Raw genomic sequence first — 56,519 nt, 5'->3', positions numbered from 1 at the left:
CCGACATATCTCCAGGCCACGGCACCGATGATGGCGCCGAGAAGAGGGGCGAGCCAGAACAGCCAGAGCTGCGACAGAGCCGCCGTCTCGGCAAAGAACGCGACACCCGTCGAGCGCGCCGGATTGAGGGACGTGTTGGTGACCGGTATCGACACGAGGTTGATCGCCGTCAGGCTGAGACCGATGACGGCGGGCGCAAAATCCACCGGCGCACGCCGATGGGTAGAGCCGAGGACGATGAACAGGAAGAGCGCCATCAGCACCACCTCGGTCACAAGACCCGCCGTCAGCGAATAGCCGCCCGGCGAGAGATCGCCGTAACCGTTCGCGGCAAAACCGCCCGCCTGGAAACCGGCCCTGCCGGAAGCGATGAGATAGAGAACGGTGCCCGCCACCGTTGCACCGGCAACCTGCACCACCGCGTAGGGCAGGATATGGGCAACCGGAAACCGGCCGGCGATGGCAAGGCCCACGGAAACGGCAGGGTTCATATGCCCGCCGGAAATGCCGCCGATCGTGTAGATCATCGCCATCAGCGCGATGCCGGCGGCAAGGGAAATACCGGCAAGGCCGATGCCACTCTCCGGAAAGGCCGCAGCCAGGATTCCGCTGCCGCAGCCGCAGAAGACGAGCCAGAACGTGCCGATGAACTCGGCAGCGAGTTTCCTGTTCATGAATATCCCCATCAGGGCCCTGCGCGCAGAGCCGCATCGCGCGCCGGAGGCGCGACGTTACACAGTTTCGTTTCGATGAACTTGCCTGTGGGGGAGAGGGCGCTTGTCAAAACGCCCCAGCAAGAGTGTTGTCGGATCAGGCCGTTGCGCGGCCCAGGAACTCCTTGACCTCGTAGCCCGGCATAAAATTGCCGAGGCGCTTGATTTCCCATTGCAGCATGATGCCGGAATGCTCCAGCACGCGGCTGCGCACGGTCTCGCCGAGATATTCCAGCTCGTAGCCGGTCGCCTGACCCGTGTTGATCATGAAGTTGCAGTGCATCGGCGACATCTGTGCGCCGCCGATCATCACGCCGCGGCAGCCCGCCTCGTCGATCAGCTTCCAGGCCGAATGCCCCTCGGGATTCTTGAAGGTCGAACCGCCGGTCTTCTCGCGGATCGGCTGCACGGTCTCGCGATGCTGGCGCACCGCATCCATCCTGGCGCGGATATCCGTCTTGTCACCCGCCTCACCCTGGAAGACGGCGTGGGTGAAGATCAGGTCGGCAGGCGCAGCCGAATGGCGATAGGTATAGCCCATGTCCGCATGGGACAGCACATGCGGGTTGCCCTTACGGTCGATCGCATGCACCTCCACCACGAGGTCCTTGGTCTCGCCGCCATTCGCGCCGGCGTTCATACGCAGCGCGCCGCCGATCGAGCCGGGAATGCCGTAGTAGAATTCGAAGCCGGCAATGCCGTGGTCGAGCGCCATGGCGGCGATGTTCTTGTCCGGGCAGATCGCGCCGGCCTTGATCCGGTTCTCGCCAACGAGCTCGACATCACCGAACCCCTTGGCCGAAAGACGAATCACGACGCCGGGAATGCCGCCATCACGCACCAGAAGGTTCGAGCCGACACCGGTCACCGTGACCGGTACTTCCTCCGGAACCAGCTTCAGGAACGTTGCAAGGTCTTCGCCGTCATGCGGATGAAACATCAGCTCGGCAAGGCCGCCGGCCCGGAACCAGGTGACGCGATCCATCGGCGCATCGGGCGTCAGGCGGCCACGGACCTCCTTGATCCCCTCACCCAACGACGCCAGAAGTTTTGCACCATCCACCTGCTTCATGCCACCTGCCCCGAAATGCCTGCCAAGTCCTTCGGCAGCGCCTGCGCCCAATACGTGATGCTGCCAGCCCCCAAGAGAACCACAAAGTCACCGGGCTTTGCAATGCCGGCGACGATCGGCGCCAAAGCTTCCGGCGACGACAGGAAACGCGCGTCCCGGTGGCCGGCGGATTTGATGCGGGAAACCATTTCCTCCGCCGTGACGCCCTCGATGGGGTCCTCGCCCGCCGCATAGATCGGCGCGATCATCGCCGTATCGGCATCGTTGAAGCAGCCGGCGAATTCTTCGAACAGGCTCGCGACGCGGCTGTAGCGGTGCGGCTGGTGAACGGCAATAACGCGGCCCGCGCAGGCTTCGCGCGCCGCGCTCAGCACCGCCTTGATCTCGACCGGGTGGTGACCATAGTCGTCATAGACGTTCACGCCGTTCCAGCTGCCCGTCAGCGTGAAGCGACGCTTGACGCCGCCGAAGCTGGCGAGCCCCTTGGCGATCGCCTCCGGCGCGATGCCGAGACGCTGCGCAACGGCAATCGCCGCCGTCGCATTGGAAACGTTGTGGCGACCCGGCATCGGCAGGCGCAGATCCTTCAGGGAAATGACCTGGCCGGTGCGGCGGCGACGGATCTCGACGTCGAAGACCGAGGTCGCGCCGTCCATGCGGATATTGCCGAAGCGCACGTCGGCCTGCGGGTTTTCGCCATAGGTGATGACCTTGCGGTCCTCGATGCGGCTGACCATGGCCTGCACTTCCGGATGGTCGAGGCACATGACGCCAAAGCCGTAGAACGGCACGTTTTCCACGAACTGGCGGAAGGCCGCGCGCACGGCATCGAAATTGCCGTAGTGGTCGAGATGCTCGGGGTCGATATTGGTGACGATAGCAACATCCGCCGGCAGCTTCAGGAAGGTGCCGTCCGATTCGTCGGCTTCCACCACCATCCATTCGCCCTCGCCCATGCGGGCATTGGTGCCATAGGCGTTGATGATGCCGCCATTGATGACGGTCGGGTCAAGGCCGCCGGCTTCGAGCAGCGTCGCGACCATCGAGGTCGTCGTCGTCTTGCCATGTGTGCCGCCGATGGCGATGGCATTGCGGAAGCGCATCAGCTCGGCAAGCATCTCCGCCCGACGCACGACCGGCAGCAGCTTTTCCCGCGCCGCGACGAGTTCCGGATTGCTCTTCTTGATGGCGGTGGAGACGACGACCACTTCAGCGTCGCCCAGGTTTTCCGCCTTGTGGCCGACAAAGACCTCGATGCCCTTTTCGCGCAGGCGCTGCACGTTGGCGCTGTCCGCCTGGTCGGAGCCCTGGACCTTGTGGCCGAGATTGTGCAGCACCTCGGCAATGCCGCTCATGCCGATGCCGCCAATGCCGATGAAATGAACGAGCCCTATGCTCTGCGGCATCTTCATGGCCGTTCTCCCTTGAATTGTGCGCCCTTGAACTGTGCAATGGGCTTGCCGCCCGCAATAGCCTCAACCATCAAGGCGAGCAAGCGCGCGGCATCCGGTTTGCCCGCCTTTCTGGCGTTTGCGGCCATCTCCGTCATGCGCGCCGGATCGTGCATCGCCTTCGAAACGATGCTGGCAAGCCGCTCCGTCGAGAGCTCTCCTTGCGCGATCACCTTCGCCCCGCCGCCCGCGGCGAGCGCCGCGGCATTCGCCGCCTGGTCGTGATCAAGCGCATAGGGATAGGGCACGAGGATGGCGGGCCGACCGATGACCGAAACCTCGGAGACGGTCGAAGCGCCGGAGCGGCTGATGACGAGGTGGGCGTTGCCGATACGCGCGGCCATGTCGGTGAAGAAGGGCGAGACGTCGGCGGGAATGCCGAGCTCGCCATAGGTGCGCACCACCTCGTCGCGGTCTTCCGGCCGCGCCTGCTGGGTGATCCCGAGCCGCATCCGGTCCGCCGGCTCGAGCGCCGCGATCGCCGAAGGGATGGCCTTGGAGAAGAACTGCGCGCCCTGGCTGCCGCCGAACACCACGAGACGGAATTCGCCATCCGTCGAGGCCTGGTAGGGAATGTTTGCGGCTTCGAGCACAGCCGGGCGGACCGGGTTGCCCGTCGTCACCGTCTTTGCCGCATAGGGACCGTCCGTTTCCGGCAGGAAGCCACCGGCAATCGCCTTGACGCGGTTCGCCAATGCCTTGTTGGCACGGCCCATCACGGCGTTCTGCTCGTGGATCATCGAGGGAATGCCCATGCCCGTCGCGGCGATGAGCGGCGGCACGGTGGGATAGCCGCCGAAGCCGACGACGACCTTCGGCTTCAGCCGCGCCATCAGTTTTCGCGCGACGCGAATACCCTTCCACAGCGTGAACAGCGACTTGACCACGCTGACCGGGTTCTTCGAGCCGATCGTCGCCGACGGCACGACATGGATCTCGTCTGCCGGGAACTTGCCCGCAAAACGTTCGGCACGGCTGTCGGTGACGAGATGCACCGACCAGCCGCCGGCCTTCAGCTCATGGGCGAGCGCCTCTGCGGGAAAGAGATGGCCGCCGGTACCCCCGGCGGCGAGAAGAACGATGCCTTTGTTCATGCAAAACCCTTATTCGGCAGGCGCCATGATACCACCACGGAACAGGCTGCGCTCGGAGGCGCGCTTTTCCGGACGGTGGCGGGTCAGCGCCAGAATGAAGCCGGCCGTCACGCAGATCGCGATCATCGACGAGCCGCCATAGGAGATCAGCGGCAACGTCATGCCCTTGGCCGGCAGGAGTTCGAGGTTCACGCCGATGTTGATCATCGACTGCGTACCGATCTGCAGCACGAGGCCGGCAACGGCGAACCGCGTGAAATCGTTGCGCTCCTTGAAGGCATGGTTGAGGCCGCGCATCACCACGAAGGCGAAAATCATGACGATGACCATGCAGAAGAGAATGCCGAATTCCTCGGCCGCGACGGAGAAGATGAAGTCGGTGTGGCTATCGGGGATGATGCGCTTGACGGTACCCTCGCCCGGCCCCTGGCCGAACCAGTCGCCGCGGATGATCGCCTCGCGCGCCGTGTCCATCTGAAACGTGTCGCCCTCGCCGGTCAGGAACTTGTCGATACGGCCGGCGACGTGCGGCAGGAAGGTATAGGCCGTCAACAGGCCGCCGACGGCAGCACCGCCAAGCACGATGATCCAGAGCCATGGCATGCCGGCCATGAAGAACATGCCGCCCCAGACGGCGGCGGTCAGGATGGTCTGGCCAAGGTCGGGCTGGGCGACGAGCAGCGCCGCGACGATGCCGAAGAGGATGATGGCGAAGAGGTTGCCGGGGATTTCCGGCTGGCGGGCGTGTTCGGCGAAAAGCCAGGCACAGATGACGACGAAGGCCGGTTTCATGAATTCCGACGGCTGGATGGAGAAGCTGCCGATGGAAATCCAGCGCCGCGAGCCCTTGACCTCGACGCCGAAGAACAGCGCCAGCACCATGGCGGCGATCGAGATGACGAGAAGGATCATCGCCGCCCGCCGCACCTGCCGGGGCGTCATGAAGGAAATGCCGAACATCACGGCGATGGCCGGGATCAGGAACATGGCGTGGCGCTTGACGAAGTGGAAGCTGTCGAGCCCGAGGCGCTCGGCAACCGGCGGGCTCGCCGCGAAGGACAGCATGAAGCCGAGGCCCATCAACAGGATGAAGGCCGCCAGGAAGAACCGGTCTATCGTCCAGAACCAGTCCGCCAATGCACCACGTTCGGCACGACTAACCATGTTTCAATCCTCTGTTTCCACCATTCCAGACGCAAGCCGCCGCATGCGCCTGCCGGAATCGCTTCGTCTAAACCTCGACCAGCATGGACACGCCCGGCAGCGCCGCGACATGTTTCACGAAGGCATCGCCTCTCACTTCGAAGTTCTTGTACTGGTCGAAGCTTGCGCAAGCCGGGGAAAGCAGAACGGCAACCGGGCCGTTTCCTTCCCGCTCGGCATCCGCCGCCGCGTCCTGAACCGCCCGCTCCAGCGTACCGGACATGTCGAAGGGTACCGCCTCGCCCAGTGTTGCCGCGAAGGCGGGCGCCGCCTCGCCGATAAGATAGGCCTTGGCGATCTTCGGGAAGAAGGTGCCGAGCGAGGAAATCCCGCCCTCCTTCGGCACACCGCCGGCAATCCAGTAGATGCGGTCGAAGCTCGACAGGGCGGGTGCCGCCGCATCGGCATTCGTCGCCTTGGAATCGTTGACGAAGAGCGTGCCGCCCTTGCGCCCGACCGGCTGCATGCGATGTTTGAGGCCCGGGAAGGACGCAAGGCCGGCGCGGATCTCGTCCTCACCGATACCGACGGCAAGGCATGCGGCGACGGCGGCTGCGGCGTTCTGGGCATTGTGGGCGCCGCGCAGGGTCTGGATCAAAGAGAGGTCCGCGATCACACGGGTCGCACCACCTTGCGCGAAGATGAGACGCGGCCCCTCGGCATAGATGCCGTCGGCCAGAACATTGCGCTTGGAGATGCGCACGACCTTCGTGCCGGCCCGCTCGACGCGGTCGGCAATGCGTTCGCAAAAACTGTCGTCGACGCCGACGATAGCGGTCCGGCTGCGGGCGACAAGGCGTTCCTTGACGTCGGCATAGTGCTCCATCGAACCGTGCCGATCGAGATGATCCGGCGTCAGATTGAGCAAAATTCCGGCGGACGGATTCAGCGTCGGCGCCAGATCGATCTGGTAGGAGGAGCACTCGACCACATAGAAGCGGCCGGCCTTCGGCGGGTCGAGCGTCAGCACCGCAGTGCCGATATTGCCGCCGAGTTGGGTATCGCGCCCGCTCGCCTTGAGGATATGGGCGATCAGCGCCGTCGTGGTCGATTTGCCGTTCGTGCCCGTTATGGCGATGAAGGGGCAATCGGGCGCGTGCGCCCGGCGCTCACGCACGAAGAGCTCGACATCGCCGACGATCTCGACGCCGGCGGCGCGGGCAAGCTCCGCGCTCCAATGGGGCTTCGGATGAGTGAGCGGCACACCGGGCGAGAGCACCAGCGCGTCGATGGCCGTCCAGTCGAGATTGTGCAGGTCACCCGTGCGGATACCTGCGGACGACGCGTTTTCGACGCTTGCCGCGCTGTCGTCCCAGGCGGTGACGTCGGCACCGCCGGCGGCAAGCGCCAGCGCCGTCGCAAGACCGGAGCCGCCGAGCCCGAAGAGCGCGACCGTCTTTCCCTTGAAGGTGGTGACGGGGATCATGGCCTCTTCACCGCAGCTTGAGCGTGGAAAGGCCGACCAGCGCCAGGATGACGGCGATGATCCAGAAGCGGATGACGACCTGACTTTCCGTCCAGCCCTTCTTCTCGAAATGGTGGTGGATCGGCGCCATCAGGAAGACGCGCTTGCCCGTCAGCTTGAAGGAAGCGACCTGGATGATGACCGACAGCGTCTCCATGACGAAGAGACCGCCGATGATGGCCATGACGATTTCGTGCTTCGTGGCGACGGCGACGGTACCGATGAGGCCGCCGAGCGCCAGCGAACCCGTGTCGCCCATGAAGATGGCGGCCGGCGGGGCGTTGAACCACAGGAAGCCGAGGCCGGCGCCGATGACCGCACCGAGCACCACGGCAAGCTCGCCCGTGCCGGGCACGAAATGGATCTGCAGGTAGTTCGCGAAGACGGCGTTGCCGGCAAGATAGGCGATGACGCCGAAGGAGGCGGCAGAGATCATCACGGGGACCGTCGCAAGGCCATCGAGGCCGTCCGTCAGGTTCACCGCATTGCCGGCTGCCACGATGACGAAACCGCCGAACAGCACGAAGAAGATGCCGAGGTTGAGCAGGAAGTCCTTGGCGAAGGGAAAGGCGATGGAGGAACCGAAGGTCGAGCCGGCAGCACCCGTCGCCAGCGACGCCCGCATCATGAAATAGGTCGCGGCCCCGGCGATAAGGAATTCGAGGCCAAGGCGCGCCTTGCCGGAAAACCCCTTCTCGGTCTGCTTGGTAACCTTGAGATAATCGTCGTAGAAGCCGATCGCGCCGAAGCCGAGGGTGACGAGCAGCGTCGCGACCACGTAGACGTTGGAAAGGTCTGCCCACAGCAGCGCACTGCCGACGATGCCGGCGAGGATCATCAGACCGCCCATCGTGGGCGTACCGGCCTTCTTGAAATGCGTCTGCGGCCCGTCGGCGCGGATCGGCTGGCCCTTGCCCTGGCGGATGCGCAGGGAGGAGATGATCATCGGTCCGAACAGGAAGACGATGGTGGCCGAGGTGAACAGCGCAGCGCCCGTCCGGAAGGTAATGTAGCGGAACAGGTTGAACACCTGCACGGTGTCAGCCAGTTCGACGAGCCAAAGCAGCATTGTCACCCTTTCCCCAAAAGGTTCCCCAAGTCATCCACGGCGTGACCGACCGCAGACGGAGATGTCGATTCCATAAAAAAGAAGGCCCGGCGGGCGTCTGCCCGGCCGAACCTCCCTCAAAGCTCGCGTTCCCTCTCCGAGAACGCCGGATATTTGTCAAGCAGGGCCGCCACGATACGGCTGAATCCCGTGCCTTTCGACGATTTCACGACCAGAACGTCGCCCGGCTGCACCGCGCCCAGCGCGTGAGCGGCCAATGCATCCGCCGTATCGCGATACTCCGTTGCAACGCCTTCCGGCAGCACATCGCGCAACGCCGCCATATCAGGCCCGCCGAGCCAGACATCGCCAATGCCCGCCTCGAGAAGCGGTTCGGCAAGGCCGGCATGAACGAGGGGCGAATGTTCGCCCATTTCCAGCATGTCGCCGAGCACGGCGATGCGCCGGCCGCGGCCATGCGGCTCGGCGTCGCGCAAGAGCGCGATCGCCGCACGCATCGAGGCGGGATTGGCGTTGTAGCTCTCGTCGATCAGCGTGACCCAGCCGCCATCCTTGGCTAGCCGGTAGCGGCGTCCCCGCCCCTTCTCCGCCTGCATGGTGGCGAGCCCCGCCATCGCCTTCTCGACATCGCCACCGGCAAGATGCACCGCGCCGAGCACGGCGACGGCATTCTCGGCGATGTGCCGGCCGGGCGCGCCCATCGGCACCTCCAGCGTCTGCCCGCCGACCGCGGCGCGCAGCAGCCCGCCATCGGCGCTCGGCATGAAATCGAGCAGGCGGAACTCGGCCGACGGATCGGCGCCGAAACTGTGGATATGCGAAACGCCGGCCGCTTCGGCCGCCTTTTCGAGGAAGGCGAACTGCTCGTTGTCGCGATTGAGAAGGGCATGGCCACCCGGTACGACACCCTCGAAGATCTCGGCCTTGGCAGCGGCGATCTCCTGGAGATCGCGGAAATTGCCGAGATGGGCCGGTGCGATCGTCGTGATCATTGCCACATGCGGGCGCACCATGGCGACCAGCGGGCGAATCTCGTCGGGGTGATTCATGCCGATCTCGAAGACACCATAGTCGGTGGTCTCGGGCATGCGGGCGAGCGTCAGCGGCACGCCCCAGTGGTTGTTGAAGGATGCGACGGAGGCATGCACGCTGCCGGACGGCGAGAGCGCCTGGCGCAGCATCTCCTTCGTCGTCGTCTTGCCGACGGAGCCGGTGACGGCGATGATGCGGGCAGCCGTACGGTCACGCGCCGCGCAGCCGAGATCGACAAGCGCCTGGAGCACGTCCGGCACCACGATCATCGGCGTCACGAGCCGGCCGAGCGCCGGCAGCTTGCCCTCGCTGACAACGAGCAGCGCCGCACCGTTGGCAACGGCAAAGCTCGCGAAGTCATGGCCATCGACGCGGTCGCCCTTGATGGCGAAGAACGCTTCGCCGGGGCCGATGTTGCGGCTGTCGATGGAAATGCCCGTGACGCCCTGCGGCAGGTTGCCGATGGGGCGGCCGTGCAGGGCGGCGACGAGATCAGGCGTGGTCCAGAGCCATTTCAACGGTCGAGTTCCTCCAGGGCCTTGCGCAGTTCCGCGTGGTCGGAGAACGGCAGCGTGACGGTACCGACGGTCTGCCCCTCCTCGTGGCCCTTGCCGGCGACGATCAGCGTATCACCGGACTGCAGCATGCGGACGGCGCTGCGGATGGCCTCGGCGCGGTCGCCGATCTCGGTCGCCCCCCTTGCTGCAGCCATGATTTCCGAGCGAATGACAGCGGGGACTTCGGAGCGCGGATTGTCGTCGGTGACGATCGTCACGTCAGCGAGGCGCGTCGCGATCTCGCCCATGATCGGCCGCTTGCCCTTGTCACGGTCGCCGCCGCAGCCAAAGACCACGATGACGCGACCCGTCGTGAAGGGGCGCACGGAATTGAGGACGTTTTCCAGCGCATCCGGCTTGTGGGCATAGTCGACATAGGCGAGCGCGCCGTTTCTGGCATGCCCCACCAGTTCGAGGCGGCCAGCGGCGCCGATCAGCTTTTCGAGTGCGGCCATGGCGGTTGCAGCGGAAACGCCGGTCGACATGGCAAGGCCGGCGGCCACAAGGGCGTTCGCCACCTGGAAATCGCCGGCAAGCGGGATGTGCACCTCATAGATGTCGTCGCCGACATGGATTTCGGCGGTCTGCTTGTGGCGGAAATGCTCGACACGCTTCAACGCGAGATAGTCGCCCTTGCGGCCGACCGTGCGCACATCGAGCCCGGCTTTCTTCGCAGCGTCGATTGCCTGGGCCGACCACTCGTCGTCGGCATAGATGACGGCGGGCTGGCCCTTGGCAAGCAGCGTATCGAACAGCCGCATCTTGGAGGCCATGTAGTGCTCGACCGTCGGATGATAATCCATGTGGTCGCGACCAAGATTGGTGAAGGCGGCGGCGGCAAGCTTCACGCCGTCGAGGCGCGCCTGGTCGAGCCCGTGGCTTGACGCTTCCATGGCCGCATGCGTGACTCCGGCAGCGGCAAGTTCGGCGAGCAGTTCGTGCAGCGACACCGGATCGGGGGTCGTCAGCGACCCATAGTCGTTGCGGCCGGGTGCGACGACGCCGGTCGTGCCGATCATCGCGGCGGCGTGGCCGGCATGGGCCCAGATCTGGCGAGTGAAGGACGCGACGGAGGTCTTTCCGGCGGTACCGGTCACTGCGACCATGGTCTCCGGCTGGCGACCGTAGAAGCGGGCGGCGGCAAGCGCCAGGAACCGGCGCGGCTCGGCAACCGCAATGACCGGGACAGAGGCGTCAGCCTTGCTGCCGGCGGCAACGACGACCGCGGCGGCGCCGCGCGAGACGGCATCGGCGATGAAGGCGCTGCCGTCGGCCTTGGTGCCCGTAAGCGCGACGAAGAGATCGCCCGGCTTCACCTTCCGGCTGTCACTGGTTATGCCGCGGATGTCTGTCGCGGCTGCGACGGAAAGGTCGTTGGTTTCGGGTCCGGCAAGGTCACTGATCTTCATTGTCCGCTCTGCTGCTTTCCAGTGGAAACCGTTTCCATTCGAATCGGCTTCCCGTCTTCTCCATTCAATAAGACACGAGCAAGGCAGACCCGTCCTCACCGAATTTCGGCTTTACACCGAGAAGCGCGGCCGAGCGGCGGATGATCTCGCCGACCATCGGCGCGGCGTTGAGGCCGGCGGTGCGCCCCCCGCCCTCGCCCGTCTGCGGCGCGTCGATGAAGGTGAGGACCACATATTTCGGGTCGTCGATCGGGAAGGCCGAGAGGAAGGCGTTGAAGTTCTGGGTGTTGGAATAGCGGCCGCCGACGACCTTGTTGGCCGTACCCGTCTTGCCGCCGACGTTGAAACCCGGAACGAGCGCCCGGCGACCGGAACCGTCATTCGCATTGAGCTTGAAAAGGTAGCGCATCTTGTCGCCGGTCTCCGGCTTGACCACGACCTTCGCCACCTCGTTCGCCTCCTCGGCCGTGCGCGGCAGGAAGGTCGGGTTGATCAGGAGGCCACCGTTCATCAGCGCTGCCGCGGCCACCGCCGTCTGCAGCGGCGTCGTCGAGACGCCGTGGCCGAAGGAAATGGTGATGGAGTTGATCTTCTTCCATTCGCGCGGCTGCGTCGGGGTCTTCACCTCGGGCAACTCGGTCTCGAGCTTCGTCAGCAGGCCGAGCCGCGTCAGAAACTCCTTGTGGCCGGCAATGCCGACGACGTCGGCCATCTTGGCCGTACCGATATTGGAAGAGTACTGGAAGATTTCCGGCACGGTCAGCACGCGGTGCTTGCCGTGGAAGTCCTTGATGGTGAAGCCGCCGATGCGGATCGGCGCGCGGGCATCGAAGCTGTCGGTGATCTTCACCTTGCCCGAATCGAGCGCCATGGCCGTCGTGAAGCTCTTGAAGGTGGAGCCCATCTCGAACGTGCCGTTCGACATGCGGTTCATCCAGCCGTCCTTGGCGCCTTCGGCCGGGTTGTTCGGATCGTAGTCCGGCACCGAGGCCATGGCGAGGATCTCGCCCGTATGAACGTCCATCACGACGGCGCCGGCGGCGATGGCCTTGTATTTCTCCATGCCCGTCGCGACGACCTCGCGCACGATGGCCTGGACGCGCAGGTCGATGGACAGGCGCACCGGTTCCAGTTTGGCATCGCTCGTCATGCCGATCGCGGCAAGGTCGGCAAGACCCTGGCTGTCGATGTAGCGCTCCATGCCGGCAATGCCGCGGTTGTCGATATTGACGTGGCCGACGATATGCGAGGCCGTGACGCCACCCGGATAGAAGCGGCGCTTTTCCGGCCGGAAGCCGACACCGGGAATGCCGAGTGCCAGGATGCGGCTCTGCTGCTTGGGCGTCAGCTGGCGCTTCAGCCACTGGAAGCGGGATTTCGAGGTGAGCTTGCGGTAGATGCCGCGCCGATCGAGATCGGGCATGACGGTCGCGAGCATTTCCACCGCCTCGTCCGCATCGACGATCTTGTGCGGCTCGGCATAGAGCGAGACGGTGCGGATGTCGGTGGCGAGGATTTCACCGTTGCGGTCGACGATGTCGGGGCGCGAAGCCATCAGGTGGTCGGCAGGACCGATCGAGGACACGGTTTCGGGCGAGGCCATGCCATATTGCACGAGTCGCCCGCCGATGACGGCATAGACCATGCCGAAGCAGCAGATGATGACGGCGACGCGGCTGCGGGCCTGCGAGCCGGAGCGCTTGCGCGTGCCCTCGAAGGCGTGGCCCCCATTGCCGGTCGCACGGTTGTTGTTGCCGCCGGCACTGAAATGCGCCTTGCTCTTGAGGTCCATGATGCGGGAGAGAAACGACATCAGTTTGCCACCGATCCGGTTTGGATTGCGTCCGTCTCTTTCGCCTTCTTCTTGTTCTTCTTGTCGTTTTGGGCGACCTTGTCGTCCTTCTCCGGCTCCAGCGCCGGCAGCTCGGCCATCGGCATGGGCAGCTCGTTCGGCTGGGCGAGCTGGGTCGATTCGGTCGGAACGAGCTTCAGGTCCGTCTCGAAGGTCTTCACCAGGCGGTTCAGGCGGTTCGGCTGGGTGAGCAGCGCCCAGTCCGCTTTGAGGAGGTCGATCGTGTCCTCTTCCAGCTTGATCTCGGCATCGAGCTTGCGCACCTCTTCCCGCTTGTTCTCCGCCTGGTGCTTGATCGAATAGGTGACGGTGGCTGCTGTGGTCATGACCGCGATCATCACGACATCAAGGGTACGGAACATCACTCAGCTTCCCATCTTCGCAAGGTCGGCAAGGTTCGGCAGGTTGAAAATGGACAGGTCATCCGTCCCGGCAGGAGCGCCCGTGCGCTCGCCTGCCCTCAGCTTCGCGGATCGGGCGCGCGGATTGACCGCGCTCTCCTCGTCGCTGGCCGCCACCATAGGGCGCCCGACTGGTGCGAAGGTTGCGGCCTTGTCGTGAACTTGCGGCAGATGCCGCGACCCTGCCGCCTTTCCGGCGCGATCCTGGAAGAATTTCTTGACGACCCGGTCTTCCAGCGAATGGAAGGAGACGATGACGAGCCGCCCGCCCGGCTTCAGGGCCCGCTCGGCCGCGAACAGCGCCTCGGCGAGCTCGCCGAGCTCGTCGTTGACGAAGACGCGCAGCGCCTGGAAGACGCGTGTCGCGGGATGGATCTTGTCCTTGGCCTTGCGCGGCGTCGTCAGCTCGATGAGGTTGGCGAGCTGGCGCGTCGTGGTGAAGGGCTCCTTCTCGCGCGCCTTCTCGATGGCGCGGGCGATTCGGCCGGCCTGCTTCTCCTCGCCGAGGAAGCCGAAGATGCGGATGAGGTCGGAAACCTTTGCGCGGTTCACCACGTCGGCGGCCGAAACGCCCGACGCGGACATGCGCATGTCGAGCGGGCCGTTCTTCTGGAACGAGAAACCGCGCTCGGCCTCGTCGATCTGCATGGAGGACACGCCGATATCGAGCACGACACCGTCAAGCCCGCCCGCGGGCGCGTGTTCGGCGAGCTCGGAAAAACGCGAATGGATGAGGCTCAGCCGGCCTCCGGAGGCCGCGACAAGCCCCTGCCCGCCGGCAATGGCGTTGGGATCGCGGTCAAGCGCGATAACATCCGCCCCCTCGGCGAGGATTGCGGAGGTGTACCCGCCTGCACCGAACGTGCCATCGAGGATGACCTGGCCGGGTTTCGGCGCAAGCGCCGCAAGAACCTCGGAGAGAAGAACCGGAATGTGACGGACCGATCCGCCATCGGCATCAGAAAAACCTCCGCCAAGATCCGCCGCCATTCCGATTCTCCGTCTTACCCCAAGCCCAGACCTCGCGTCCTGAACTCTTCCCGGGCAGCCGCCTGTGTGGCCAGGAATGTCTGCGGTGCCCAGAGCTGAAAATGATCCGCCCGACCGACAAAGGTCACGTCCGTGGCTATACCCGTATAGTCCCGGATGAAATCCGTGACCGGCAGGCGCCCTTCCGAATCGAGCTTCATGAAGACCCCGCCCCCGTGAACCAGGAGCGACATCCGATTGGCTTGCGGCGAAAGAACATCCTCGCTGGCGATCTGGCGCTCGAAACGATCGAGAAGATCCAGCCCGCCGACGCTGATCGCCGGAAACAAGAAATCCTGGAAGCAGTACAGCTCCCGGATGTCGCGCTGCGACAGCACGGAGCGAAAGGCCGAAGGAACGGAAACCCGCCCCTTGGCATCGATCCTGTTTGTCGCATTCGACAGGAACCGGTTCATGACGCGATACAGCCGCTTCCAGAGCCATGGCGCTGTGCATCCGCCCCGGCTCACCCAACACAACACCGCGCACGCAAGCCAGCCCTGATGCGTCGCCTACGCGCCGCACCGTCCCCAGCCGGTTAGCCTCAAAGCTTTGCGATGATCGGACGCTCATGCGTCCTCGTGCAGTGTGAGTTTGGGATACCATGGGACCATATGGGCGTCAATGGGAAGTGACCTCGTTCCCCGTAGTGAGACCGTCAAATGTTTATAAGGCGTTAAGTTTAACAAATGGTTAGGAACGGCCTGCCAACACCTTGTATTTGCACGGATCGAAACATTGGCCGCGTGCGTTTCGACGCACGGCAAGCCATGCGCGAACCCCAAGGAATTCAGCGCATTAGCACGTCGTGAAAAATCGTCATGCGACGAGAGATTTTTGCCAGTTGGCCTGTAAGCCGGGTTCTGTATGGCTCCGGCTTTCGCCGGAACGTGGCAGCCATTCATCTGGGACCGGACTTGCGCCCGGCCTCTTGCAACCCACCCGGATGACCGGCCCGGAAACAGGCTGAAGCGCTTGCGCGCTTCGCGTCATCCCTATTCGGTTTTGCTCCCGGTGGGGTTTACCTTGCCGTCCATGTCGCCATGGCCGCGGTGGGCTCTTACCCCACCCTTTCACCCTTACCTTCCGAGGAAGGCGGTTTGCTTTCTGTGGCACTTTCCCTGGGGTCGCCCCCGCCGGACGTTATCCGGCACCGTGTTTCCGTGGAGCCCGGACTTTCCTCCCCCTGCGGCCTTTCGGCACTTGCAAGGCGCGGCTGCCCGGCCAACTGGCAGGCGCTGACTAACCGATACCGAAGGGAAAGGCCAGTGGCTTAGCGGAAATGAACCGCAAAATCCGTCTTGTAGTCCGGCTCGTCCATCTTTCCGCGAATCACCAGGTCCGCACCGATGCGGCCAATCTCGTCGGAACTCTTCGCCGCCGCACCGTTGCCACCGGTCAGGAGCGCAATGCGGTCCCCCTCCACGAAACCGGCATAGGGATAGCCGTGCACCGTATAGGTCGTGACGCAGGGCACCGAGACAAGGCGGACCGGATCGAGATCGGGGATCGACCGTGCAAGCAGGCGCTTCAGATGCACGATCGCCTCCGGACGCCCCTCCCCGCGGAACCAATCGCGAATCGCCTGCTCGTCCTCGATCTCGACCTCGGTCGGATCACCGCCGATCTTGAGATAGGAATGGCCGTCCGGATAGACGATCGGCGGCAGGAAGTAGAAATGGTCGCTCGGATCGGCGCTTTCGTCGATCCAGGACGGCATGGTGCGATAGGCCACGGCCTGTCCCGGCGAAAGCTGCGCCAGCACGACCGTGCGGGCCTTGATGACGAGCACCGGCACCTTCGGCAAAAGTCCCGAGGCACGGGAAAAGCCGCCCGTCGCCACCAGCACGCGCCCGCCGGTGACCGTGCCGCCAGACTTCAGCGCCACCGAAGCACGCTCGCCGGCATCCGTCACGGACAGGGCATCGTCGAAAATGGAAACGCCGCCGGCCTTTTCAAAGCAGGCGACCTGCGCGGCGACAAGCTTGCGCGGATCGACATAGCCGGCCCCCTTTACCTCGAAGACGCCGGCCGAACTTTCCGGCAGGTCGAACCAGGGAAACCGCGCCCGCAGTGCCGCCCGGTCGAGCAGCGGCGCTTCCAGCGCATAGCGCTTCGCCACCGCCTCCACGGCATTGAGGAAACCGCCACCGGCGGGACCGCTGATGAGGCAACCCGTCTCGCCGTAAAACTCTATGCCGCTCTCGGCCTCGATGGCGCGGTAGCGGGCGATCGACCGCTTGGCGAGCAGGGCCCAGTCCGGATCCTGGTCGATCGTGCGGGTAATGCGGCCGCTGTCGTAGTGACTGGCGAAGACGCCGTCGTGCTTCTGCCAGTCGGCAGGCTCTCCCCGCCCAACGAGCCCCACGGAAGCGCCCGTTGCGGCAAGGTGGCGCGCGGCCGCCGCCCCCATCATGCCCCTGCCCACGACGACGAAATCGAAATGCCGATCCATGCCCTACCCTCGCTTTTCACCGATGGCATAGCATGGCCGCGGGCCGATTCCAGCCCGCGAAACGTCGCGGCGATCAGTCGATGATGCTCTGCACCTTGCCGCAATAGCGCTTGGAGACCGGGTTCATGCGCTTGGCGCCATGGCCGGCATTGTAGCGCAGGATCGTGCCGCAGGTCGTGCCGCCGGAAAGGTCGTGCGCCATGGCAAGGTACTTCATGCCGAACTTGATGTTGGTCTCGGGATCGTAGAGACCCTTGGCGCCGCCGCGATAGCCCATCATGCGGGCCGTCGCCGGCTTGATCTGCATCAGCCCGATTTCACCGGCACCGCCGCGAGCCCGCGGGTTGAAGTTGCTCTCGACGCGCACCACCGCATGGGCGAGGTCGACAGGCACGCCGTAGGCCTTGGCATAGGTCTGGATCAAGCCGGAATAGCTGGCCGTCTTGAGATCCGCGCTCAGCGGGTTTTCCGCCTTGGGATAGCCGGTCGTGCTCTTGTAGGTCTTCAGCTTGCCGACGACCACGCCGTCCTTGTCGATGACGGTCTTGCGCTTGTTGCTGCGCTTGCTGGAAACCTTGCGCGGCTTTTCCTTGCCGGCGGCCTCCTGTTTTTCGGAAGTCTGGAACAGATACTGTTTCTTGGCCGGGCCCCGGGAGGGTTCGGCATATGCCGTGGCGGCGGAAAAAACGGACACACAAAAGCAGGCCGCGCTGAAGGCAGCAAGAAGTCTTCTCATCTAGTCATCGTCTCCAAAAGGCGCAAAGGCACTGCCTTGGCCGGCGGCATTTCAAGCCGCGCAGCCCGCGCAAACGTCTCGATCCTCATTGATCGCGATCAGGCCCTGACCGCATGCTGCGCTGCAATGAACGCAAGCGGAAAGAACATCCCCAATCAGGTCAGGATGTGGCGAAACGGTAAACTTCTGTTACAGCCTGTAATATTCGAATATTCGGATAGACTCTCAGGCAGCCAGTCGCGGCAACGCGGAAAGCAGCCGGTGCAGCGTGTCGATGGTCGAAAAATCGGCGATGCCATCGACCCGCTCAGGCCGGAAATGGCGCTGGAAAGCAGCCACGGCGCCCTCCATTTTTTCCGAATAAACACCATCGATTTCAGTACCATAGCCGTAGAGTGACAGCATGGTCTGCAGGGCTTCGACGGGCTGGCCCGCATCCCCCTTCTGGAAGAAGCGTCCGCCGGCGATCGGCGACGGTGCCACCCAGTGCCCGACACCCCCGGCATGAAGGCGTTCCCAGGGGAACTTTTCACCCGGATCGACCTTGCGAACAGGGGCAACATCGGAGTGCGCAAGCACCCGTTCCGGGGCGATTTGCCATCTCTTGCCACAATCCCGACACAGTTCGACGACCGCTGCGACCTGAGCATCCGGAAAATCCGGCAGCCCGCCGGGGTGTCCGGCATTGGCGATCTCGATGCCGATGGAGGCCGAATTGATGTCGGTCTCGCCCTTCCAGAAGCTCTTTCCCGCGTGCCAGGCACGATCCGCCTCGCGCACGAGCTGCTCGACGCGCCCGTCCTCATGCACGAAGTAGTGACAGGAGACCTGGCTTTCCGGCGCGCAGAGCCATTTCAGCGCGCCGTCGGCCGTTTCCATGCCGGTATAATGCAGGAGGATGATGTCAGGCGTGCGCCCGCCCGCCCGCTCGCCGAAATTCGGCGACGGCGCAGCGGTCGCGCCGGCATAGTCACAGATGAATGCGCTCATGCAGCGCAGCGTTCCTTCTCGATCGCCTCATAGGCAGCGTTGAGCGCGGCCATGCGGTCGTTCGCAATCTGATGGAACTCGGCCGGCACGCCACGCGCCACCAGCCTATCAGGGTGATTCTCCGAGGCAAGCACCCGGTACCGCTTGCGGATTTCCGCAAAATCGTCGCTCGGCTTGACGCCCAACACCTTGTAGGGGTCACGGCCGCTGACATGCACATGCCGCGCCGTGATCTGCTCGAAGCGCTCGTCCGCCATGCCGAAGATTTCGGCGACCCGGCCGAGGAAGGCCATTTCATTCTCGTGAATCAGCCCGTCGGCCTTGGCAATATGGAACAGGCCATCGACGATGTCCTCGAGGATCGGGCAGTTCTTTTCGCAGGAGACGCAGAGCGCCTTCATCTTCTCCGCATAGGCCTCGTAGCCGGCGACGTCCTGGCGCGCGAGATTGTAGAGCCGGGCGACATTGGCCGCCTGATTGTCGGGGTATTTGAAGATGTCCTTGAAGGCGTCGACCTCGGCGGTCGTCACGATACCGTCCGCCTTCGCCATCTTGGCCGAAAGCGCGATCATCGCCACCGAGAAGGCGACCTGCCTGCGGGTTTCCGGATCGCCTTCGAACAGCGTGCGCACGGCCTCGACCACGCCGGACAGCACGTTGCTGGCGGCATCCGAGACCATGCCGACGAGGCGATCCCATACGGCACTGATGAAGCAACTGGGCGAATTCTGGAACATAAGGTGACCTTGAGCAGACAATTGCAGGGAAAGCAAGGCGCGAAATGTCTGAATGACAAAATTTTGATGGCCCTCATCAAGTGGCGGCATGCAAAATCCCCGCTGCAGGATTTCCGCCTGTGGAGCACGAGAGTCAATCCGTCATGGAGTGCGGATAAGTTCGCCGCGCCGTTCCCCTCCCGGGGATTCTGCGCTAGAGCAACTGCACCATCGAGACGGGCTGACGCCGAGGAGGAAACATGGCCAAGCAGAAAGTCGCAATGCTGACCGCGGGCGGGCTCGCACCCTGTCTGTCGTCCGCTGTCGGAGGCCTCATCGAACGCTACAGCGACATCGCGCCCGACATCGAGCTCGTCGCCTATCGCTCGGGCTACCAGGGCCTGCTGCTGGCCGACCGCATCGAAATCACCAAGGACATGCGCGAAAAGGCGCCCCTCCTCCATCGCTATGGTGGTTCGCCGATCGGCAACAGCCGCGTCAAGCTGACGAACGCTGCCGACTGCGTGAAGCGCGGCCTCGTCAAGGAAGGCGAGAACCCGCTGCGCGTGGCGGCCGAACGGCTCGCCAAGGATGGCATCACCATCCTGCACACGATCGGCGGCGACGACACCAACACGACGGCCGCCGACCTTGCCGCCTATCTGGGCGCCAACGGCTACAACCTCACCGTCGTCGGCCTTCCGAAGACGGTCGACAACGACGTCGTGCCGATCCGTCAGTCGCTCGGCGCCTGGACGGCCGCGGAAGTCGGCGCCGGCTTCTTCGACCATGTCAGCAACGAGCAGAGCGCCGCGCCGAAGACGCTCGTCGTGCATGAAGTGATGGGCCGCCATTGCGGCTGGCTCACCGCCGCGACGGCCCGCGCCTATATCCAGAAGACCAACGGCAACGAGTATGTCGACGGCTTCATGATGAACAAGCAGCTGAAGAACATCGACGGCCTCTACCTGCCGGAGCTGGCCTTCAACCTCGAAGCCGAGGCCGAACGCCTCAGGGGCATCATGGACCGCGCCGGCTTCGTCACGCTCTTCGTTTCGGAAGGCGCCTGCCTCGACGCGATCGTGGCGGAGCGGGAAGCCGCCGGCGAAACCGTCAAGCGCGATGCCTTCGGCCATGTGAAGATCGACACGATCAATGTCGGCAACTGGTTCTCCAAACAGTTCGCCGCCCTGCTCGGCGCCGAACGCGCAATGGTGCAGAAGTCGGGGTACTATGCCCGCTCCGCCCCGGCGAATGGCGACGACCTGCGCCTCATCCAGAGCATGACCGACCTTGCCGTCGAAAGCGCGCTCAACAAGGTTTCGGGCGTTACCGGCCATGACGAGGGCCAGGGCGGCAAGCTGCGCACCATCGAGTTCCCGCGCATCAAGGGCGGCAAGCACTTCGACACCTCGGCAAAATGGTTCGGCGACGTGATGAACGTCATCGGCCAGAAGTGGAAGCCGGCGGCCTGACGCCTGCCCGCGCAAAACGCCGCTTGACGGCGAAAACTTGTGATGGCTTGCTCCCCGGATTGCACTCGATCCGGGGAGTTTTTATGTCTTTCGAACACTGGCTTGCCTTCGCCGCCGCCTCCGCCATCATGCTGGCCATTCCGGGCCCGACGATCCTCCTCGTGATCTCCTATGCACTCGGCCATGGACGGCGCACGGCAGGCGCTACGGTCGCCGGCGTCGCGCTCGGCGATTTCACCGCTATGACCGCCTCGATGCTCGGCCTCGGCGCCCTGCTCGCCACATCGGCGGCCGTCTTTACCGTCCTCAAGTGGGTCGGTGCCGCCTATCTGATCTGGCTCGGCATCAAGCTGTGGCGCGCGCCCGTCTCCAGCGGGGTCGAGGGTGAGGCACCGGCGGAAGAAAAACCCTTCCGCATCTTCGCGCATGCCTATGTGGTGACCGCGCTGAACCCGAAGAGCATCGTCTTCTTCGTCGCCTTCCTGCCGCAGTTCCTCGACCTCACGCAGCCCGTCCTGCCGCAGATGGTGATCTTCGAAATCACCTTCCTCGTGCTCGCGACGCTTAACGCCTTTTCCTATGCCCTGCTCGCCTCCGCCGCGCGCAAAACCATCCGCAAACCCTCGGTTCAGAAGGTCGTCAACCGCACCGGCGGCACCTTGCTGATCGGCGCCGGGTTGCTGACGGCAGGGCTCAAGCGGGCAGGCACCTGAGGCCTCGGCAAGCCTACGGGTTGCCGCTTGCCGCCCGATCGGCTATGGACGGGGCACGGCCACGGCCGATTGATTTGCAAAGACGGGGGCGTTTCGGCGCCCGCGCACCCCCGCAAACCGAGAGCGACGACCATGGCTGATACACCCGTTTCCCGTCCGGCACGCATTGCCACGCTTGCCTGCGCCGGCCTTCTCGTGACGCTCGCCGGCTGCGCCAGCGTCGCCGACGATGCGACCTCGGCCAGGACCGTGACGCCGGCATCCGCGGGAACCACGGATATCGCCGCTGCCGCCGGGACGACGACGGAAGTCTCCTACGCCGCTCTGCCCGCCGCCAAACCCGGTACGGAAAACACGCCCGAAGCCCTGCCGACGCCGATCGCCGTTGCGGGCGGCACGTCGGGCGTTGTCGTTCCGGTTTCGGCTCTTGCCGAGGCCAAGCCAGTGACCGGCGCCGCAGCCGCCACCGCCGCGCTTGCCGGCAACGACGTTGCGGGCGTAGCCACCACGACGAAGCAGGGTTATGACACGGTCATCGGCGTTTCCGTCATGGAGCCGGGCTTTGACAGTGGCGAGCCGGAAGGTCTCGAACAGCTCGTCGCCAGCCGCAAGATCGTGCCGATGGCGAAACCTGCTTTGGTGAGCAACGCCGTTCTGACGACGCAGACCCGTCTTGTCGTTCAGCAGTCCGAGCAGCCCTTCAAGAAGTCGGGCACGCCGATCGATGCGATCATCACCAAGTATGCCGCGATCTACGGCATCCCGGAATCCCTGCTGCATCGCGTCGTCAAGCGCGAAAGCACCTACAATCCCAGGGCCTACAATCGTGGCCACTACGGCCTGATGCAGATCAAGTATGCGACCGCGAAAAGCATGGGTTATGAAGGCCCGGCCGAAGGCCTGTTCGACGCCGAGACGAACATCAAATACGCGGGCAAGTATCTGCGCGGGGCCTGGATGGTCGCCGACGACAAGAACGACGGCGCGGTACGCCTTTATGCCGCCGGCTATTACTATCACGCCAAGCGCAAGGGCCTGCTCGACGAGACCGGCCTGAGATAAGCCGGCCTCGCGGCAAAGGACGTCAGCGCGCCGGCTTCAGCCAGAACGTCATCGGCTTTTCCGTTTCCACCGCCTCGCCGATATCCTGCCAGGCAAGCATCGTGGTGAGCGCTGCACGGCGCTGGTAACCGCGTTTTCCCCAGAATTCATCGAGCGGCATGTAGTCCGCCGGCCGCAGCGGGTGCTCCTTCGGGCGATCGACGGCGCAGAAGGCGCACCAGTCGAAACGGCCGAGGTGGCGGGCATAGGCTTCGCGCTCCTCGAAGAAGCGCACGCCAAGGCCCCTGCCCCGATAGGTCGGCAGCAGCACGGATTCGCCGAAATAGAAGACCTTTTGGGGATCCATGCCTGCCGCGACGAACGGCGTCCGGAAAACCTCCGAGGCATCCGCCATCGGCACACCCGTCGAGGCCCCTACGATGCGCTCGCCATCGAGCGCCAGCGCGAAAAAACTCTCCGGTGACTGCGCATAGGTCGCGAGATAGGAGACTTCATAGTCCTCGCTGCCCTCGTAAAGATAGGGAAAGGCGCGAAAGACCTCGATGCGCAGGCGTGCAAGGTCGGCGATGTAAGGCGTCACGGCGGTGCCATGGACAATCTTGATCTGCATGATCCGTGAATGTTCCCAACGATTTGAACAATGCTATAAGGCGGACGGGCTTTGCCCGAAAGCATTCCCAGCAAAAGTGCGGAGCAGTTTTGCGTCCGGAAATGCGAGAGGAAAAAGAGATAGAGCGTTTTCGCGATTCGAAGAAAAGCGGAACCGATCTAGAGCAACGATATGAGGGATGACATGCCAGCAAAAGAGACGATCCGCGCCTATTACGATGCTTTCAACAGGCAGGACATGGAGGCCTTCTTCGACCTCCTGCACGAGGACGTCATCCACGACATCAACCAGGGCGGCCGCCAGGTCGGCAAGCAGGTCTTCCGCGACTTCATGGCGCATATGAACCGCAGCTACCGCGAGACGCTGACGGACATCGTCATCATGTCCAACGACGACGGCACGCGCGGCGCTGCCGAATTCACCGTCAACGGCCAGTACCTCGCCACCGACGAGGGCCTGCCGGAAGCCAATGGCCAGACCTATGTGCTGCCGGCCGGCGCGTTCTTCGAGATTCGCGACGGCAAGGTCGCGCGCATCTCCAACACCTACAATCTCAACGACTGGATTGCTCAGGTCGGCGCCTGATCGGTCTGAAGGTCGGGTGCGTCCAGGATATCGAGAACGCTCTTCACCAGCGGCTGGGGCCGATAGCCAAGTTTCGACGGCGTCAGCCCCAGCCGGATCACCGCAAGCCTCTTCGCGGGAATGATAGCGGCCGACTGGCCGTCATGGCCGAGGATCCAGAACGTCTCGTCCGGCAGGCCGTAGCCAGCATCGCTCTTGTCGCCCGGGCCCTTCGCCCAGGTCTGCATATGGCTGTAGGCGCCGCCGGACGCTTTCGTCGGCATCACCATGGCCCCGACGAACCCGGCAGGCAGCAACCGGTTGCCCTTCCACACCCCGTCGTCGAGCAGGAAGAGCGCGAAGCGCGCCCAGTCACGCGCCGTCGCGTACATATAGGAAGAGCCGACGAAAATACCGGTCTCGTCCGGCTCCATCACCGCGCTTGCCATGCCGAGCGGCGCAAACAGCGCCCGCACCGGGAAGGAGAGCGCCTGGCTGCGCCCGTTGAGCGCGCCCATCCAGATGCGCGAGAGAAGCACCGCCGTGCCACTCGAATAGGTGAAGCGCTCGCCCGGATTGGCCTCGAGCGGCAGCGACAGCACGAAGCGCGACATATCCGGCTCGAGGAACAGCATGCGCGTGACATCCGCCACGCTGCCATAGCTCTCGTTGAAGGCAAGCCCGCTCTCCATGGCCAGAAGCTGCGCGAGCGTGATCTTCGACCGCGTATCGCCGCGCCATTCCGGGAAGAGGTTGTTCATGTCCGGCGTCAGGGCGCCGGCCTGCATCAGCCGGCCGATCAGCGCCGCATTGACCGTCTTGGTCATCGACCAGCCGAGCAGCGGCACCGTCTTCGAAAAACCGTCCGCATAGGCTTCCGCGACGATGCGCCCGTCATGCACGACGACGATCGCCCGCATGCCGGGACCGGCAAGCTTGGGGTCGGCGAGCAGGGCCGCGACGCGCGCATCCTCCGTCACCGCCTCGCCATCGGGCCAGGCGACGGCCGGGTCCACGGGCGGGACCTTCGGCAGGGCGACATCGGAGATCGCCTGCCGCGCCGCCTCGAAGTCGCCGTCCGGCACGCCGGTACAGCCGAACCCCTCGTGCCAGACGGCATACCCCGGAGCAAAGAGGCCGAGCAGGCGTGTCGTCACCGTCTTTCCGGCAAGATCGACATCCTGCCGCATCAGTTTGAGGAGCGGATGGCCGGGGGCCTGCACGTCCTCGGCGAGTACCTCATCCGGATCTCGGCCGGAGATGAAGGCGCTGGAGCAGACGATCTTGGCGGCATAGCCGGAGCCGACGCTGAGCAGAGCAGGCGGCGATACGATGAGCCAGCTCGCCCCCACCAGCACGACGGCGGCGAGAAGGGAAAGCGTCCAGGCGGCAAGCCTGTAGAATCGTCTCATACCGGCCTCTCCTTCCAGGTGCGAGACAATCAGGATTTGCCTGTCATGAAAAGGCATTTCGCATTCATGCGGAAAGCCGGTCTTCGGTTTGCGCAAGGAAGCGCATCACATCCGGCGCGCCCACAGGCCCGGAGATCAGGTAGCCCTGCGCCTCGGAGGCGCCGCGCTGGCGGATGAAGTCCAGCTGCCCCTCGGATTCGATACCCTCCACCGTCGTCGTCACCTGGAATGTGCGACCAAGCTTCAGGATGATGTCGACCAGGTCGGCGTCCCGCTTGCTCTCCATCATGGCCCGCGCAAAGGAGCGGTCGATCTTCAACTGGTCGATCGGGAAGGCACGCAGGTTGTTGATCGAGGAAAAGCCGATACCGAAATCGTCGAGCGCCACCCGCACCCCGTGGCTGCGCAGCTCCGACAGGCTTTCCCGGATCACCGTCTCGTCGACGGAGAAGACGGATTCCGTCACTTCGATCGTCAGGCGCCCCGGGGCGAGCCCGGTCTCCGCGAGGCACTGCTTGACGTAGCCGACGAAGGCGCGGTCCTTGAACTGATCGCCGACGACATTGATGGCGACACCCGCCGGCGCCGGCCAGGTCGCCGCCTCGCGGCAGGCCTCGCGCACCACCCAGTTGCCGAGCGGCAGGATGAGCCCGGTCTTTTCCGCCGCCGGAATGAAGACGTCAGGCATGATCCGTCCCTTTTCGGGATGCCGCCAGCGCAGCAGCGCCTCGAAGGCGCGCACCGTGCGGCTCTCCACGCCGACGATCGGCTGGTATTCGAGGAAGAATTCGTCGGCGCGGATCGCCCGCGCAAGATCGTGCTCGATGGCCGAACGCGCCTGCACATCCGCAGCCAGCGCCGCGTCGAAGAAGCGGAAACCGCTCCCGGGCATCGTCTTCGCCTCGTAGAGCGCGAGGTCGGCACGCTTCAAGAGTTCGGACATGGACGTGTCGTCCGCATCCATGAAGGTGACCCCGATGCTGCAGCCGCTGGTCACCCGATTACGCTTTATATCGAAGGGTTCGGCGAAAAGATCGCAGATCGTGCGGCAGACATCCTCGATCTTGCCTATGGAGGGTCGCCCCGCGATCGTGACCACGAACTCATCGCCGCCGAGCCGATAGACGCCCGTCGTCGCGCAGAGCGCACGTCGCAACCGCCCGGCAATGGCCGCAAGCAGCGCATCGCCCGCATCATGACCAAAGCTGTCGTTGACGAACTTGAAGCGGTCAAGATCGAGCAGCAGGAGCGCCGGCCGGTCAGCCTCCTCGCTCTTCTCGACGATCGCCTGAATGTCACGCTCGAGGCAGAACCGGTTGGCCAGTCCCGTCAGCCGGTCGTGATAGGCGTCATGCGTCAGGCGCTGCTCCGTCTGCCGGCGCTGGCTGAGCTCGGCGATCAGCAGCGCCTTGGAGCGGCCTATCTGGTAGAAGCCGACGCCGAAGAAGACGGGCATGAGCGCGAGCGCCGTGGCGGTCGGTGCGGAAAAGCCGAAGAGACTGGCCTGCGTATTGTCGCGCAGCAGCTGGTCGGCGGCAAGGCAGAGGGTCGGAAGGAAGGCTCCGAAAATCGACCCCGTCAACGCATAGCGCTGCTCGATCCTCGGCAACAAGGTTTTCAACATCATGTAACCCTAAACCGTTGTTATCATGACAACAGGGTGCTTCGGGCCGATACCGGCCCCACGGATGTTTCTAGCGAACAAAGAATGACAGAGTGTTAAGGGAGGGTTGGCATCCGCCCCCAAGATTCAAGGGGTCCTCTTTCTTCGGAACCATCGCGCCCGTCAGGCGTTGCGGCTCTTGTTGTAATTCGTGCGTGGGGCTTCGTGCGAGTATCCGAGTGGGAAGGACCATCAGATGAAATCCACGATCTTCGGTGCCGCTGGCATCCTCTTCGCAGCCGGCGCGCTCCCGGCCTTCGCAGCCGACATGACCATTGCCGAGCCGCCGGTGGAAACGCCCATCGTCGAAACGGCAGCCGGCGTCTACGACTGGGGCGGCTTCTATGTCGGCGTGAACGCCGGTTATGCCTGGACCAATGCCAATTCCGGCGGCCCGGCACCCGCCATAGACGAGGGCCTGGACGATTTTGCCCTCGGCGCCTATGCCGGCTACAATTTCTTCAATAACGGCTGGGTCTACGGCGTGGAAGCCGACGTCAAGCACGACTTCAACAATGAGCGCTTCTCCTCGGGCGGCACGCGCTACGAGGCGGAGACGAACTGGGGCGGCTCGGTGCGCGCCCGTCTCGGCTACGCCTTCGACCGCACGCTGATCTACGGTACGGGCGGCTGGGCCTTCACCCGGGCGGAGCTTGAAAACCGCGATACGGGCGTGAAGGAGAAGGACACCGCCCATGGCTGGACGATCGGCGCGGGTGTCGAGCAGGCCTTTACGGATACGGTGGCCGGCCGTGTCGAATATCGCTACACCGACTACGGAAGCTCCGACATCTTCGATGCCGCCGGCCGCAGCGGCGACCTCGATTCGCATTCGATCATGCTCGGCGTGAGCATGAAGTTCTAACGGAGCCGACCATCAACCCCCTCCCCGCGTCGAGCGGTGAGGGGCTTTGGTGCACCCGGCCGGCTTAACGCGGCGCTAACCATAATTTTACGGAAATATGCGAGTGGTCTTCGACCCGTCTCGCGCGTCCGCCCTTTACGACCCGCCCCGTTCGAGGCAGGATTGGGAAACGCGCAACAACGGGACCTCCATGCGTCGGCTCATTCTGGCTTTGCTGCCCCTCGCCCTTCTCGCCTCGTCCTGTTCCACCACCGACTACGATTTCGCGTCGACTGCCTCCGTGCCGCCGCGCTTCGACGACAAGGACCCGCAGAATTTTGGTGCACGCAATCCGCACCGCCACGAGGTCCACGGCATCGACGTCTCCAAGTGGAACGGCGACATCGACTGGCAGGCCGTGAAGAAAGGGGGCGTCTCCTTCGCCTTCCTGAAGGCGACCGAAGGGACGGATCGCCTCGACAGCCGCTTTGCCGAATACTGGCGCGGCGCCCGCGCTGCCGGCGTCGCCCATGCGCCCTACCATTTCTACTATTTCTGCTCGACGGCGGATGCACAGGCCGACTGGTTCATCGCCAACGTGCCGAAGGAGGCCGTGCTGCTGCCGCCCGTGCTGGACGCCGAATGGAACCCCGCCTCCCCGACCTGCAAGACCCGCCCGCCGGCGGACGAGGTGCGCACGGCCCTGCAGCGCTTCATGGACCGCCTCGAAAAGCACTACGGCAAGCGGCCGATCATCTACACGACGGTCGATTTCCACCGGGACAATCTCGTCGGCCATTTCGCGGGCTATCCCTTCTGGCTGCGCGCGGTGGCGGAACACCCGGAAAACATCTATCCGGCGCGCAAATGGGCCTTCTGGCAATACACCTCGACGGGCGTCGTGCCGGGCATATCGGGCGATACGGACATCAACGTCTTCGCCGGTTCGGCGAAGAACTGGACCAGCTGGGTCAAGACGGTTTCCCGCTGACCACCGGATAGGTTGCAGGCGGCCTCGCATCCCCGAGAGGAGAAGCAAAGGTCGCCCGAAAGGCACAATCGCGTGAAAAGGGTGGCAGCAGGTCGCGGCGGCCTTTTTCTTCTTGCTTCCGTCACATTCATCTGAGACAGCCGGGCCAGCAACGGACCAAGGAGCATTCAAGATGCGGCTAAACCTGAAGACGAAACTTGGCGTGGGCCTGACGGCCTTTCTTCTCGCCGGCAGCGCCTACGCCCAGTCGACGGCAGCCTGCGGCGGCGATTTCAATGCCTTTCTTCAAGGCGTGAAGGCCGAGGCCCTGACGCGCGGCGTTTCCGCCGAAGTTGCCGACCGGGCGCTTGCCGGCGCCGCCATCGACCAGAAGGTGCTGTCGCGAGACCGCGCCCAGGGTGTCTTCCGCCAGACCTTTCTCGAATTCTCCAAGCGCACGGTCAGCCAGTCGCGCCTCGATATCGGCCGCAAGAAGCTGAAGGACCTCGCCCCGGTCTTCCAGCGCGCGGAACAGGAATTCGGCGTACCGGGCCCAATCATCGCCGCCTTCTGGGCGATGGAAACCGATTTCGGCGCCGTGCAGGGCGATTTCAACACCCGCAACGCGCTTGTGACGCTTTCGCATGATTGCCGCCGGCCGGAACTCTTCCGCCCGCAGCTTCTCGCCGCCATCGAGATGGTCGGCCACGGCGACCTCGACCCCAACGGCACGACCGGTGCCTGGGCCGGCGAAGTCGGTCAGGTGCAGATGCTGCCGAAGGACATCATCGAATTCGGTATCGATGGCGACGGCGACAACCATGTCAACGTCAAGCAGTCCTCGCCGGATGCCATCCTGACCGCCGCCAAGTTCATCCAGCATCTCGGCTTCGTGAAGGGCCAGCCCTGGATCCAGGAAGTCTCGGTGCCCGATATGCTGCCCTTCGAGAAGACCGGCCTGCAGCCGGGCATGAAGGCCGCCGACTGGTTCGCCCTCGGGGTCACGCCGCGCGACGGCGACACCTCCTTCGGCAATCTGCAAGCCTCGCTGGTGCTGCCGCAGGGCCGCAAGGGTCCGGCCTTCATCACCTATCCGAACTTCAACATCTACCTCGAGTGGAACCAGTCGTTCATCTACACGACCTCGGCCGCGTACTTCGCGACCCGCCTTGCCGGCGCCCCGCCCTATGAGCGTGGCGCGCCGGAGGAAGGCCTTTCCGAAGACACCATGAAGCAGCTGCAGACCAAGCTGCAGGGCCTTGGCCACGACGTCGGCAAGATCGACGGCATCCTCGGCTCTGGCACGCGCGCGGCGATCCAGAAGGAGCAGCTGCGCCTCGGCCTGCCCGCCGACGGCTGGGCGACCCAGTCCCTGCTCTCCGCCCTCTGACGGAAATCGGGTGGCGCCGCATAAACGCGGTGCTATAGGCACGAAGAGACCAAGAGCGGCAGCCCCGGTCGGAACCGGGCTGCCGCTCTGCCTTTTTGCCTCGCCGTTTTCGCGCTACACCAGCGGACGGCAGGATGCCCGGGAGAACGTGCAATGGAACAGCAGGCAGCAACGCGCATGAGCGCACAGACCTGGGGCCTGCTCGCGCTCCTCGGCATGATCTGGGGCGGCTCGTTCTTCTTCGCCCGCGTCGCCGTCGTCCATGTGCCGCCGGCAACGCTCGTGCTGCTGCGCGTCGGCATCGCCGCCCTCGCGCTGCACATCTACATTGCCGGCCGCTTCGACGTCTATGCCACGCTTCGGGCCCGCTGGCGCGAGTTCCTGCTGCTCGGCCTCATCAACAACGCCGTGCCGCACATGCTGATCTTCCTCGGTCAGACGCAGATCGGCGCGGGACTCGCCTCCATTCTCAACGCGACGACGCCGATCTTCACCGTGCTCATCGCCAACCAGTTCACGCTGGACGAGAAGCTCTCCTCGGAAAAGATCGCCGGCTGCCTGATCGGGCTCGTCGGAACCGCCGTGCTGATCGGCCCGCGGGCGCTTGCCCCCTTCACCGGCGACAGCGGCCCGCCGCTCTGGGCGGTCATCCTGCCGGTGCTCGCCGCCGTCTCATACGGTTTCGCCGCGACCTATGGCAAACGCTTCCGCGGCACTTCTCCGCCGGTCATCGCCGCCGGCCAGCTCACCGCATCGACGCTGCTGATGCTGCCCGTTTCCTTCGCCCTCGACACGCCCTGGCAGCTCACCCTGCCCCCGCTCTCGGCCATCCTCGCCGTGCTGGCACTGGCGCTCATCTCGACGGCCTACGGCTACATCCTGTTCTTCCGAATCATGGCGGCAGCCGGTGCCACCAACACCTCGCTCGTCACGCTGCTCGTGCCGCCGAGCGCCATCCTCGCCGGCATGCTCTTCCTCGGTGAAACACTGACGCCGCTCGGCATGCTCGGCATGGCGCTCGTCCTCTTCGGCCTCGTGGTGCTCGACGGGCGCGTTTTCGCCCGCTTGCGCAGCGCCTGAAGGGTCGGGAACAAAGCGTCTTCCCGGCCGTTTCATGGCAATCCGCCGGATTGCCCGTCCGACGTGCGCCATATTGGTAAATGCACAATGCCGGCATTCGTCATCTGGTAGGGATTGTGAATTTTTTGTGGCGCTCCCAATAGAGGAGGAAATTCAGAAGGTTAACACTGTGAATAAGTATCCGGCGGCAGCCGGATGTTGCAGCGCAGCAACAAAACGTCTTTCCAACACGCTTTTTTCAGTCGTAATATCGATCTGCAAACGCAAGGAGGTAGCCATGGGACTCACACATTCCTTGAATGTTCTGATGATCAGTGCAGCGTTCCTCTTCATCGCAACGATGATCTTCATCTGAGGCGATCAAAGCGCAGTCCGGGAGGCTAGGGACCAAAAACTCAAAAAACACCCTGCCGAAACGAATTCTAGAAAAATGCATGGCTCCGGAGACGGCGCCATGCATTTTCGTTTGGGGGCTGCGGTCTGGCAGCGGCGCTCAGGCCGCCGCACCTGCCGGCTGCCGCTCGCTGCGGGCAAAGCCGACGCGGTCGCACACGGCCGAGACCAGTGTGGCGCGGTTCATCGTGTAGAAGTGGAACTCGCCAATGCCGCGGGCGATGAGATCCTCCACCTGCCGGGCGGCAAGGTCGATCGCCACCGCGGCGCGCTCCTGCGGACGGTCGTCGACGGGTGCCAGCCGGTCGGCCAGCCAATCCGGCACGGAGGCTCCGCACAGGCCGGCGAACTTCTGCACCTGCGACAGATTGTGCACCGGCAGGATGCCCGGCACGACCGGGATCGAGATGCCAGCCTTGCGCACGCGCTCCAGGTAACGCTCGAAATCGTCGTTCTCGAAGAAGAACTGCGTGAGCGCACGTGTCGCGCCGGCGTCCACCTTGCGCTTGAGCATGTCGATGTCGGCGGCGACATCGGGGCTCTGCGGATGCTTCTCCGGATAGGCGGACACCGAGATCTCGAAATCGGCAAGGCCTCGCAGACCGGCGGTCAGCTCCGCCGCATTGGCATAACCACCCGGATACGGCTGGTAGGCCGTGCCGACGCCGCCCGGCGGGTCGCCCCGCAGCGCCACGAAGTGCTTGACGCCGACCGCCTGGAATTCGGCGACGACGGCATGCACCTCCTCCTTCGTCGCTCCGACGCAGGTCAGGTGCGAGGCGGCAGGCAGGCCCATCGCAAGAAGCTGGCGAACGGTGGCGAGCGTCGGCGCCTTGGTGGAACCGCCGGCGCCGTAGGTCACCGACATGAACCCCGGATCATAGGCCGAAAGCGCGGCGGCCGTCTCCCAGAGCTGGCCTTCGGCTTCCGCCGACTTCGGCGGGAAGAACTCGAACGACAGGCGGATGTCCTTGCGGGCTGGGCGTGCGGTCGCCTTGTTCATGTCAACTCCTCCTGCGGATGGCAATGGTGTCGGCGGCCCGTTCACGCTGGTCGCGGGCAAGCCAGATGGTGACGGTCAGCGCATCGGCGGCCGAATGCGCAGGCTTGAGGTCGACGACCTCCTCGACGACAAGCCCCGCCTTCTCCAGCCACTCGGCGAGCGTCTGGTGCGAGAAGCCGAGGCGGATATGGGCATGTTCGTCGCGCAGATGTTCGAGCGCGTGCGGGGCAAGGTCTATGATGGCGAGGCGCCCGCCGGGCGCGAGCATGCGGGCGGCCTCGGCCACCGCCGCGTCCGGCTCGTCGAGAAAGTGCAGCACCTGGTGGATCGTCACGACGTCGAACTCGTCACGCTCCAGCGGCAGGTTGAAGATGTCGCCATGGCGGATCGAGGCCTTGGTGATGCCGGCGCGGTCGAGATTGGCGCGCGCCACCGCGAGCATGTCGCGGCTGGCATCGACGCCGACGCCGCGCTTGTAGAGCCCCTCGAAGAGCTGAAGGATGCGCCCCGTGCCCGTGCCGAGATCGAGGAAACCGTCCACCGGCTCCGTGCCGATCATCTGGGCCAGCCTCGCCTCCACCTCCGCCTCGCTGACATGCAGCCGGCGCACCGCGTCCCACTCGGCCGCGTTTCGGCTGAAATAGGCCTGCGCCTTGTCGGCGCGGATCTTCTTCAGCACGCGCAGCCGCTCGTCGTCGCGGGCGAATACCGCGTCTGCCGGGTCGGCGCTCTCGAGGAGCTGACGGGCGAGCGTGACGGCAGGTCCCCCCTGGCTCAGCCGGAAGAAGGCCCAGGCACCCTCCTGGTAGCGGTCGACGAGCGCAGCCTCGGCGAGCAGCTTCAGGTGGCGCGAGATGCGCGGCTGGGACTGGCCGAGGATGTCGGTCAGGTCGGTCACGGTCAGATCGCCGTGCGACAGCAGCGCGAGAAGGCGAAGGCGCGTCGGTTCACCCGCCGCCTTCAGGATCTCCACGATGTCGTCCAGTCCGAGTTTCTGCATGTCGCCCATGGCCTATCCAATCAAGACATAAAGATATGTTTATGTGATTAACCCGCGTCGCGCAAGGGCAAATCCGTGTCGCCGATCTTCCCATCAACACGCCAAAAGAAAAACCCCGGCAAGCCGGGGTTTCTCAAGGGGCGTGATGGCACCGTGCCTCAGCGCGTCAGGCGCTTGTAGGCCTGGCTGCCGGGGTTGAGGGCATCGGGGCCGAGACGGCGAACCTTGTCCTCTTCGTAGTCCTCGAAGTTGCCTTCGAACCATTCGACATGACCGTCGCCCTCGAACGCCAGGATGTGCGTCGCGAGGCGGTCGAGGAACATGCGATCGTGGCTGATGATGATCGCGCAACCGGCAAAGCTCTCAAGCGCGCTTTCAAGCGCACCGAGCGTTTCCGTGTCGAGGTCGTTGGTCGGTTCGTCGAGCAGCAGCACGTTGCCGCCGGCCTTCAGCATCTTGGCAAGGTGCACGCGGTTGCGCTGGCCGCCCGAAAGATTGCCGACCTTCTGCTGCTGGTCGCCACCCTTGAAATTGAAGGCCCCGCAATAGGCGCGCGAATTCATCTCGAACTTGCCGAGCTTGACGACTTCGGCGCCACCCGAGATTTCCTCCCAGACGGTCTTGTTGCCGTCGAGCGCGTCGCGGCTCTGGTCGACATAGCCGAGGTGCACGGTGTCGCCGATACGGATCGAGCCGCTATCGGGCGTTTCCTGGCCGGTGATCATCTTGAACAGCGTCGATTTGCCGGCGCCGTTCGGGCCGATAATGCCGACGATGCCGCCCGGCGGCAGCTTGATCGACAGGTCGTTGATCAGCGTGCGACCGTCAAAGCCCTTCTTGATGCCTTCCAGCTCGATGACCACGTTGCCGAGACGCTCGGAGACCGGGATGATGATCTGGGCGTCGCCGGGCCGGATGTTTTCTGCCGCATCGACCAGCTGTTCGTAGGCCTTGATACGGGCCTTGGACTTCGCCTGGCGCGCCTTCGGGCTGGAGGCGATCCACTCCTGTTCACGCGACAGCGCCTTCTGGCGGCCGGCTTCCTCGCGGCTCTCCTGCTTCATGCGCTTGGCCTTGGCCTGGAGATAGGCAGAGTAGTTGCCTTCGTAGGGAATGCCGCGGCCGCGGTCGAGTTCGAGGATCCAGCCCGTCACATTGTCGAGGAAGTAGCGATCGTGGGTGATCATCATCACGGCGCCCGGATAGTCGCGCAGGTGCTTTTCCAGCCAGGCGATGGTTTCGGCATCGAGATGGTTGGTCGGTTCGTCGAGCAACAGCAGGTCGGGCTGCGACAGCAGCAGGCGGCAGAGCGCGATGCGGCGGCGTTCACCACCCGACAGCAGCGTGACGTCAGAATCCTTCGCCGGGCAGCGCAGCGCTTCCATCGCCATCTCGACCTGCTGTTCCAGGTCCCAGAGGTTCTGGCTGTCGATGATATCCTGGAGCTTGGCGCCCTCGTCCGCCGTCTCGTCGGAATAGTTCATCATCAGCTCGTTGTAGCGGTCGATGATGGCGGTCTTGTCGGCAACGCCGACCATGACGTTCTCGAAGGCGGTCTTGGTCGGGTCGAGATGCGGTTCCTGCTCCAGGTAACCGACGGTCGCACCGTCGGCGAGCCAGGCTTCCCCGGTATATTCCTTGTCCTGGCCGGCAATGATGCGCAGCACCGTCGACTTACCCGCGCCGTTCGGGCCGAGGATGCCGATCTTGGCATCGGGATAGAAAGACAGGTTGACGTTTTCGAGAATTTTCTTGGCGCCGTAGGCCTTGTTGAGCCCCGACATGTGGTAGATGAATTGACGTGCCATGCAAACGCGCTCCGGATCGGACAAATTTGCCCGCTATGTAGGCGAATTCTCCGCCCGCGGCAATGTAAGAAAGCCGCGCTGCGTCCCACGGCGAAAACCCCGCCCCGCATCCTGTTGATACCGTCGGCAAGCGACACGGTGCCCAAATCCGACCGGTATCTCGCCAGTCCGGGCTGAAGGACACCCCGCCCGCTCGCGCTGCCCTACCCCGCCTGCCCCGGGCCCGTCACACCCTCGGTGCACCGCGACTTCGTCGGGACGGCGGCGGCGATGCGCTCGGCCAGCGTCGGACCATCGCCGGCAAGGCCAATGGTGAGGCCGGTCACGACGGAGCCGCCCTCCGTCTTGCGGCAGCTGAGCCGCACGCGCTCGCCGGCCCCCTTGCCGAAGGCGGCGTCGAAGGCGGCCCGCACTTCGGCAAGGGTGACCGCCGCCCCCGCCTTTTGCGAAAAGAGCGCGCGCACCGGCGAGGCGTTGAGCGTATCGAGCAGGTCGAGCGAGCGGCTGTAGTAGATCTCCGGGGACACCGCGACGCAGCTGCCGCTGCGCAGCCATTGCTGGCGGTCGAGGCCGAGGCGCGCGGCGGGCATGGCCGCCATCAGGCGCTCCTTCGTGACGGAAGCGAGCACGATATCCGGCAACTCCGTCCACTTGCCCTTGCGGGCCTTTTGCTTGAGCGCCGCCTCGATGCCGCAATAGCTCTTGCGCACCTGGAACCGGCTGAGCAGCGAGAACTGCCGGGCCGCCGGCGCATTCGCGGAGAAATCCGCACAGCCGCGGCTCCTCGGCCGGGCGGCGCAGTAGCCTTTCTGCCAGCTGACGGACAGCACCTCGCGGCCCTCTCTACTCGCCGGTACGGTCTGGGCGGCCGCGGGACTTGCGAGGAAAAGGAGGCACGCAGCAAGGAGGGAAAGGGCGGCTTTGAAAGTCAGTGCGGCATTGGTCATCATGACCGGCTCCCGAACAAGAACAAAACAAGATCATATACAACCAAAAATCCATAAAATGCAACCATAAATCGGAAAAATCACGACATGCGGGAGAAAGCGTAAAAATACACGCCGTATCCCGTTGTCTTTCATCGGCAAATCGCGTTGACCTTGCCGAAACGGGAGGACAGACCGGTGTTTTCGCTGGCTTCGATGCTGCAAAGCCCAAGTGGAGCGAGCCTTGCACTGCGGCACGAGGCCGCCCGGGGCGAGGCGCGCGGCATCCTGCTCGTAAGCCACGGCCTCGCCGAGCACAGCGCACGCTACGCGGAATTTGCCGGACGCCTGGCAGCGGAAGGGTTTCATGTCTATGCCCACGACCATCGCGGCCACGGCTTCACCACCGCGCCGGACGCCCCGCGCGGCCAGTTCGCGCCCAAGGACGGCATCGACCGGGTGATCGCGGACCTGCGCGCCGTGCGCGACCATGCGGCGGCGCGGCATCCGGGCCTGCCGGTCGTGCTCTTCGGCCATTCGATGGGCGGCCTGCTGGCCCTAGCCTTCGCGCAGGCGCATCCTGGCGATATCGACGCGCTCGCGGTGTGGAACTCCAATCTCGAACCGGGGTTTTCCGGACGCGTGGCGCAGGTCGTGCTGGCGGCAGAACGCATGCTGAAAGGATCCGATGTGCCGAGCGGCCTGCTGCCGCGCCTGACCTTTGGCGCCTGGGGCCGCGCCATCGCGAACCGCCGCACGGATTTCGACTGGCTGTCGCACGACCCCGCCGAGGTGGACGCCTATATCGCCGACCCGCTCTGCGGCTTCGACGTCAACGTCGCGATGTGGATCGACATCTTCGCCGTCACCTTCGCCAATGCCTCGGCGGAAGGGCTTGCGCGCCTGCCGAAGCGCCTGCCGATCCATCTCGTCGGCGGCGAGGAGGACCCGGCGACGGATTTCGGCCGCGCGGTGCACGCCTTTGCCGGGCGACTGAAAAAATCGCGGCTTGAGGACGTCACCACAACAGTCTATCGCGGCATGCGTCACGAATCGCTCAAGGAGAGCCGGTCGCTCCGCGATCCCGCCGTCGACGCCTTTGCCGTCTGGTGCCGGCGGGTGGTGGACGCACGGACCCGCGCCCGGGAACACGCATGACCACATCCGCCACCATCACGCCGCTGCGCAACGAGGTCAGCTTCGGGCTCTCCCTCATGGTGCTCTCGGTTCTCATCGCGCCGATCATCGACATTTTCGCGAAACTGGCGGTCACCGCCGTGCCGGCGACCGAAATCACCTTCGTGCGCCTGCTCTTCCAGATGACCGTTCTGGGGCCGATCTGCCTCCTGCGCGGCACGCTTCTTGATGTCACCTGGCGGAAGATGGGCCTGCATGCCGCCCGCGGCCTTCTGATGGCGATCACCATGATCACCTTCGTCACACCGCTCGCCGTCATGGAACTGGCCGACGCTATCGCCATCTTCTTCGTCGAGCCGATCATCCTGACCATCCTCGGCTCGATCTTCCTCAAGGAGACCATCGGCTGGCGGCGCTACACGGCCTGCGGCGTCGGCTTCTTCGGCTCGCTGCTGGTCATCCAGCCGAGCCTGCAGGAGGTCGGCCCCATCGCGCTGCTGCCCGTCGTGTCGGCCCTCTCGCTCGCGCTGTTCTTCCTCCTGACGCGGCTCGTCGCCCAGAAGGAGGACCCCTGGTCCATGCAGTTCTATGCAGGCCTCTGGGGCGCGCTGTTCTCCGGACTGCTCCTCCTCGTCGGCGGCAGGCTCGGCATCGCCATGCTGACGCCGGTCGTGCCCGACATGGCGAACACAATCTACATCGCCAGCGCCGCCGTCGCCGCCACCATCGCCGGCGTGCTCGGCGTCTACGCCTATCGCTCGGCCCCCGCCTCGACGCTCGCCCCGCTGCAATATCTCGAGATCGTCTCGGCGACGATCCTCGGCTGGCTCGTGTTCGGCCACCTGCCGGACGCCGTGAAATGGCTCGGCATCGCCATCATCATCGCCTCCGGCCTCTACGTCATCTGGCGCGAGCGCAAGCTCAACAAGACGGCGACTATACCGCCCGTCTCCACGCCGATCTGACCTTGCCCGCCCGCGCGAACGGCGCGGCAGGCATCATGTCAGTCTGAGCCGTCATGATCTCCCGCCGGGCGCCGTCTATCGTGTCCGGCAGCTTTTTGTTATCGAAAGGGAAACGGGCGAAAAGCCCGGCGGCCGGCCGCATTCCGGCACCGCCGAGGAGGGAGTGCACGATGGAGAAGTCGAACCTGCCGCTGTCAGGCATTAGGGTCATCGAGCTGGCGCGGGTTCTCGCCGGTCCCTGGGCCGGGCAGATGCTGGCCGATATGGGCGCCGATGTCATCAAGATCGAAAACCCCGACGGCGGCGACGACACGCGCGCCTGGGGCCCGCCCTTCGTGACCGGCAGGGACGGCGAGAACCTGTCCGCCGCCTATTACCACTCCACCAATCGCGGCAAGCGCTCTATCGCAGTCGACCTCAAGACCGAGGAAGGCCGCGCCGTCGTCCACCGCCTTGTCGCGACGGCTGATGTCGTCATCGAGAATTTCAAGGTCGGCGGCCTCGTCAAATACGGGCTCGATTACCAGAGCCTCGCCAAGGCCCATCCCAAACTCGTCTACTGCTCGATCACCGGCTTCGGCCAGGACGGCCCCTATGCCGCCCGCGCCGGCTATGACTATATCGTACAGGGCATGTCCGGCTTCATGTCGGTGACGGGCGCACCGGACGGCGAGCCGATGAAGGCCGGCGTCGCCATCGCCGACATCTTCACCGGCATCTATGCCGTCGCCGCCATCCAGGGGGCGCTCATCCATGTCATGAAAACCGGTCAGGGCCAGCATGTCGACATGGCGCTGCTCGACGTGCAATCGGCCGTCATGGCGAACCAGAACATGAACTTCCTCGCCTCCGGCAACGCGCCGACGCGGCTCGGCAATGCGCATCCCAACATCTCGCCCTACGAGGTCGTGCCCACCTCCGACGGGCACATCATCCTCGCCGTCGGCAATGACGGGCAGTTCCGCAAGCTCTGCGGCATCCTGAAGCTCGAGGGCGTCGCCGACGACGAGCGCTTCGCCACCAACCGGGCGCGCGTCGCCCATCGCGACGAGGTGCGCCGCCTCGTCACCGGTGCGACGGCCAGCATCAGCAAGGCCGATCTGCTCGCCGCCTGCGAGCGCGAGGGCGTGCCAGCCGGGCCGATCAACTCCATCGCCGAGACCTTCGAGGATCCGCAGGTGAAGGCGCGGGGCTTGCGCATCGATCTGCCCGATGCCGACGGCAACCGCATTCCCGGCGTGCGCACGCCCATCGTCTATTCGGGCACGCCCCTTGCCTATGACCGGCCGAGCCCGCGGCTCGGCGAACATACCAACGCCGTGATGGCGGAACTTGGCATCCTCGAAGCAGGAAAGAAAAGCGCATGAAGACCGGTGGCCAGTTGATCGTCGATGCCCTCGTTGCCAATGGCGTCAAGCGCGTCGCCTGCGTGCCGGGCGAAAGCTACCTTGCCGTGCTCGATGCGCTGCATGACACCGATGTCGACGTGCTCGTCTGCCGGCAGGAAGGCGGCGCGGCGATGATGGCGGACTGCTGGGGCCGGCTGACGGGCGAGCCCGGTATCTGCATGGTCACGCGCGGCCCGGGCGCCACCAACGCCTCGGCAGGCCTGCACATCGCGCGGCAGGATTCGATCCCGATGATCCTCTTCATCGGCCAGGTACAGCGCGATGCGCGCGAGCGCGAGGCCTTCCAGGAGGTGGAATACCGTCGCGCCTTCACCGAGGTCGCCAAGTGGGTGGCGGAAATCGACGATGCCCGCCGCATCCCCGAATTCATCACGCGCGCCTTTGCCGTCGCCACCTCCGGCCGGCCAGGCCCGGTGGTGCTGGCGCTGCCCGAGGACATGCTGACGGATACGGTCGAGGCCGTCGACGCAAAGGCCTATATGCCGGTCGAGGCACACCCCGGCCGCAAGCAGATGGAAGAGCTGGCGCGACGTCTCGAAACAGCCGAGCGTCCGCTCGTCATCCTCGGCGGCACACGCTGGTCCGAAGAGAGCGTCGCCGGCTTCACGGCCTTTGCAGAGCGCTGGTCGCTGCCCGTCGCCTGTTCCTTCCGCCGCCAGATGCTGTTCGATCATCAGCACCCGAATTATGCCGGCGACAGCGGCATCGGCATCAGCCCCGCACTCGGCAAGGAGATCCGCGAAGCGGACCTCGTCATCCTGCTCGGCGGCCGCTATTCGGAAATGCCGTCCTCGACCTACAGCCTGCTCAAGGTGCCCTACCCGCAGCAGGCGCTGGTGCATGTCTATCCGGACCCGTCCGAGCTCGGCCGTGTCTACAGGCCGGACCTTGCGATCTGCGCGGCGCCAGAGGATTTCGTCGCCGCGCTCGACGGCCTCGCGCCGAAGACCGCCCCGCGCTGGGCCGCCCGTACCGCCGCCATGCATGAATCCTACCTGAAATGGTCGACCCCGCCGCAAACCGGCCCGGGCGGCGTGCAGATGGGCCCGATCATGGCCTGGCTGGAGGAAAACACGCCCGAGGATACGATCTTCACCAATGGCGCCGGCAACTATGCGACCTGGGTGCATCGCTTCCATCGCTTCCGCCGCTTTGCGACGCAGGCCGCCCCGACATCGGGCTCGATGGGCTATGGCCTGCCCGCCGCGGTCGCCGCCAAGCAGCTCTTCCCGGAGCGTGAGGTTATCTGCTTTGCCGGCGATGGCTGCTTCATGATGCACGGCCAGGAATTCGCCACCGCCGTGCGCTACAACCTTCCGATCATCACCGTCGTCGTCAACAACGGCATCTACGGCACGATCCGCATGCACCAGGAGCGGGAGTATCCCGGCCGCGTCAGCGCCACGGATCTGACCAACCCGGATTTCGCCGCGCTCGCCCGCGCCTATGGCGGCCATGGCGAAACGGTGGAGACGACGGAGGATTTTGCGCCAGCCTTCCTGCGCGCCCGCCAGAGCGGCAAGCCGGCGATCATCGAGGTGAAGCTCGACCCGGAAGCGATCACGCCGACGCGCACGCTCTCGGATATCCGCAGCGGGAAATGACGTTTTGGGGCGTGAACGCCCCTCATCCCGCTACTGCGACCTTCTCCCCGCAAGCGGGGAGAAGGCGGATGGGGCAATGCCTCACCTACCAACATATCGTCGATGCTTTGGGAAGCCGTTGCGGCATTCCCCTTCGCCCCGCCTACGGGGAGAAGGCAACGGCAGGCGGTTGAGGAGCCAGGTCCTCAACCGCGAAGATGCTGCGCCTGCTCGTAGGTCTTCGTCGAGCGCATGCCGGAACGGCAGTAGCCGAGCATCGGGCGCGGCAACTCGTCGAGCGCGTCAACCATGCCGCTCACCGCTTCCGCAGTCACGCCCATCGGGCCGACGGGCACATGGGCCGTCTCGATACCGAGTTCCTTCGCACGCGCCGCAATGGCCGAGAATTCCGGCTGGCCTGCCTCTTCATGGTCCGGGCGATGGCAGACGATGGATTTGAAGCCCAGGGCGGCGATGGCGTCGAGATCCCCGACGGCGATCTGGCCGGAGACGGAATATTCGTCGTTGATCTCGCGGATATCCATGGGCGGTTCCTTCTAGAAAACAGGGGTGCTCACCGTTTAAGCCCGAGCCGCGGGAGCGTCAATCATGCAAAATCTATAGTAATTCCCGAAAAGAGTTGAAGCGCATCGCTCCGGCAACGAAGGAACGCCCCCTCCGCCCGAAAAACGCGCAGACATCCTAGCGGACCTCGAAGGCGAGGCCGTAGCTCACGCTTTCGCCGGGCGCGAAATTCGCCGCCTCACCGGAGGCGATCAACTCGGCGCGCGGCACGAGACGGTGCGAGACGGGCTCGATGCCAAGCACTGCCGAGCCTGGCGACAGGTTTCGCCAGACCTGCAGATGCGGCAGGGTATCCGTGCGGAAACGGATATGGACGCTGCGACCGCCAAGCGCCGCAATCGGGCCGATGGCGATCTCGGCCCAGCCATGCGCCGCCGTTTCGGCCGCCGGCACGCAGAAGATCTCGCGGTCGCCCTCGCCGAAGCGCCACGGCAGGCTGCCGCCGGGCAGCATCGCCCCCGTCAGCCGCGTGTCCGCATCGAAGAGGCCGGTGCCGAAATTGATGTGATACATGCCGAAGGGCGGCCAGGAGGTGCCGCCCGTATTGGTGATGCGGTCGTCGAGCGTGATGTGGCCGGTGCTCCGGTCGGCGCGCCAGCGGCGGGCGAGATCGGCCTTGCCGCCATGGGCAAGCGAAACCGCGACGCGCCCCTCGCAGATAACCTCCCCCTCGTCTTCCTCGACCAGCACGTCCCGCGCCGGCGAGGACGAAAACGACCCGTGCAGCGGATAGAGCCGCCCGTCAGCAGCCCCCTCGACCGGCACCGGGTGGCGGATGTGATCCGGCCCGCAGGTGAACAGGAAGCCCGGCAGCGCCTTGTCGATGCGCGGATCGCCGTCCGAAGGCACCGTTGCCCCCGGCGCAAGATCGACGCCGTGAAAAACGGCACCGGCGACGTCGAGCACCGATTGCGGCGTCAGATCGAGACGAAAGGACTGGTCTTGTGTCTGGGCGGTAAGGGAAAAGGTCATCCGGGTCTCCGGCAAGGGGCAATCAATCGGCGGCATGCTAGAGCAATTCCCGCGAAAGTGCGACGCGGTTTTACGGCCGGAACGGCGATAAAACAAAAGGATAGCGTGTCTTCCCGATTCGGCGGAAAACCGAAAGGCTGCGTGGCGGGATGGCCGCCGGGGCACGGAACGCCACCCTTGCCTCGCATCGCGTCACGGGAACCATCACGCCCGGTCACAAGTTTTTGCAATGCGCGTTGACCTTACGTTCACCATCGATTCAGTTTTTTCATATTAAGGTCTGAATTGAAGTGTTCCGTCCGCGCGATATGTGCAAGCAGGCAGGTCAAGAGTCGTGAATTCTATTTTTAAAACAAGCCTTTCGCTCCTTGCCGCGGCATCCGTCCTCGGAATCGCCGTCTTGCCGGCGCACGCGCAGCAGCGTTTCTCCTCGCGCGACACGGTTCTGGTCTCGCCGGAAGGCGATATTCTCGACTATGTTCCCGACGATGGCAGCGTGCGCGTGATGCGCGACAACCGCGGTCGCACCGTCTATGTCGACGGCTGGGGCAACGTCGTCGCTACCGCCATGCAGGCCGACCGCTATTTCGCGCGCGGCGACGACTATCGCCCGCGCCGCGAGGCGCGCGGCTACCCAGAAACGAACCCCGACTATTTCCCCCCGGCGCCGGAAGCCGACTACGGCGACGAGCTGACCACCAGCTCCGTGCCGGAAATGCGCGAGGGCCTGCCGGGCGACATCGAGCGCCAGCCGCTGCCGGACGCCGATTTCGGCGGCTCGCAGCCCCTGCCCGATTTTTCCGACGACAGCGCGGCGCTGCCGGAAAACAGCACCGACCCCAATGCGGAATTCGTGCCCGGCCCGAAGTTCCAGCCGGCGATCGCGATCGGCAAGATGTCCTCCGCCGAGATCACCGCGCTCCAGGTCTTCCTCGACCGCGAGGGCTTTTCGCCCGGCGTGATCGACGGCAGGAAGGGCTCGAACGTCACCAAGGCGATCGAGGCCTGGCAGAATGCGACGGGCGAGACGCTCGATCCGAACAATGCCGACGACATCCTGGAACGGCTGCGCCTGTCGGGCGGCCTCGCCTTCACCACCTACGAAATCAGTGCTGCCGATGCGGCCGGCCCCTATGTCGCCGCCATCCCGGACGACTATGCCCAGAAGGCGGCGCTGCCGCACCTCTCCTTCACTTCGACCACGGAAATGCTGGCCGAAAAATTCCACATGGACGAGGCCTATCTGAAGGAGATCAACCCGGGGGTCGACTTCACCATTCCCGGCACGATCATCAAGGTCGTCGATACCGGCGAAAAGAAGACCGGCAAGGTCGCCAAGATCCTCGCCGACAAGGGCCGCAAGCAGGTGCTCGCCTATGACGCGAACGGCACGCTGATCGCCGCCTATCCGGCCAGCATCGGCTCGGCCGACACGCCCTCGCCGTCGGGCACCGTGACCGTGGAGCGCATCGCGCTCAATCCCGGTTACACCTACAACCCGAAGATCAACTTCCAGCAGGGCAGCAACAACAAGGTGCTGACCCTGCAACCCGGTCCGAACGGCCCGGTCGGCACGGTCTGGATCGCGCTGTCGAAGCCGACCTACGGTATCCACGGTACGCCGGAGCCTTCGAAGATCGGCAAGACGCAGAGCCACGGCTGCATCCGCCTGACCAACTGGGACGCGACGGAACTCGCCAAGATGGCCAGCGCCGGCGTGACGGTCGAGTTCGTCGACTGACGATGACACGATGTCCCGCAAAAGCCGGCCCTCAGGCCGGCTTTTTCATTTGCACGGAAAAACCGTTGCATGGCGCCGTTCCGTCACGCGGTGGGCCGGAAAATGCCGCCTTTGGCGTCGATACGTCCTTCTGGCAAGCGAACGGGCAACCATCCTTCCGCACGCCCTTGCTGCAAGTCGCATTCGAAAATCCGGTCTCCCATGCTTGAAAAACTCCGCCCCGCCCTTCTCTGCCTCACGCTTGCCGGCCTCTTGCCGCCCGCCGCCGGCGCTGCCGACCTCATCGGCTTCTGGGACAGCCCGCAGAAGGGCGGCAACAGTTTCAACGCCGCGGCACCGGACCGGGCCTATTTCGACGCACTCGCAGCAACCGGCGCCAGCTGGGTAAGGCTCACCTTCAGCAAATGGCAAGGCGAAGGCAGGGACTTCCTGATCGGCGACGCAGACCGCTACAAGGGCCTGCCGCCCGGCGACCTCGCCAGGCTGCGCGAGACGCTCGACGCCGCCGGGGCCGCCGGTCTCAAGGTCGTGATCACTCCGCTCAGCCTGCCCGGCGCACGCTGGAAGCAGCAGAACGGCGGAAAGTTCGACGACCGGCTATGGTCCGACCCGGCCTATGCCGGCCAGGCGGTCGCGTTCTGGCACGACCTCGCAGCGGCGCTCAAGGACCATCCGGCCGTCGCCGCCTACAACCTGCTCAACGAACCGGCCCCGGAAAAGACGACCGGGCTTGCGGAAAACGCCGCAATGGCGGAGATCTCCGCCTGGCAGGAGAAGAACACCGGCAGCACCCGCGACCTGCCAAACCTCTACATGCGCATGATCGCGGCAATCCGCACCGTCGATCCGGTAACGCCCGTGATGGTCGATGGCGGCTACTACGCCAATCCGCGTGCCCTCGCCGCCTGGCCGGAGCGTCTTGCCGATGAGCGGGTGCTCTATGCCTTCCACATGTACGAGCCCTATGACGCCACGAGCGCGCCGAACATGAAGCGCAAAACGCCGCTTTCCTATCCCGGTACCACGACGGACTATGCCGGCGGCAAGACGGCCTGGGATCGGAAAGCCATCGGCGATCATATCGGCACGGCCTTCGACTGGGCAAAGGCCGCCGGCGTGCCGCCGAGCCGTGTGGTTGCCGCCGAATTCGGCTGCATGCGCCTGTGGACCGACTGCGGCACCTATCTGACCGACGTCACGGACGCCGTGGATGCGCGAGGCGGCCACTGGGCCTTCTATTCCTTCCGCGAGGACGAGTGGGAGGGCATGGACTATGAACTGTCCGCCAAGGTGGAACCCGGCCGGTTCTACTGGCTGAAGGAACAGGGCAAGGCCGGCACATTGCCGCGCGACGGCAAGCTTATGGAGCTTCTGAAGGCGCGCATGCAGAAATAGAGCATTTCCAGCCGAAACGGGATCGCTTCGGCGTCGGACAATGCCGGAAAAACAAGGAGACAAGGCATTTCCGATGAACGCGCGTTCAGCGGAAATACCCTGGAAATAGGGCGGAGCAGCCTTCCGTGCCGCTCCGCCCCGATGGACCGAAAGACTGCCTCAAGCCGCGCGGCTGTAGCCGGAGCCCTGCGCCGGGCGGGCCTCGCCGCTGGTGCGGAAGGCGCTGAGCTGGGCGGCGATGGAGGCGGCTTCCTGCGTCAAGGCCTGGCTGGCGGCATTCGCCTCCTCGACCATGGCGGCGTTCTGCTGGGTGATCTGGTCCATGGCGTTGATCGCCTGATTGACCGCCAGCAGGCCCGTCGCCTGTTCCGCCGTGCTGGCACGGATCGCGTTGAACACGGCACTGACCTCGACGACCTGGGTGACGATCTGGCGCAGCGACTGGGCGACTTCGCCGACCGAACGCACACCGTCCTCGACCTGGCTATGCGACTTGGCGATGAGGTTCTGGATGTCCTTCGCCGCATCGGCACAGCGCTGGGCAAGCGCCCGCACCTCGGAGGCAACGACGGCAAAGCCGCGCCCCGCCTCGCCCGCCCGCGCCGCCTCGATACCGGCATTGAGCGCAAGCAGGTTGGTCTGGAAGGCGATCTCGTCGATCACCTCGATGATGTTGGCGATGGCCGAGGAGGACGCCTGTATCTCTCCCATGGCGACGATCGCATGCTCCACGATCTCGCCGCCGTGCTGCGCATTGTCACGCGCCGCGATCACGAGGGCGTTCGCCTCATTGGCGCTCTGGGCCGTCTGGCGCACGGTGGTGGTCACCTGCTCGACGGCGGCGGCCGTTTCCTCCAGATTCGCGGCCTGCCGTTCGGTGCGCTTGGCAAGGTCGTCGGACGCAACCGCGATCTCACGAGCGCTGAGATGAATGGAGCCGGCGCCTGCGCCAATACTGCCGATCGCCTGCGAGAGCGTGGAAATGGCGTGGTTGAAGTCATCGCGCAGCGCCTCGTAGGCTTGCGGCAGCGGGCCGGTGATGCGCGCGGTGAGATCGCCGTCGGAGATGCGCTTCAACGCAGCACCGAAACTGTCGCTGACGATCTTGCGCTCCTCGGCGACGACCTGGGCCTGCACCGCCTGCTGCTTGGCGAGATCCGTCATGTCGTTGTAGACGGAGATGGAGAGGTCCATATCGAGGAACATCGCCTTGAGCAGGCTGGAGAAACGCGCCGCGAACTCTTCCGGCCCGATCTCCTGGCGCGCAAACAGGCCCTGCTTCGGCCAGAGAGATTTGACGGCTTCCGTCAGAAGATGCTCGACGATCAGCGCATAGCCACCGATATACCAGCGCGGCTCCAGGCCGATGCGCGCATGCACATGGCCGATCGTCTGGACCTTGGTGGCATAGTCGCCCGTGAAATCGCCGGTTGCGATGTTCGCCCAATGACCGAGCTGGGCATTCTTCGCCCGGTTGATATGCGCTTCGTTGGAGAAGAGGTGGTTCACCTCCGGGCTCTTGCGCACGATCGCGTAGAACTTGTCCAACGCCGGGCCGAGCTCCTTCTCGATGAAGGGCTTCAGCGTACGCAGACGCTTCAGGGCTGCCTCGTCGAGGCCGAGGTAGTCCAGACGGCGCGCGATATCATGGTTCTGGCTGGCGGTCTGCGGGGCTGGCTTCATTCCGAGGGGTATCCTGGCAACTCGAGAAAACGGGGAAAGCGACAAACAATCGGGGCAGCGGTGCCGGGCGGCACCGCATCTTGCCCGTAACCCTTCATGGGTCCCCGTGGCGGCGCAAGGCCGATGGGGTGACTTTCTAACGCGATATCATTAGGTTAAGCGTAGTAAATTGTTCATTACCAGCTTTGCGTTGCGGCACGAAAAACGGCTGCGCCGTTCGTCGCAGCCGTTCTTGGCATTCGTCAATTTGAAGCGGTCAGGCCGCCCGCTGAAGGGTGCGGAAGAAGCCGCGTTCGGTGGCGACACGCTTGCGCACCGGCAGGAGCCGAAGAACCTCGTCGGCAAAGAGGCGCGCATTCTCGCAGGCCTTGTCGAGGTTGCTCACCTTGGCCGCATCCATCGTATAGAGCGTGCCACCACAGTCGAAGATGTCGCGGAAGGCGGTACGTTCACCGATCGGCGTATCGAGCACGGCAACGCCGCGAGCGGCGAGCAGCGCCTTGATGGTGGTCATCGCCCGCGTCGTCACCAGCGCATTCATGCGGGTGAGCACGACGGAGTGGTTGATGCGGATGCCCGCCTTCTCGTCGAGCTGTTTCAGGAGCTCGAGGATATGCGCCGCGCCGCGCGCATCCATCGCACAGCCCTGCACGGGGATCATCACATGGTCGGAGAGACCGATGGCGGTGGCGACCAGCGCATCCCGTGCACCGGCAAGGTCGATGATGAAATAGTCGGTCGTATCCCGGTTCTCGCGGATATGGCCCTGGAGGGAGCCCATCGAAACCTCCGAGATGACGGCGATGTTGCGCTGGCGGCCGGAAACCTCGTGCCAGTGGCTGATCCAGCGCTGCGGGTCGGCATCGAGGATGGTGATGCGGTGCCCCCGGCTTGCAAGCTCGGTGGCAAGGATCAGGGCCGCTGTGGTCTTGCCCGCGCCACCCTTGGCATTGGCAAATGTGATGACTGGCATGTCTTTCCTCATGAATGCTGCGAGCTTCGCATCGCTCTCGTCAGGCGGCCCGATGAAAATGGCGCCCGCTCAATCAAACCTTTCAAAACATGGTTAACGAATTGGAAACAACCGGATGGCGAAGATTAACGAGAACGCCACCAATTTGCGTTTCCTCAAGAAAAAGGCCCGGAAAACGCTGGTTTTCCGGGCCTCTATCATTTGTTAACGGCAAGAATTCAGATGCACTCGACGAAGAGGCGCTTGGCCGCGTCCAGCGTCAGCTCCACCGGATTGCCGCCAGCCGTCGGATCGACGATCGCCATGGCGGCCATTTCGTCGATCCTGTCGGTGCCAACACCAAGCGCGGAGAGCTTGTCCGGCACGCCGAGTTCCTCGCGCAGGCGCAACACGTAGTCGAAGAAGCCGTCGAAACCACCAGCAATACCAAGGTAAGCGGCGGCGCTGGCGATCTTCGCCTCGATCGCCGGGCGGTTGAAGGTCAGCACCGGCGGCATCACGACGGCATTGGTCATGCCGTGGTGCGTGTTGTAGATGGCGCCGACCGGATGCGACAGCGAGTGGATCGCGCCGAGCCCCTTCTGGAAGGCGACGGCGCCCATGGCGGCGGCCGACATCATGTTGGCGCGCGACTCGATATCCGTGCCGTCCTTGTAGGCGCGCGGCAGGAATTCCTTGACGAGGCGCATGCCCTCGAGCGCGATGCCCTGGCTCATCGGGTGGTAGAACGGCGAGCAATAGGCTTCGAGGCAATGGGCGAAGGCATCCATGCCGGTGCCCGACGTGATGACCTTCGGCATGCCGACCGTCAGTTCCGGATCGCAGATCGTCACCGAAGGCAGGAACTTCGGATGGAAGATCACCTTCTTGGTGTGCGTTTCGGAATTGGTGATGACCGAGGCGCGGCCGACCTCCGAACCGGTGCCGGCCGTCGTCGGCACGGCGACGATGGGCGCGATGCCGTCGGAATTGGCGCGGGTCCACCAGTCGCCGATATCCTCGAAATCCCAGACCGGGCGCGTCTGGCCCGACATGAAGGCGACAGCCTTGCCAAGGTCGAGGCCGGAGCCACCGCCAAAGGCGACGACGCCGTCATGCCCGCCGTCGCGGAACGCCTTGACACCGGCTTCGAGGTTCTTGTCGGTCGGGTTCGGATCGACCTCGGCGAACATCGCCCGGCCAAGACCAGCGGCCTCAAGAATGTCGAGGGCCTCTTTCGTGATCGCCATGGTCGAAAGACCACGATCGGTGACGAGCAGCGGCTTCTTCATGCCGACCGCCTTGCAATGGTCGGCGAGTTCCTTGATGCGGCCGGCCCCGAACTTGATCGCGGTCGGGTAGCTCCAGTTGGCGGTGATGGTCATTATACTTTCCTGAAATGGTAGGATTTCGGGCGGGTGAGATTATGGAAGCCGATGACGGAGAGCGAACCGCCGCGGCCGGTTTCCTTGACGCCCGTCCAGCACAAGGCCGGATCGAGGTAGTCGGCGCGGTTCTGGAACACGGTGCCGGTCTCAAGGTCGCGGGCGATCTTGGCAGCGCGGTCGGAATCCTTCGTCCAGAGCGAGACGGTGAGACCGTATTTGCAGTCGTTCATCAGCGCGAGCGCTTCCGCGTCGCTCTTCACCTTCATGATGCCGACGGCCGGCCCAAAAGTCTCTTCCGTCATGAACTCCATCGAGTGGTCGACATCGACGAGGACCTGCGGGGCGACATAGGCACCGCCGTCATCCGCCGGGAAAAGTTTGGGATCGACCAGCGCCCTGGCGCCCTTCGAGACGGCGTCGGCGATCTGTGAACGCACCGTTGCGGCAAAACGCTTGTGCGCCATCGGGCCGAGCGTCGTTTCGGGATCGAGCGGATTGCCGAGCTTGTAGTTGGAGACCCAGGCAACCGACTTTTCGACGAAGGCGTCGTAGAGCTTCTCGTTGACATAGACGCGCTCGATGCCGCAGCAGCACTGGCCGGAATTGTAGGTCGCGCCGTCCATCAGCGTATCGACGGCGGCATCAAGGTCGGCGTCTTCCATGACGTAACCAGGGTCCTTGCCGCCGAGTTCGAGGCCGACCGGCGTGAAGGTGCCGGCTGCCGCGCGCTCGATGGAGCGGCCGCCTTCGACCGAACCGGTGAAGTTGACGAAATCAAAACTGTTGCCGGCGATGAGCGCCGAGGTCGTGTCATGGTCGAGGAAGACGTTCTGGAAGACATCCTCCGGCACGCCCGCCTCGTTGAAGGCGCGCACCAGCCGTTCGCCGACGAGCAGCGTCTGCGCGGCATGCTTGATGATGACGACGTTGCCGGCCATCAGCGCCGGGGCGATCGTGTTGATCGCGGTCATGTAGGGGTAGTTCCACGGCGCGATGACGAAGACGACGCCATGCGGCTCGCGTTCGATGCGGCGCTCGAAACGCTCGCTGTTCTCGATGACGATCGGCGCCAGCGACGAACCGGCGATCTCGGCAACATAGTTGGAGCGCTCGTTGAAGCCCTTGAACTCGCCGCCGTAACGGACCGGGCGGCCCATCTGCCAGGCGATTTCCGGCACGATCTCGTCGGCCATCTCGTTGACGCGCGCGACGCCCTTCAGGACGAGCTGGATACGCTCTTCCAGCGGGCGCTTCGCCCAGGCCTTCTGGGCCTTCTTCGCACGGGCGACGGCCTCCTGCGCGGCGGCCAGCGGCATCGCCTCGCGCTCGGCATAGACCGAGCCGTCCACGGGGGATATGCATTTGATCACAGTCATGATCGACTTCCTGTTTCAGTTTAAACTCTGGCGTGGGACAATATCCGATCCTGCCGGCCGGAAAATATCCCCGAAGGGCTACTTTCCGCCGCAGCCGCCGCCGGTGTGCTGAGCCTTACGCTCTCTCGAAGCCGCGCGCCACCTCCCAGTCGGTGATGCGACGGTCGTATTCTTCCTGCTCCCATTCGGCCGCACGGACATAGTGATCAACGACATCGTCGCCGAAGGCCTCGCGCAGCATGTCGGAGTCCTTCAGTACGGCGGTCGCCCCGCGCAGCGTCTTCGGGATCTCACGGATGTCCTTGCCACCATAGGCGTCGCCTTCGAAGGGCGCTTCCAGTTCCAGCTTCTGCTCGATGCCGGCAATGCCGGCGGCGAGCAGCGCCGCCATGGCGAGATAGGGATTGAGATCGGAACCACCGACGCGGCACTCGATGCGGATGCCCTTGGTGCCCTCGCCGCACAGGCGGTAGCCGGCCGTGCGGTTGTCCTTGCTCCAGATCGCCTTGGTCGGTGCGAAGGTGCCGGCAACGAAGCGCTTGTAGGAATTGATGTAGGGCGCGAGGAAATAGGTGATCTCGCTGGCATGGGCGAGCAGACCCGCCACATACATGCGCATCATCTCCGACATGCCGTATTTGCCGTCCCTGTCGAAGAACCTCGGTTCCTTGCCGTCAAGGCTCCACAGCGACTGGTGGATATGCGAGGAAGAGCCGGCCATGTTGTAGTTCCACTTGGCGAGGAACGTGACGGCCTTGCCGCGCTGCCAGGCGATTTCCTTGGTGGCGTTCTTGATGATCGAATGCCGGTCGGCCATGGTCACGGCTTCGGCGTATCGGACATTGATCTCCTCCTGGCCGGGCGAAGCCTCGCCCTTGGAATTTTCCACCGGAATGCCGGCGCCCTGCAGGCCGTTGCGCAGCGCCCGCATGACGTCCTCTTCCTTGGTGGTCTGGAAGATGTGGTAATCCTCGTTGTAGCCGGAGGCCGTGCGCAGGTCGCGGTAGCCGCTTTCGCGCGCATCGTCGAAGGTCTGGTCGAACAGGTAGAATTCAAGCTCGCTCGCCATGAAGGGCTTCAACCCCAGCGCCTCGAGCCGCTTGACCTGCTTTTTCAGGACGGCGCGCGGCGAATGCGGAACCTCGGCATGGGTGTGGTGGTCCAGCACGTCGCAGAGAACCAGCGCCGTACCTTCCAGCCAGGGCAATTTGCGCAGCGTCGCAAGGTCCGGCTTCATCGTGTAGTCGCCGTAGCCGGCGGCCCAGCTCGTCGAGCGGTAACCGGGCACGGTCTCCATTTCCATGTCGGTCGCCAGCAGGTAGTTGCAGCTATGCGTCTCCTCATAGGCGCCATCGACGAAAAACTGTGCGTGGAAACGTTTGCCCATCAGGCGCCCCTGCATGTCGACGAGACACGCCAGAACGGTATCGATGCGGCCCTCGGCCACATCCTTCTTCAGGTCATCAAAACTATAGGTCATGGTCATCGGGGGTGGTCCTGCGGGTTGGGGCGTCGTGCCGGACCGGGCCTTGCGGGCCCGGTCCGAAGGGTTTGGTCAATCAGCCGTTGACGTAGGGCGGTCCGGCCTTGTTGATGACGGCGTTGTAGTCCTCGAAGATCTTGACGACCTTGGCAGCCGTTTCGCTCTGGCCGGCGATCTCCTTCCAGAACACCTTTGCCGCATCTTCCACGGCCTTCCATTCGGCCGTGGGAATGCTGGTGAGCTTGAGCTTCGTGCCCTCGGCGCGCAGCTTCGCCTCGCCGCCCCAGTACCACTGGTCGCGGTAGTTGTTGCCGGCCTCGATCGCCGTCATGACCAGCTTTTTCAGGTGATCGGGCAGTTCCGCCCACTTCTTCTCGTTGACGAAGAACGAGCCGATCCAGGCACCGGAGATGTTGTTGGTCAGGAAGTGATCCGTCACGTCGGCCCAGCCGACCGTGTAGTCCTCGGTGATACCCGACCAGGCCATGCCGTCGAGCTCACCGGTCTGCACGGCGACCTGCGCGTCTTCGTAGGGAATCGTCACCGGCACGACGCCGAACTGGCTGAGGAAACGACCGGCCGTCGGGAAGGTGTAGAGGCGCAGGCCCTGAAGGTCGGCCAGCGTGTTGATCGCCTTCTTGGTGTTGAAGTGGCACGGATCCTGCCCTGAGGAGGAGAGCCAGACGACGCCGCCAACCTTCTCGTAGGACGAGCGCCAGATGTCGGCGAGGCCGTACTGCTTGAAGAGCACGGGCACGTCGAGGATCTGCTTGGTGGCAAGCGGGAAATAGCCGCCGAAGGTGGCGACATCAGCCGGGGACGCCATGGAATCGTCGTCCGAATGCACGGCGTCGATCGTGCCGGCCTGGAGCGCGCGGAACAGTTCGCCCGTCGGCACGATCTGGTCGGCGAAGTAAAGCTCGATCTCCAGCTCACCCTTGGCGGTGGCGTTGATGGCGTCGATGATCGGCTTGGTGACGTGCTCGCCGAGCGCGGCGCCGGCATAGGTCTGGAAGCGCCACTTGATGGCGGTCTGCGCCCGCACGATGGCGGGTGCCGAAAGCGTCGCTGCGCCGGCCGCACCGATCGTGACTGCCCCAGCCCGTGTCAGAAATTGCCGTCTGTTGGTCATATCTCTATCCCTCTGGTTAAACGTCTCGCTTTTGCCGGGAACGGCCGTTCATCCCGGACGATCAATCGTCTTTTCTTCTATCGGCCTCATTGCGCGTTGGTGCCGGCGGCCTTGCCGCCGGCAAAGTCCTCACTTGGCGTAGTAGTTGTTCGGCAGCCACGTCGCGATTTCCGGGAAGCAGCCGATGATGATCAGGCTCGCGATCATGATGCCGACGAAGGGCCAGATCGACTTGTAGATGTCGGTCATGCCGATGCCGGGCGGCGCCATGGCGCGCATCATGAACAGGTTGTAGCCGAAGGGCGGGGTGATGTAGGCGATCTGGCAGGTGATCGTGTAGAGCACGCCGTACCAGACGAGGTCGAAGCCGAGCTTCTGCACCAGCGGGATGTAGAGCGGCGCCACGATGACAAGCATCGCCGTGTCGTCGAGGAACATGCCCATGACGAGGAAGGAAAGCTGCATCAGCACCAGCACCTGCCAGGGCTCGAGGCCGAGGTCACCCAGGAAGAAGCGCTCGATCGACTTGACCGCGCCGAGACCGTCGAAAACGGCGCCGAAGCAGAGCGAGGCGATAAGGATCCACATGAACATGCAGGTGATGCCGAGCGTCTTCTGCAGAACGTCGTTCCACAACTTGACGCTGAGGCGGCCGCGCTGCCAGGCAACGAGCGCCGAGGAGATCGCGCCGACCGCCGAGGCTTCCACGAGGCTGGCGATGCCGCTCAGGAACAGCCACATCATCAGCGTGAAGATGCCGAGCGGCAGGATGCCCGCGGTCAGGAGCTTCAGTTTCTCGGCCATCGGCACGTCGCGCTCTTCCGCCGGCAAGGCCGGGCCGAGCGACGGGTTGATGCGGCATCGCACATAGACGTAGATCGCCATCAGCAACGCCATCAGGAGACCCGGCAACACGCCGGCGAGCCAGAGCTGACCGACCGGAACGCGGGCGATCATGCCGTAAAGCACGAGCACGATGCTCGGCGGGATCAGGATGCCGAGCGTCGAGCCGCCCTGCACCACACCCGTCGTCATCACCTTGTCGTAGCCGCGACGCAGCAGCTCCGGCAGCGCGATCGTGGCGCCGATCGCCATGCCGGCGACCGAAAGGCCGTTCATGGCGGAGATGATGACCATGAGGCCGATCGTACCGAGCGCCAGGCCGCCGTTGATCGATCCCATCCAGACGTGGAACGCCTTGTAGAGGTCCTCGGCGATACCCGATTCCGAGAGCATGTAGCCCATGAAGACGAACATCGGCACCGTCAGCATCGGATACCATTTGACGAGCTTCATGGCCGAGGCGAAGCCCATTTCCGAGCCGCCCGTGCCCCACAGCAGGAAGGCTGCGACGACGCCGACGAAGCCGATGACGGCGAAGACCCGCTGCCCGGTGAGCAGCAGCACCATCATGCCGGCGAACATCGTGATTGCGATGAATTCATAGCTCATGCGATCGGCCTTCCCCGCAATTCAGCGATATCCTTGAAGAGCGAAGAGCTGGCCTGTGCGAGCATCATCACGATGCCGAAGGTCATGATGATCTTGATCGGCGCCATATAGGGTGCCCAGGCCGAAAAACTCTTTTCCTTGAACTGGATGGCATAGGTCGTGCTGGTGATGCCACCGTAGAGCATGAAGCCGAGGAAGATGATCAGGGCGACCGCCGTGACCGTATCGAAGACCGCACGTTTGCGGACGGACCAATTGCTGTAGAAAAGGTCCATGCGCACATGGTCGCCGGTCTGCATGGCGAAGGCGCCACCGAGCATATAGTAGGCGGCCATGGTGAATTGCGCCGATTCCAGCGTCCAGCTCGCCGGCAGGTGGAATGCCTTCGAGACAGAGGAATACAACAGGATCGCGAACATCGCGAAAATCAGATACATCGCAAAAAGGCCGACACGCCGGTTGAACGTGTCGACGAAGCGAACATAGCGCTTGATGAAATCAGGCATGGCCCCTGCCTCCGCCGACGGCGGCGGTTTTCTCAACCGGGCCATACCCCTTTTGTAGCAACACAAGCATCCGCTTGGCCTCTCCTGTTCGTGTTCTTCTCCGTCTCCACGGATGTCGTTCCCCGGGTCTTTTTATTGGATCGCGGGAAGGCTCTTTTCGAGCAGTCCCGCCAGATAGTCGGCCACGACCCGTTGGCCGGCTTCGTCTTTTATGAGGTCGTTGCGGACCTCGATCATCACGTTGGCAAGGCCGTTGGAAAGGCCGTGCTCCTTGAGCGTATGCGTCACGCCATCTTCCGGCCCATAGGGCTCGTTGCGGCGGATGTCGTAGGGGCCGCCAGCGCCGGCTGCCAGCATGGCGTCGGCAAGGCGCGTGTCGGCGTCGTGCAGGATGCCGATCTCGACCGCGCGCGGCTTGCCGAAATAGACCGGCGTGAAACTGTGCATGGTCACGATGACGGGCGCCCTGCCCTCCCCGATCCGGCTCTTCACCAGACCGGCGAGCTTTTCCCGGAATGGCAGGTAGAGCGCTTGCGTTCGGGCATCGCGCGCCGCCTGATCGAGGCCGGCATTGCCGGGAACCGCGAAAACCTCGCTCTTTTC

The 56,519-nt window shown here is 64.4% G+C and carries 50 protein-coding genes and 1 other RNA gene (2 of these 51 running past the window's edge); 14 read left to right on the top strand and 37 right to left on the bottom strand.

The genetic code is table 11. The annotated features are described in order from the left end of the window. The 18 genes from aqpZ to AKG11_RS15575 form a co-directional block, all read right to left on the bottom strand. On the bottom strand, positions 1 to 674 hold the 5' portion of the coding sequence (gene aqpZ, locus AKG11_RS15655; RefSeq protein ID WP_050744537.1) for an aquaporin Z. It extends 64 nt beyond the left edge of the window; only the first 674 of its 738 coding nucleotides appear in the window; it begins with the start codon at positions 672 to 674; its stop codon lies beyond the left edge, outside the window. 136 nt (positions 675 to 810) lie between these two features. Next, positions 811 to 1,785, bottom strand: coding sequence for a UDP-N-acetylmuramate dehydrogenase (gene murB, locus AKG11_RS15650; protein WP_050744536.1), 975 nt, complete (start codon positions 1,783 to 1,785; stop codon positions 811 to 813). Further along, positions 1,782 to 3,197, bottom strand: a complete 1,416-nt coding sequence (gene murC / locus AKG11_RS15645) for a UDP-N-acetylmuramate--L-alanine ligase (protein WP_050744535.1) — start codon at positions 3,195 to 3,197, stop codon at positions 1,782 to 1,784. The genes murB and murC overlap by 4 nt, the downstream gene beginning before the upstream one ends. Next, positions 3,194 to 4,330: an undecaprenyldiphospho-muramoylpentapeptide beta-N-acetylglucosaminyltransferase gene (gene murG, locus AKG11_RS15640; RefSeq protein ID WP_050744534.1), complete on the bottom strand. Its 1,137-nt coding sequence runs from the start codon at positions 4,328 to 4,330 to the stop codon at positions 3,194 to 3,196. The genes murC and murG overlap by 4 nt, the downstream gene beginning before the upstream one ends. A 9-nt stretch (positions 4,331 to 4,339) precedes the next feature. Then, positions 4,340 to 5,494 carry a putative lipid II flippase FtsW gene (gene ftsW / locus AKG11_RS15635; RefSeq protein ID WP_023516471.1) on the bottom strand — a complete coding sequence of 385 codons (1,155 nt, stop codon included), beginning with the start codon at positions 5,492 to 5,494 and terminating at the stop codon, positions 4,340 to 4,342. A gap of 67 nt (positions 5,495 to 5,561) precedes the next feature. After that, positions 5,562 to 6,959: a UDP-N-acetylmuramoyl-L-alanine--D-glutamate ligase gene (gene murD, locus AKG11_RS15630; protein WP_050744533.1), complete on the bottom strand. Its 1,398-nt coding sequence runs from the start codon at positions 6,957 to 6,959 to the stop codon at positions 5,562 to 5,564. 7 nt (positions 6,960 to 6,966) lie between these two features. Further along, positions 6,967 to 8,067, bottom strand: a complete 1,101-nt coding sequence (mraY, locus tag AKG11_RS15625; RefSeq protein WP_023516116.1) for a phospho-N-acetylmuramoyl-pentapeptide-transferase — start codon at positions 8,065 to 8,067, stop codon at positions 6,967 to 6,969. A gap of 116 nt (positions 8,068 to 8,183) precedes the next feature. Then, positions 8,184 to 9,617, bottom strand: coding sequence for a UDP-N-acetylmuramoylalanyl-D-glutamyl-2,6-diaminopimelate--D-alanyl-D-alanine ligase (locus AKG11_RS15620; RefSeq protein WP_050744532.1), 1,434 nt, complete (start codon positions 9,615 to 9,617; stop codon positions 8,184 to 8,186). Then, positions 9,614 to 11,065, bottom strand: a complete 1,452-nt coding sequence (locus tag AKG11_RS15615; protein WP_050744531.1) for a UDP-N-acetylmuramoyl-L-alanyl-D-glutamate--2,6-diaminopimelate ligase — start codon at positions 11,063 to 11,065, stop codon at positions 9,614 to 9,616. The genes AKG11_RS15620 and AKG11_RS15615 overlap by 4 nt, the downstream gene beginning before the upstream one ends. A gap of 64 nt (positions 11,066 to 11,129) precedes the next feature. Continuing rightward, complete coding sequence (locus AKG11_RS15610) at positions 11,130 to 12,878, bottom strand: peptidoglycan D,D-transpeptidase FtsI family protein (RefSeq protein WP_050744530.1); 1,749 nt, start codon at positions 12,876 to 12,878, stop codon at positions 11,130 to 11,132. Further along, entirely contained in the window at positions 12,878 to 13,279 is a 402-nt protein-coding gene (locus tag AKG11_RS15605) for a cell division protein FtsL (RefSeq protein WP_023516120.1), read from the bottom strand. Before AKG11_RS15605 ends, AKG11_RS15610 begins: the two co-directional genes overlap by 1 nt. Positions 13,280 to 13,282: 3 nt before the next feature. Further along, entirely contained in the window at positions 13,283 to 14,308 is a 1,026-nt protein-coding gene (gene rsmH, locus AKG11_RS15600; RefSeq protein ID WP_050744529.1) for a 16S rRNA (cytosine(1402)-N(4))-methyltransferase RsmH, read from the bottom strand. A 14-nt stretch (positions 14,309 to 14,322) separates the two neighbouring features. Continuing rightward, a complete protein-coding gene (gene mraZ, locus AKG11_RS15595) occupies positions 14,323 to 14,763 on the bottom strand; it encodes a division/cell wall cluster transcriptional repressor MraZ (RefSeq protein WP_023516122.1) in 441 nt (146 codons plus the stop codon). Between the two features lie 420 nt (positions 14,764 to 15,183). Then, positions 15,184 to 15,579, bottom strand: an RNA gene (rnpB, locus tag AKG11_RS16155) — RNase P RNA component class A. A gap of 41 nt (positions 15,580 to 15,620) precedes the next feature. Then, positions 15,621 to 16,802, bottom strand: coding sequence for an NAD(P)/FAD-dependent oxidoreductase (locus AKG11_RS15590; RefSeq protein WP_050744528.1), 1,182 nt, complete (start codon positions 16,800 to 16,802; stop codon positions 15,621 to 15,623). A gap of 73 nt (positions 16,803 to 16,875) precedes the next feature. After that, positions 16,876 to 17,538: a lytic transglycosylase domain-containing protein gene (locus AKG11_RS15585; protein WP_023516141.1), complete on the bottom strand. Its 663-nt coding sequence runs from the start codon at positions 17,536 to 17,538 to the stop codon at positions 16,876 to 16,878. A 225-nt stretch (positions 17,539 to 17,763) separates the two neighbouring features. Next, the gene (locus AKG11_RS15580; RefSeq protein ID WP_023516140.1) at positions 17,764 to 18,528 is read right to left on the bottom strand and encodes an N-acetylmuramoyl-L-alanine amidase; all 765 of its coding nucleotides are present in this window, start codon (positions 18,526 to 18,528) and stop codon (positions 17,764 to 17,766) included. After that, positions 18,525 to 19,265, bottom strand: coding sequence for a TerB family tellurite resistance protein (locus AKG11_RS15575; protein WP_037409464.1), 741 nt, complete (start codon positions 19,263 to 19,265; stop codon positions 18,525 to 18,527). Before AKG11_RS15575 ends, AKG11_RS15580 begins: the two co-directional genes overlap by 4 nt. A 239-nt stretch (positions 19,266 to 19,504) precedes the next feature. Between AKG11_RS15575 and AKG11_RS15570 the strand changes: the two genes are divergently transcribed. The 3 genes from AKG11_RS15570 (at position 19,505) to AKG11_RS15560 (ending at position 22,494) form a co-directional block, all read left to right on the top strand. Next, positions 19,505 to 20,719: a pyrophosphate--fructose-6-phosphate 1-phosphotransferase gene (locus AKG11_RS15570; protein WP_023517180.1), complete on the top strand. Its 1,215-nt coding sequence runs from the start codon at positions 19,505 to 19,507 to the stop codon at positions 20,717 to 20,719. An 83-nt stretch (positions 20,720 to 20,802) separates the two neighbouring features. Continuing rightward, the gene (locus AKG11_RS15565) at positions 20,803 to 21,432 is read left to right on the top strand and encodes a LysE family translocator (RefSeq protein ID WP_023517179.1); all 630 of its coding nucleotides are present in this window, start codon (positions 20,803 to 20,805) and stop codon (positions 21,430 to 21,432) included. Between the two features lie 132 nt (positions 21,433 to 21,564). Beyond that, complete coding sequence (locus AKG11_RS15560; protein ID WP_050744527.1) at positions 21,565 to 22,494, top strand: lytic transglycosylase domain-containing protein; 930 nt, start codon at positions 21,565 to 21,567, stop codon at positions 22,492 to 22,494. Between the two features lie 22 nt (positions 22,495 to 22,516). Here AKG11_RS15560 and AKG11_RS15555 read toward each other — a convergent pair whose 3' ends face one another. Beyond that, the gene (locus tag AKG11_RS15555) at positions 22,517 to 23,104 is read right to left on the bottom strand and encodes a GNAT family N-acetyltransferase (RefSeq protein ID WP_024271545.1); all 588 of its coding nucleotides are present in this window, start codon (positions 23,102 to 23,104) and stop codon (positions 22,517 to 22,519) included. Positions 23,105 to 23,287: 183 nt separating this feature from the next. Between AKG11_RS15555 and AKG11_RS15550 the strand changes: the two genes are divergently transcribed. After that, positions 23,288 to 23,689, top strand: a complete 402-nt coding sequence (locus AKG11_RS15550; protein WP_050744526.1) for a ketosteroid isomerase-related protein — start codon at positions 23,288 to 23,290, stop codon at positions 23,687 to 23,689. Here the strand turns inward: AKG11_RS15550 and AKG11_RS15545 are convergent. Together AKG11_RS15545 and AKG11_RS15540 are read right to left on the bottom strand one after the other, a co-directional pair. After that, on the bottom strand, positions 23,674 to 25,080 hold the full coding sequence (locus tag AKG11_RS15545; RefSeq protein WP_050744525.1) for a serine hydrolase domain-containing protein: 1,407 nt from the start codon (positions 25,078 to 25,080) through the stop codon (positions 23,674 to 23,676). The genes AKG11_RS15550 and AKG11_RS15545 overlap by 16 nt on opposite strands. A gap of 64 nt (positions 25,081 to 25,144) precedes the next feature. Then, positions 25,145 to 26,707, bottom strand: coding sequence for a putative bifunctional diguanylate cyclase/phosphodiesterase (locus tag AKG11_RS15540; RefSeq protein WP_082342451.1), 1,563 nt, complete (start codon positions 26,705 to 26,707; stop codon positions 25,145 to 25,147). Positions 26,708 to 26,939: 232 nt separating this feature from the next. Between AKG11_RS15540 and AKG11_RS15535 the strand changes: the two genes are divergently transcribed. The 4 genes from AKG11_RS15535 to AKG11_RS15520 all read left to right on the top strand — a co-directional run bounded on the left by AKG11_RS15535 (position 26,940) and on the right by AKG11_RS15520 (position 31,027). Continuing rightward, positions 26,940 to 27,608: an outer membrane protein gene (locus tag AKG11_RS15535; protein WP_050744523.1), complete on the top strand. Its 669-nt coding sequence runs from the start codon at positions 26,940 to 26,942 to the stop codon at positions 27,606 to 27,608. Between the two features lie 190 nt (positions 27,609 to 27,798). Further along, on the top strand, positions 27,799 to 28,578 hold the full coding sequence (locus tag AKG11_RS15530; protein WP_050744522.1) for a glycoside hydrolase family 25 protein: 780 nt from the start codon (positions 27,799 to 27,801) through the stop codon (positions 28,576 to 28,578). Positions 28,579 to 28,750: 172 nt separating this feature from the next. Beyond that, positions 28,751 to 29,947 carry a lytic murein transglycosylase gene (locus AKG11_RS15525; RefSeq protein ID WP_082342450.1) on the top strand — a complete coding sequence of 399 codons (1,197 nt, stop codon included), beginning with the start codon at positions 28,751 to 28,753 and terminating at the stop codon, positions 29,945 to 29,947. A gap of 153 nt (positions 29,948 to 30,100) precedes the next feature. Next, positions 30,101 to 31,027 carry a DMT family transporter gene (locus tag AKG11_RS15520; RefSeq protein ID WP_050744521.1) on the top strand — a complete coding sequence of 309 codons (927 nt, stop codon included), beginning with the start codon at positions 30,101 to 30,103 and terminating at the stop codon, positions 31,025 to 31,027. 153 nt (positions 31,028 to 31,180) lie between these two features. Here AKG11_RS15520 and AKG11_RS15515 read toward each other — a convergent pair whose 3' ends face one another. From AKG11_RS15515 to AKG11_RS15495, 5 genes are all read right to left on the bottom strand, one after another. Next, complete coding sequence (locus AKG11_RS15515) at positions 31,181 to 31,378, bottom strand: hypothetical protein (RefSeq protein WP_050744520.1); 198 nt, start codon at positions 31,376 to 31,378, stop codon at positions 31,181 to 31,183. Positions 31,379 to 31,520: 142 nt separating this feature from the next. Then, entirely contained in the window at positions 31,521 to 32,423 is a 903-nt protein-coding gene (gene metF / locus AKG11_RS15510; RefSeq protein WP_050744519.1) for a methylenetetrahydrofolate reductase [NAD(P)H], read from the bottom strand. Position 32,424: 1 nt separating this feature from the next. Continuing rightward, a complete protein-coding gene (locus tag AKG11_RS15505; protein ID WP_023517041.1) occupies positions 32,425 to 33,432 on the bottom strand; it encodes an ArsR/SmtB family transcription factor in 1,008 nt (335 codons plus the stop codon). A 149-nt stretch (positions 33,433 to 33,581) separates the two neighbouring features. Continuing rightward, positions 33,582 to 35,231 (bottom strand): energy-dependent translational throttle protein EttA, encoded by a 1,650-nt coding sequence (ettA, locus tag AKG11_RS15500; RefSeq protein ID WP_050744601.1) that lies wholly within the window; start codon positions 35,229 to 35,231, stop codon positions 33,582 to 33,584. A 203-nt stretch (positions 35,232 to 35,434) separates the two neighbouring features. Continuing rightward, complete coding sequence (locus tag AKG11_RS15495; RefSeq protein ID WP_050744518.1) at positions 35,435 to 36,181, bottom strand: hypothetical protein; 747 nt, start codon at positions 36,179 to 36,181, stop codon at positions 35,435 to 35,437. A gap of 174 nt (positions 36,182 to 36,355) precedes the next feature. On the opposite strand from AKG11_RS15495, the gene AKG11_RS15490 reads away from it, so the two are divergent. The 4 genes from AKG11_RS15490 (at position 36,356) to AKG11_RS15470 (ending at position 41,272) form a co-directional block, all read left to right on the top strand. Next, positions 36,356 to 37,315 carry an alpha/beta hydrolase gene (locus AKG11_RS15490; RefSeq protein ID WP_050744517.1) on the top strand — a complete coding sequence of 320 codons (960 nt, stop codon included), beginning with the start codon at positions 36,356 to 36,358 and terminating at the stop codon, positions 37,313 to 37,315. Beyond that, positions 37,312 to 38,259 (top strand): DMT family transporter, encoded by a 948-nt coding sequence (locus AKG11_RS15485; protein ID WP_024271542.1) that lies wholly within the window; start codon positions 37,312 to 37,314, stop codon positions 38,257 to 38,259. Before AKG11_RS15490 ends, AKG11_RS15485 begins: the two co-directional genes overlap by 4 nt. Positions 38,260 to 38,429: 170 nt before the next feature. Beyond that, a complete protein-coding gene (locus AKG11_RS15475) occupies positions 38,430 to 39,626 on the top strand; it encodes a succinate--glutarate CoA-transferase (protein ID WP_050744515.1) in 1,197 nt (398 codons plus the stop codon). Further along, a complete protein-coding gene (locus AKG11_RS15470; RefSeq protein ID WP_023515377.1) occupies positions 39,623 to 41,272 on the top strand; it encodes a thiamine pyrophosphate-binding protein in 1,650 nt (549 codons plus the stop codon). Before AKG11_RS15475 ends, AKG11_RS15470 begins: the two co-directional genes overlap by 4 nt. Before the next feature lie 185 nt (positions 41,273 to 41,457). Here the strand turns inward: AKG11_RS15470 and AKG11_RS15465 are convergent, their stop codons facing one another. Further along, complete coding sequence (locus tag AKG11_RS15465; RefSeq protein ID WP_023515378.1) at positions 41,458 to 41,796, bottom strand: protein tyrosine phosphatase family protein; 339 nt, start codon at positions 41,794 to 41,796, stop codon at positions 41,458 to 41,460. A gap of 157 nt (positions 41,797 to 41,953) precedes the next feature. Beyond that, entirely contained in the window at positions 41,954 to 42,808 is an 855-nt protein-coding gene (locus tag AKG11_RS15460) for a DUF4432 family protein (RefSeq protein WP_050744514.1), read from the bottom strand. A 391-nt stretch (positions 42,809 to 43,199) separates the two neighbouring features. Here AKG11_RS15460 and AKG11_RS15455 point away from each other — a divergent pair, with 391 nt between their 5' ends. Next, the gene (locus tag AKG11_RS15455; RefSeq protein ID WP_371260096.1) at positions 43,200 to 44,549 is read left to right on the top strand and encodes a L,D-transpeptidase family protein; all 1,350 of its coding nucleotides are present in this window, start codon (positions 43,200 to 43,202) and stop codon (positions 44,547 to 44,549) included. A 201-nt stretch (positions 44,550 to 44,750) separates the two neighbouring features. Beyond that, positions 44,751 to 45,944 (top strand): glycoside hydrolase family 5 protein, encoded by a 1,194-nt coding sequence (locus tag AKG11_RS15450; protein WP_050744512.1) that lies wholly within the window; start codon positions 44,751 to 44,753, stop codon positions 45,942 to 45,944. A gap of 159 nt (positions 45,945 to 46,103) precedes the next feature. On the opposite strand, the gene AKG11_RS15445 is transcribed toward AKG11_RS15450, so the two are convergent. The 9 genes from AKG11_RS15445 to AKG11_RS15405 form a co-directional block, all read right to left on the bottom strand. Then, the gene (locus tag AKG11_RS15445; protein ID WP_023516166.1) at positions 46,104 to 47,627 is read right to left on the bottom strand and encodes a globin-coupled sensor protein; all 1,524 of its coding nucleotides are present in this window, start codon (positions 47,625 to 47,627) and stop codon (positions 46,104 to 46,106) included. A gap of 256 nt (positions 47,628 to 47,883) precedes the next feature. Beyond that, complete coding sequence (locus AKG11_RS15440) at positions 47,884 to 48,600, bottom strand: ParA family protein (RefSeq protein ID WP_024271540.1); 717 nt, start codon at positions 48,598 to 48,600, stop codon at positions 47,884 to 47,886. Positions 48,601 to 48,818: 218 nt separating this feature from the next. Next, a complete protein-coding gene (locus AKG11_RS15435) occupies positions 48,819 to 49,964 on the bottom strand; it encodes an iron-containing alcohol dehydrogenase (RefSeq protein ID WP_050744511.1) in 1,146 nt (381 codons plus the stop codon). Then, positions 49,964 to 51,343: an aldehyde dehydrogenase family protein gene (locus tag AKG11_RS15430; protein WP_050744510.1), complete on the bottom strand. Its 1,380-nt coding sequence runs from the start codon at positions 51,341 to 51,343 to the stop codon at positions 49,964 to 49,966. The genes AKG11_RS15435 and AKG11_RS15430 overlap by 1 nt, the downstream gene beginning before the upstream one ends. 115 nt (positions 51,344 to 51,458) lie before the next feature. Further along, entirely contained in the window at positions 51,459 to 52,823 is a 1,365-nt protein-coding gene (locus AKG11_RS15425) for a glutamine synthetase family protein (RefSeq protein WP_088016532.1), read from the bottom strand. Between the two features lie 79 nt (positions 52,824 to 52,902). Next, positions 52,903 to 53,958 carry a TRAP transporter substrate-binding protein gene (locus tag AKG11_RS15420; RefSeq protein ID WP_023516594.1) on the bottom strand — a complete coding sequence of 352 codons (1,056 nt, stop codon included), beginning with the start codon at positions 53,956 to 53,958 and terminating at the stop codon, positions 52,903 to 52,905. 129 nt (positions 53,959 to 54,087) lie between these two features. Further along, complete coding sequence (locus AKG11_RS15415) at positions 54,088 to 55,410, bottom strand: TRAP transporter large permease (RefSeq protein ID WP_023516593.1); 1,323 nt, start codon at positions 55,408 to 55,410, stop codon at positions 54,088 to 54,090. Further along, positions 55,407 to 55,916: a TRAP transporter small permease subunit gene (locus AKG11_RS15410; protein WP_024271538.1), complete on the bottom strand. Its 510-nt coding sequence runs from the start codon at positions 55,914 to 55,916 to the stop codon at positions 55,407 to 55,409. Before AKG11_RS15410 ends, AKG11_RS15415 begins: the two co-directional genes overlap by 4 nt. 132 nt (positions 55,917 to 56,048) lie before the next feature. Further along, on the bottom strand, positions 56,049 to 56,519 hold the 3' portion of the coding sequence (locus AKG11_RS15405) for an N-formylglutamate amidohydrolase (protein WP_088016528.1). Its footprint extends 288 nt past the window's final position; the window shows 471 of its 759 coding nt (coding positions 289-759); its start codon lies beyond the right edge, outside the window — the gene reads right to left on this strand; it ends in the stop codon at positions 56,049 to 56,051.

Source organism: Shinella sp. SUS2, assembly GCF_001262505.1.
In the GTDB taxonomy this organism is placed as follows: Bacteria; Pseudomonadota; Alphaproteobacteria; order Rhizobiales; family Rhizobiaceae; genus Shinella.
Note: the sequence above shows the minus strand (reverse complement) of the source record. Positions and strands in the feature narration are given on the sequence as shown.

What these genes read in the sequence shown, in the direction of transcription:
- murB (WP_050744536.1), bottom strand. Translation starts at nt 1,785, where the DNA reads ATGAAGCAGGTGGATGGTGCAAAACTTCTGGCGTCGTTGGGTGAGGGG.
- murC (WP_050744535.1), bottom strand. Translation starts at nt 3,197, where the DNA reads ATGAAGATGCCGCAGAGCATAGGGCTCGTTCATTTCATCGGCATTGGC.
- murG (WP_050744534.1), bottom strand. Translation starts at nt 4,330, where the DNA reads ATGAACAAAGGCATCGTTCTTCTCGCCGCCGGGGGTACCGGCGGCCAT.
- ftsW (WP_023516471.1), bottom strand. Translation starts at nt 5,494, where the DNA reads ATGGTTAGTCGTGCCGAACGTGGTGCATTGGCGGACTGGTTCTGGACG.
- murD (WP_050744533.1), bottom strand. Translation starts at nt 6,959, where the DNA reads ATGATCCCCGTCACCACCTTCAAGGGAAAGACGGTCGCGCTCTTCGGG.
- mraY (WP_023516116.1), bottom strand. Translation starts at nt 8,067, where the DNA reads ATGCTGCTTTGGCTCGTCGAACTGGCTGACACCGTGCAGGTGTTCAAC.
- AKG11_RS15615 (WP_050744531.1), bottom strand. Translation starts at nt 11,065, where the DNA reads ATGAAGATCAGTGACCTTGCCGGACCCGAAACCAACGACCTTTCCGTC.
- AKG11_RS15610 (WP_050744530.1), bottom strand. Translation starts at nt 12,878, where the DNA reads ATGTCGTTTCTCTCCCGCATCATGGACCTCAAGAGCAAGGCGCATTTC.
- AKG11_RS15605 (WP_023516120.1), bottom strand. Translation starts at nt 13,279, where the DNA reads ATGTTCCGTACCCTTGATGTCGTGATGATCGCGGTCATGACCACAGCA.
- rsmH (WP_050744529.1), bottom strand. Translation starts at nt 14,308, where the DNA reads ATGGCGGCGGATCTTGGCGGAGGTTTTTCTGATGCCGATGGCGGATCG.
- mraZ (WP_023516122.1), bottom strand. Translation starts at nt 14,763, where the DNA reads ATGAACCGGTTCCTGTCGAATGCGACAAACAGGATCGATGCCAAGGGG.
- AKG11_RS15590 (WP_050744528.1), bottom strand. Translation starts at nt 16,802, where the DNA reads ATGGATCGGCATTTCGATTTCGTCGTCGTGGGCAGGGGCATGATGGGG.
- AKG11_RS15585 (WP_023516141.1), bottom strand. Translation starts at nt 17,538, where the DNA reads ATGAGAAGACTTCTTGCTGCCTTCAGCGCGGCCTGCTTTTGTGTGTCC.
- AKG11_RS15580 (WP_023516140.1), bottom strand. Translation starts at nt 18,528, where the DNA reads ATGAGCGCATTCATCTGTGACTATGCCGGCGCGACCGCTGCGCCGTCG.
- AKG11_RS15575 (WP_037409464.1), bottom strand. Translation starts at nt 19,265, where the DNA reads ATGTTCCAGAATTCGCCCAGTTGCTTCATCAGTGCCGTATGGGATCGC.
- AKG11_RS15570 (WP_023517180.1), top strand. Translation starts at nt 19,505, where the DNA reads ATGGCCAAGCAGAAAGTCGCAATGCTGACCGCGGGCGGGCTCGCACCC.
- AKG11_RS15565 (WP_023517179.1), top strand. Translation starts at nt 20,803, where the DNA reads ATGTCTTTCGAACACTGGCTTGCCTTCGCCGCCGCCTCCGCCATCATG.
- AKG11_RS15560 (WP_050744527.1), top strand. Translation starts at nt 21,565, where the DNA reads ATGGCTGATACACCCGTTTCCCGTCCGGCACGCATTGCCACGCTTGCC.
- AKG11_RS15555 (WP_024271545.1), bottom strand. Translation starts at nt 23,104, where the DNA reads ATGCAGATCAAGATTGTCCATGGCACCGCCGTGACGCCTTACATCGCC.
- AKG11_RS15550 (WP_050744526.1), top strand. Translation starts at nt 23,288, where the DNA reads ATGCCAGCAAAAGAGACGATCCGCGCCTATTACGATGCTTTCAACAGG.
- AKG11_RS15545 (WP_050744525.1), bottom strand. Translation starts at nt 25,080, where the DNA reads ATGAGACGATTCTACAGGCTTGCCGCCTGGACGCTTTCCCTTCTCGCC.
- AKG11_RS15540 (WP_082342451.1), bottom strand. Translation starts at nt 26,707, where the DNA reads ATGATGTTGAAAACCTTGTTGCCGAGGATCGAGCAGCGCTATGCGTTG.
- AKG11_RS15535 (WP_050744523.1), top strand. Translation starts at nt 26,940, where the DNA reads ATGAAATCCACGATCTTCGGTGCCGCTGGCATCCTCTTCGCAGCCGGC.
- AKG11_RS15530 (WP_050744522.1), top strand. Translation starts at nt 27,799, where the DNA reads ATGCGTCGGCTCATTCTGGCTTTGCTGCCCCTCGCCCTTCTCGCCTCG.
- AKG11_RS15525 (WP_082342450.1), top strand. Translation starts at nt 28,751, where the DNA reads ATGCGGCTAAACCTGAAGACGAAACTTGGCGTGGGCCTGACGGCCTTT.
- AKG11_RS15520 (WP_050744521.1), top strand. Translation starts at nt 30,101, where the DNA reads ATGGAACAGCAGGCAGCAACGCGCATGAGCGCACAGACCTGGGGCCTG.
- AKG11_RS15515 (WP_050744520.1), bottom strand. Translation starts at nt 31,378, where the DNA reads ATGAAGATCATCGTTGCGATGAAGAGGAACGCTGCACTGATCATCAGA.
- metF (WP_050744519.1), bottom strand. Translation starts at nt 32,423, where the DNA reads ATGAACAAGGCGACCGCACGCCCAGCCCGCAAGGACATCCGCCTGTCG.
- AKG11_RS15505 (WP_023517041.1), bottom strand. Translation starts at nt 33,432, where the DNA reads ATGGGCGACATGCAGAAACTCGGACTGGACGACATCGTGGAGATCCTG.
- ettA (WP_050744601.1), bottom strand. Translation starts at nt 35,231, where the DNA reads ATGGCACGTCAATTCATCTACCACATGTCGGGGCTCAACAAGGCCTAC.
- AKG11_RS15495 (WP_050744518.1), bottom strand. Translation starts at nt 36,181, where the DNA reads ATGATGACCAATGCCGCACTGACTTTCAAAGCCGCCCTTTCCCTCCTT.
- AKG11_RS15485 (WP_024271542.1), top strand. Translation starts at nt 37,312, where the DNA reads ATGACCACATCCGCCACCATCACGCCGCTGCGCAACGAGGTCAGCTTC.
- AKG11_RS15475 (WP_050744515.1), top strand. Translation starts at nt 38,430, where the DNA reads ATGGAGAAGTCGAACCTGCCGCTGTCAGGCATTAGGGTCATCGAGCTG.
- AKG11_RS15470 (WP_023515377.1), top strand. Translation starts at nt 39,623, where the DNA reads ATGAAGACCGGTGGCCAGTTGATCGTCGATGCCCTCGTTGCCAATGGC.
- AKG11_RS15465 (WP_023515378.1), bottom strand. Translation starts at nt 41,796, where the DNA reads ATGGATATCCGCGAGATCAACGACGAATATTCCGTCTCCGGCCAGATC.
- AKG11_RS15460 (WP_050744514.1), bottom strand. Translation starts at nt 42,808, where the DNA reads ATGACCTTTTCCCTTACCGCCCAGACACAAGACCAGTCCTTTCGTCTC.
- AKG11_RS15450 (WP_050744512.1), top strand. Translation starts at nt 44,751, where the DNA reads ATGCTTGAAAAACTCCGCCCCGCCCTTCTCTGCCTCACGCTTGCCGGC.
- AKG11_RS15445 (WP_023516166.1), bottom strand. Translation starts at nt 47,627, where the DNA reads ATGAAGCCAGCCCCGCAGACCGCCAGCCAGAACCATGATATCGCGCGC.
- AKG11_RS15440 (WP_024271540.1), bottom strand. Translation starts at nt 48,600, where the DNA reads ATGCCAGTCATCACATTTGCCAATGCCAAGGGTGGCGCGGGCAAGACC.
- AKG11_RS15435 (WP_050744511.1), bottom strand. Translation starts at nt 49,964, where the DNA reads ATGACCATCACCGCCAACTGGAGCTACCCGACCGCGATCAAGTTCGGG.
- AKG11_RS15430 (WP_050744510.1), bottom strand. Translation starts at nt 51,343, where the DNA reads ATGACTGTGATCAAATGCATATCCCCCGTGGACGGCTCGGTCTATGCC.
- AKG11_RS15425 (WP_088016532.1), bottom strand. Translation starts at nt 52,823, where the DNA reads ATGACCTATAGTTTTGATGACCTGAAGAAGGATGTGGCCGAGGGCCGC.
- AKG11_RS15420 (WP_023516594.1), bottom strand. Translation starts at nt 53,958, where the DNA reads ATGACCAACAGACGGCAATTTCTGACACGGGCTGGGGCAGTCACGATC.
- AKG11_RS15415 (WP_023516593.1), bottom strand. Translation starts at nt 55,410, where the DNA reads ATGAGCTATGAATTCATCGCAATCACGATGTTCGCCGGCATGATGGTG.
- AKG11_RS15410 (WP_024271538.1), bottom strand. Translation starts at nt 55,916, where the DNA reads ATGCCTGATTTCATCAAGCGCTATGTTCGCTTCGTCGACACGTTCAAC.